Annotated in this window: 47 protein-coding genes, 12 tRNA genes and 1 other RNA gene (2 of these 60 running past the window's edge); 18 read left to right on the top strand and 42 right to left on the bottom strand. The window is 66.5% G+C overall.

The window, feature by feature from the left end; all coding sequences use genetic code 11:
- Together Q9Q79_RS04495 and sugE are read right to left on the bottom strand one after the other, a co-directional pair.
- Positions 1 to 2,382, bottom strand: the start of a protein-coding gene (locus Q9Q79_RS04495; RefSeq protein WP_201861818.1) for an autotransporter-associated beta strand repeat-containing protein. 8,511 nt of this gene lie to the left of the window's left edge; the window shows 2,382 of its 10,893 coding nt (coding positions 1-2,382); it begins with the start codon at positions 2,380 to 2,382; its stop codon lies beyond the left edge, outside the window.
- A gap of 359 nt (positions 2,383 to 2,741) precedes the next feature.
- On the bottom strand, positions 2,742 to 3,059 hold the full coding sequence (gene sugE, locus Q9Q79_RS04490; RefSeq protein WP_005408286.1) for a quaternary ammonium compound efflux SMR transporter SugE: 318 nt from the start codon (positions 3,057 to 3,059) through the stop codon (positions 2,742 to 2,744).
- Between the two features lie 300 nt (positions 3,060 to 3,359).
- Here sugE and ffs point away from each other — a divergent pair.
- Positions 3,360 to 3,456, top strand: an RNA gene (ffs, locus tag Q9Q79_RS04485) — signal recognition particle sRNA small type.
- A 90-nt stretch (positions 3,457 to 3,546) separates the two neighbouring features.
- On the opposite strand, the gene Q9Q79_RS04480 is transcribed toward ffs, so the two are convergent.
- From Q9Q79_RS04480 to Q9Q79_RS04470, 3 genes are read right to left on the bottom strand one after another with little or no spacing between them, the layout of a single operon-like run.
- Entirely contained in the window at positions 3,547 to 3,936 is a 390-nt protein-coding gene (locus tag Q9Q79_RS04480; protein WP_106550277.1) for a nuclear transport factor 2 family protein, read from the bottom strand.
- Complete coding sequence (locus Q9Q79_RS04475) at positions 3,933 to 4,700, bottom strand: MBL fold metallo-hydrolase (protein ID WP_043033707.1); 768 nt, start codon at positions 4,698 to 4,700, stop codon at positions 3,933 to 3,935. The genes Q9Q79_RS04480 and Q9Q79_RS04475 overlap by 4 nt, the downstream gene beginning before the upstream one ends.
- Positions 4,700 to 5,449 (bottom strand): 3-deoxy-D-manno-octulosonic acid kinase, encoded by a 750-nt coding sequence (locus tag Q9Q79_RS04470; protein WP_111198292.1) that lies wholly within the window; start codon positions 5,447 to 5,449, stop codon positions 4,700 to 4,702. The genes Q9Q79_RS04475 and Q9Q79_RS04470 overlap by 1 nt, the downstream gene beginning before the upstream one ends.
- 20 nt (positions 5,450 to 5,469) lie before the next feature.
- On the opposite strand from Q9Q79_RS04470, the gene Q9Q79_RS04465 reads away from it, so the two are divergent.
- Positions 5,470 to 6,516 carry a glycosyltransferase family 9 protein gene (locus Q9Q79_RS04465; RefSeq protein WP_012479274.1) on the top strand — a complete coding sequence of 349 codons (1,047 nt, stop codon included), beginning with the start codon at positions 5,470 to 5,472 and terminating at the stop codon, positions 6,514 to 6,516.
- Between the two features lie 77 nt (positions 6,517 to 6,593).
- Here the strand turns inward: Q9Q79_RS04465 and Q9Q79_RS04460 are convergent, their stop codons facing one another.
- Positions 6,594 to 6,998, bottom strand: coding sequence for a DUF6165 family protein (locus Q9Q79_RS04460; protein WP_005408281.1), 405 nt, complete (start codon positions 6,996 to 6,998; stop codon positions 6,594 to 6,596).
- Between the two features lie 291 nt (positions 6,999 to 7,289).
- On the opposite strand from Q9Q79_RS04460, the gene Q9Q79_RS04455 reads away from it, so the two are divergent.
- Entirely contained in the window at positions 7,290 to 10,301 is a 3,012-nt protein-coding gene (locus Q9Q79_RS04455; protein ID WP_076739498.1) for an autotransporter domain-containing protein, read from the top strand.
- 407 nt (positions 10,302 to 10,708) lie between these two features.
- Here the strand turns inward: Q9Q79_RS04455 and Q9Q79_RS04450 are convergent.
- A tRNA-Ser gene (locus tag Q9Q79_RS04450) sits at positions 10,709 to 10,799 on the bottom strand.
- Between the two features lie 164 nt (positions 10,800 to 10,963).
- On the opposite strand from Q9Q79_RS04450, the gene Q9Q79_RS04445 reads away from it, so the two are divergent.
- Positions 10,964 to 11,668 (top strand): PP2C family serine/threonine-protein phosphatase, encoded by a 705-nt coding sequence (locus tag Q9Q79_RS04445; protein ID WP_005408277.1) that lies wholly within the window; start codon positions 10,964 to 10,966, stop codon positions 11,666 to 11,668.
- 111 nt (positions 11,669 to 11,779) lie between these two features.
- Here the strand turns inward: Q9Q79_RS04445 and dnaQ are convergent, their stop codons facing one another.
- Genes dnaQ through Q9Q79_RS04430 form a run of 3 tightly spaced genes read right to left on the bottom strand, consistent with a single transcriptional unit; the run spans position 11,780 to position 13,632 of the window.
- On the bottom strand, positions 11,780 to 12,511 hold the full coding sequence (gene dnaQ / locus Q9Q79_RS04440) for a DNA polymerase III subunit epsilon (RefSeq protein ID WP_012479272.1): 732 nt from the start codon (positions 12,509 to 12,511) through the stop codon (positions 11,780 to 11,782).
- Positions 12,512 to 12,515: 4 nt separating this feature from the next.
- Positions 12,516 to 12,968, bottom strand: a complete 453-nt coding sequence (rnhA, locus tag Q9Q79_RS04435) for a ribonuclease HI (RefSeq protein ID WP_005408275.1) — start codon at positions 12,966 to 12,968, stop codon at positions 12,516 to 12,518.
- A 13-nt stretch (positions 12,969 to 12,981) separates the two neighbouring features.
- A complete protein-coding gene (locus tag Q9Q79_RS04430; RefSeq protein ID WP_012479271.1) occupies positions 12,982 to 13,632 on the bottom strand; it encodes a hypothetical protein in 651 nt (216 codons plus the stop codon).
- A gap of 11 nt (positions 13,633 to 13,643) precedes the next feature.
- Here Q9Q79_RS04430 and gloB point away from each other — a divergent pair, with 11 nt between their 5' ends.
- Together gloB and Q9Q79_RS04420 are read left to right on the top strand one after the other, a co-directional pair.
- Positions 13,644 to 14,408, top strand: coding sequence for a hydroxyacylglutathione hydrolase (gloB, locus tag Q9Q79_RS04425; RefSeq protein ID WP_201861812.1), 765 nt, complete (start codon positions 13,644 to 13,646; stop codon positions 14,406 to 14,408).
- Positions 14,405 to 15,604 carry a lytic transglycosylase domain-containing protein gene (locus Q9Q79_RS04420; protein ID WP_044569572.1) on the top strand — a complete coding sequence of 400 codons (1,200 nt, stop codon included), beginning with the start codon at positions 14,405 to 14,407 and terminating at the stop codon, positions 15,602 to 15,604. Before gloB ends, Q9Q79_RS04420 begins: the two co-directional genes overlap by 4 nt.
- A gap of 213 nt (positions 15,605 to 15,817) precedes the next feature.
- On the opposite strand, the gene Q9Q79_RS04415 is transcribed toward Q9Q79_RS04420, so the two are convergent.
- From Q9Q79_RS04415 to Q9Q79_RS04330, 18 genes are all read right to left on the bottom strand, one after another.
- Entirely contained in the window at positions 15,818 to 17,773 is a 1,956-nt protein-coding gene (locus Q9Q79_RS04415; protein ID WP_005408271.1) for a peptidyl-prolyl cis-trans isomerase, read from the bottom strand.
- 146 nt (positions 17,774 to 17,919) lie between these two features.
- Positions 17,920 to 17,996 (bottom strand) — tRNA-Asp (locus Q9Q79_RS04410).
- A gap of 106 nt (positions 17,997 to 18,102) precedes the next feature.
- Positions 18,103 to 18,179, bottom strand: a tRNA-Asp gene (locus Q9Q79_RS04405).
- A gap of 85 nt (positions 18,180 to 18,264) precedes the next feature.
- Positions 18,265 to 18,341, bottom strand: a tRNA-Asp gene (locus tag Q9Q79_RS04400).
- 83 nt (positions 18,342 to 18,424) lie between these two features.
- Positions 18,425 to 18,501, bottom strand: a tRNA-Asp gene (locus Q9Q79_RS04395).
- 26 nt (positions 18,502 to 18,527) lie between these two features.
- A tRNA-Val gene (locus Q9Q79_RS04390) sits at positions 18,528 to 18,602 on the bottom strand.
- Between the two features lie 11 nt (positions 18,603 to 18,613).
- The gene (locus Q9Q79_RS04385) at positions 18,614 to 18,886 is read right to left on the bottom strand and encodes an HU family DNA-binding protein (RefSeq protein ID WP_005408270.1); all 273 of its coding nucleotides are present in this window, start codon (positions 18,884 to 18,886) and stop codon (positions 18,614 to 18,616) included.
- A 217-nt stretch (positions 18,887 to 19,103) separates the two neighbouring features.
- Positions 19,104 to 21,551, bottom strand: a complete 2,448-nt coding sequence (lon, locus tag Q9Q79_RS04380) for an endopeptidase La (RefSeq protein WP_012479268.1) — start codon at positions 21,549 to 21,551, stop codon at positions 19,104 to 19,106.
- 143 nt (positions 21,552 to 21,694) lie between these two features.
- The gene (clpX, locus tag Q9Q79_RS04375) at positions 21,695 to 22,984 is read right to left on the bottom strand and encodes an ATP-dependent Clp protease ATP-binding subunit ClpX (RefSeq protein ID WP_004154600.1); all 1,290 of its coding nucleotides are present in this window, start codon (positions 22,982 to 22,984) and stop codon (positions 21,695 to 21,697) included.
- Between the two features lie 126 nt (positions 22,985 to 23,110).
- A complete protein-coding gene (gene clpP / locus Q9Q79_RS04370; protein WP_004146318.1) occupies positions 23,111 to 23,737 on the bottom strand; it encodes an ATP-dependent Clp endopeptidase proteolytic subunit ClpP in 627 nt (208 codons plus the stop codon).
- A 76-nt stretch (positions 23,738 to 23,813) separates the two neighbouring features.
- Positions 23,814 to 25,109 (bottom strand): trigger factor, encoded by a 1,296-nt coding sequence (gene tig, locus Q9Q79_RS04365; protein ID WP_012479267.1) that lies wholly within the window; start codon positions 25,107 to 25,109, stop codon positions 23,814 to 23,816.
- Positions 25,110 to 25,299: 190 nt separating this feature from the next.
- Positions 25,300 to 25,384, bottom strand: a tRNA-Leu gene (locus Q9Q79_RS04360).
- A 137-nt stretch (positions 25,385 to 25,521) separates the two neighbouring features.
- Positions 25,522 to 25,890 carry a hypothetical protein gene (locus Q9Q79_RS04355; protein ID WP_012479266.1) on the bottom strand — a complete coding sequence of 123 codons (369 nt, stop codon included), beginning with the start codon at positions 25,888 to 25,890 and terminating at the stop codon, positions 25,522 to 25,524.
- A 220-nt stretch (positions 25,891 to 26,110) separates the two neighbouring features.
- Positions 26,111 to 26,186: transfer RNA gene (locus Q9Q79_RS04350), tRNA-Lys, on the bottom strand.
- Positions 26,187 to 26,382: 196 nt separating this feature from the next.
- Positions 26,383 to 26,458, bottom strand: a tRNA-Lys gene (locus Q9Q79_RS04345).
- 79 nt (positions 26,459 to 26,537) lie between these two features.
- Positions 26,538 to 26,614, bottom strand: a tRNA-His gene (locus tag Q9Q79_RS04340).
- A 173-nt stretch (positions 26,615 to 26,787) separates the two neighbouring features.
- A tRNA-Arg gene (locus Q9Q79_RS04335) sits at positions 26,788 to 26,864 on the bottom strand.
- A 39-nt stretch (positions 26,865 to 26,903) separates the two neighbouring features.
- Positions 26,904 to 26,980 (bottom strand) — tRNA-Pro (locus Q9Q79_RS04330).
- Between the two features lie 180 nt (positions 26,981 to 27,160).
- On the opposite strand from Q9Q79_RS04330, the gene Q9Q79_RS04325 reads away from it, so the two are divergent.
- A complete protein-coding gene (locus tag Q9Q79_RS04325) occupies positions 27,161 to 27,919 on the top strand; it encodes a Bax inhibitor-1/YccA family protein (RefSeq protein ID WP_012479265.1) in 759 nt (252 codons plus the stop codon).
- Positions 27,920 to 28,010: 91 nt separating this feature from the next.
- On the top strand, positions 28,011 to 28,631 hold the full coding sequence (locus Q9Q79_RS04320; RefSeq protein ID WP_012479264.1) for a flavin reductase family protein: 621 nt from the start codon (positions 28,011 to 28,013) through the stop codon (positions 28,629 to 28,631).
- Positions 28,632 to 28,699: 68 nt separating this feature from the next.
- Here Q9Q79_RS04320 and Q9Q79_RS04315 read toward each other — a convergent pair whose 3' ends face one another.
- From Q9Q79_RS04315 to grxC, 5 genes are all read right to left on the bottom strand, one after another.
- Positions 28,700 to 29,608 carry a LysR family transcriptional regulator gene (locus tag Q9Q79_RS04315; RefSeq protein WP_012479263.1) on the bottom strand — a complete coding sequence of 303 codons (909 nt, stop codon included), beginning with the start codon at positions 29,606 to 29,608 and terminating at the stop codon, positions 28,700 to 28,702.
- Positions 29,609 to 29,661: 53 nt separating this feature from the next.
- Positions 29,662 to 30,405 carry a cysteine hydrolase gene (locus tag Q9Q79_RS04310; protein ID WP_201861811.1) on the bottom strand — a complete coding sequence of 248 codons (744 nt, stop codon included), beginning with the start codon at positions 30,403 to 30,405 and terminating at the stop codon, positions 29,662 to 29,664.
- A 252-nt stretch (positions 30,406 to 30,657) separates the two neighbouring features.
- Entirely contained in the window at positions 30,658 to 31,662 is a 1,005-nt protein-coding gene (locus Q9Q79_RS04305; RefSeq protein WP_012479261.1) for an isocitrate dehydrogenase, read from the bottom strand.
- A gap of 321 nt (positions 31,663 to 31,983) precedes the next feature.
- The gene (locus tag Q9Q79_RS04300; RefSeq protein ID WP_005412372.1) at positions 31,984 to 32,376 is read right to left on the bottom strand and encodes a carboxymuconolactone decarboxylase family protein; all 393 of its coding nucleotides are present in this window, start codon (positions 32,374 to 32,376) and stop codon (positions 31,984 to 31,986) included.
- Complete coding sequence (grxC, locus tag Q9Q79_RS04295; RefSeq protein WP_004154541.1) at positions 32,373 to 32,663, bottom strand: glutaredoxin 3; 291 nt, start codon at positions 32,661 to 32,663, stop codon at positions 32,373 to 32,375. The genes Q9Q79_RS04300 and grxC overlap by 4 nt, the downstream gene beginning before the upstream one ends.
- A gap of 88 nt (positions 32,664 to 32,751) precedes the next feature.
- Here grxC and Q9Q79_RS04290 point away from each other — a divergent pair, with 88 nt between their 5' ends.
- The 5 genes from Q9Q79_RS04290 (at position 32,752) to ppx (ending at position 40,598) form a co-directional block, all read left to right on the top strand.
- Positions 32,752 to 34,452 carry a M48 family metalloprotease gene (locus Q9Q79_RS04290; protein ID WP_012479259.1) on the top strand — a complete coding sequence of 567 codons (1,701 nt, stop codon included), beginning with the start codon at positions 32,752 to 32,754 and terminating at the stop codon, positions 34,450 to 34,452.
- A gap of 116 nt (positions 34,453 to 34,568) precedes the next feature.
- Complete coding sequence (gene phoB / locus Q9Q79_RS04285; RefSeq protein WP_005408258.1) at positions 34,569 to 35,258, top strand: phosphate regulon transcriptional regulator PhoB; 690 nt, start codon at positions 34,569 to 34,571, stop codon at positions 35,256 to 35,258.
- Positions 35,259 to 35,364: 106 nt separating this feature from the next.
- Positions 35,365 to 36,696 carry a phosphate regulon sensor histidine kinase PhoR gene (gene phoR, locus Q9Q79_RS04280; protein ID WP_005408257.1) on the top strand — a complete coding sequence of 444 codons (1,332 nt, stop codon included), beginning with the start codon at positions 35,365 to 35,367 and terminating at the stop codon, positions 36,694 to 36,696.
- A 4-nt stretch (positions 36,697 to 36,700) separates the two neighbouring features.
- Positions 36,701 to 38,788, top strand: coding sequence for a polyphosphate kinase 1 (gene ppk1, locus Q9Q79_RS04275; protein WP_005408256.1), 2,088 nt, complete (start codon positions 36,701 to 36,703; stop codon positions 38,786 to 38,788).
- Between the two features lie 283 nt (positions 38,789 to 39,071).
- Positions 39,072 to 40,598 (top strand): exopolyphosphatase, encoded by a 1,527-nt coding sequence (gene ppx / locus Q9Q79_RS04270; RefSeq protein ID WP_005408255.1) that lies wholly within the window; start codon positions 39,072 to 39,074, stop codon positions 40,596 to 40,598.
- A gap of 77 nt (positions 40,599 to 40,675) precedes the next feature.
- On the opposite strand, the gene Q9Q79_RS04265 is transcribed toward ppx, so the two are convergent.
- Entirely contained in the window at positions 40,676 to 40,849 is a 174-nt protein-coding gene (locus Q9Q79_RS04265; protein WP_154344324.1) for a hypothetical protein, read from the bottom strand.
- A 143-nt stretch (positions 40,850 to 40,992) separates the two neighbouring features.
- Here Q9Q79_RS04265 and Q9Q79_RS04260 point away from each other — a divergent pair, with 143 nt between their 5' ends.
- The 4 genes from Q9Q79_RS04260 (at position 40,993) to lpxH (ending at position 46,565) form a co-directional block, all read left to right on the top strand.
- The gene (locus tag Q9Q79_RS04260; protein WP_005408253.1) at positions 40,993 to 43,917 is read left to right on the top strand and encodes a TonB-dependent receptor; all 2,925 of its coding nucleotides are present in this window, start codon (positions 40,993 to 40,995) and stop codon (positions 43,915 to 43,917) included.
- 142 nt (positions 43,918 to 44,059) lie between these two features.
- Positions 44,060 to 45,205 (top strand): glycosyltransferase family 1 protein, encoded by a 1,146-nt coding sequence (locus tag Q9Q79_RS04255; protein ID WP_012479258.1) that lies wholly within the window; start codon positions 44,060 to 44,062, stop codon positions 45,203 to 45,205.
- Positions 45,186 to 45,725: a phosphatase PAP2 family protein gene (locus tag Q9Q79_RS04250; RefSeq protein WP_005408251.1), complete on the top strand. Its 540-nt coding sequence runs from the start codon at positions 45,186 to 45,188 to the stop codon at positions 45,723 to 45,725. Before Q9Q79_RS04255 ends, Q9Q79_RS04250 begins: the two co-directional genes overlap by 20 nt.
- Positions 45,726 to 45,818: 93 nt before the next feature.
- The gene (gene lpxH, locus Q9Q79_RS04245) at positions 45,819 to 46,565 is read left to right on the top strand and encodes a UDP-2,3-diacylglucosamine diphosphatase (protein WP_012479257.1); all 747 of its coding nucleotides are present in this window, start codon (positions 45,819 to 45,821) and stop codon (positions 46,563 to 46,565) included.
- Between the two features lie 87 nt (positions 46,566 to 46,652).
- On the opposite strand, the gene Q9Q79_RS04240 is transcribed toward lpxH, so the two are convergent.
- Entirely contained in the window at positions 46,653 to 47,906 is a 1,254-nt protein-coding gene (locus tag Q9Q79_RS04240) for a zinc-dependent metalloprotease (RefSeq protein WP_012479256.1), read from the bottom strand.
- Positions 47,907 to 48,131: 225 nt separating this feature from the next.
- On the opposite strand from Q9Q79_RS04240, the gene Q9Q79_RS04235 reads away from it, so the two are divergent.
- Complete coding sequence (locus tag Q9Q79_RS04235) at positions 48,132 to 49,589, top strand: DUF2235 domain-containing protein (RefSeq protein WP_049441499.1); 1,458 nt, start codon at positions 48,132 to 48,134, stop codon at positions 49,587 to 49,589.
- A 68-nt stretch (positions 49,590 to 49,657) separates the two neighbouring features.
- On the opposite strand, the gene Q9Q79_RS04230 is transcribed toward Q9Q79_RS04235, so the two are convergent.
- From Q9Q79_RS04230 to Q9Q79_RS04200, 7 genes are all read right to left on the bottom strand, one after another.
- Entirely contained in the window at positions 49,658 to 50,482 is an 825-nt protein-coding gene (locus tag Q9Q79_RS04230; RefSeq protein WP_201861810.1) for a ferritin-like domain-containing protein, read from the bottom strand.
- 9 nt (positions 50,483 to 50,491) lie between these two features.
- Positions 50,492 to 51,958, bottom strand: coding sequence for an amidophosphoribosyltransferase (purF, locus tag Q9Q79_RS04225; RefSeq protein ID WP_005408246.1), 1,467 nt, complete (start codon positions 51,956 to 51,958; stop codon positions 50,492 to 50,494).
- 30 nt (positions 51,959 to 51,988) lie between these two features.
- Entirely contained in the window at positions 51,989 to 52,768 is a 780-nt protein-coding gene (locus Q9Q79_RS04220; protein ID WP_012479253.1) for a CvpA family protein, read from the bottom strand.
- Between the two features lie 46 nt (positions 52,769 to 52,814).
- The gene (locus Q9Q79_RS04215; RefSeq protein WP_111174099.1) at positions 52,815 to 53,858 is read right to left on the bottom strand and encodes an SPOR domain-containing protein; all 1,044 of its coding nucleotides are present in this window, start codon (positions 53,856 to 53,858) and stop codon (positions 52,815 to 52,817) included.
- An 81-nt stretch (positions 53,859 to 53,939) separates the two neighbouring features.
- Positions 53,940 to 55,211 (bottom strand): bifunctional tetrahydrofolate synthase/dihydrofolate synthase, encoded by a 1,272-nt coding sequence (folC, locus tag Q9Q79_RS04210; protein ID WP_201861809.1) that lies wholly within the window; start codon positions 55,209 to 55,211, stop codon positions 53,940 to 53,942.
- A 40-nt stretch (positions 55,212 to 55,251) separates the two neighbouring features.
- The gene (locus tag Q9Q79_RS04205) at positions 55,252 to 55,896 is read right to left on the bottom strand and encodes a histidine phosphatase family protein (RefSeq protein ID WP_033835762.1); all 645 of its coding nucleotides are present in this window, start codon (positions 55,894 to 55,896) and stop codon (positions 55,252 to 55,254) included.
- A 191-nt stretch (positions 55,897 to 56,087) separates the two neighbouring features.
- On the bottom strand, positions 56,088 to 56,614 hold the end of the coding sequence (locus tag Q9Q79_RS04200) for a S46 family peptidase (protein WP_005412359.1). 1,636 nt of this gene lie beyond the right edge of the window; only the last 527 of its 2,163 coding nucleotides appear in the window; the start codon falls outside the window, past its right edge — the gene reads right to left on this strand; it ends in the stop codon at positions 56,088 to 56,090.

Genomic DNA, 56,614 nt, shown 5'->3' with positions numbered 1-56,614 from the left:
GCCGCCCAGCGTCAGCGTGGAGGCGCCGTTCTTGACCAGGCTGCCGCTCCCGCCGATGACACCGCCCAGCGTCAGCGCATTCGAGCCCAGCACATCGAGCGAACCACCGGCGCCAAGCGTGATGCCATTGCCCACGGTGAGGCCGGCGCTGGCGTCGAGCGATACCGCACCGCCGACGTTCAGCGCCCCGGTTCCCAGTGCACCGCCGTTGCCCAGCACCAGGCTGCCGGCATTGAACACCACGCCGCCGTCGAAGGTATTGGCGCCATTGAGCGTCAGCGACGACGCACCGCTCTTGACCAGGCCACCCCCGCCACCGATCACGCCGTTGAACGTGAGCGCCTGTCCGCCAAGCAGATTCAGGCTGGCGCCCGACCCGAGGTTGACCGCGTTGGCCAGTGCAAGCGCCCCCGTGGTTCCATCGAGCGTCACGTTGCCACCGACACTGAGCGCACCGCTGCCCAGCGCAGCAGCATTGCCCAGCAGCAGGCCACCGGCGTTGAGTGCCACGCCGCCACTGAGGTTGTTCACGCCCGACAAGGTCTGCACGCCGGTGCCCAGCTTGACCAGGCCACCCGTGCCTGCGGCGAACGTACCGCTGTAGCTGGTATCGCCCAGCCCCGCGAGGGTGAGCGTGTGGCTGCCCAGGTTGACCGAACCGCCGAGGCCCGCCAGCGAACCGATGGTCTGGTTGGCAGCCGCCGACAGGTCCAGGGTGGTACCGACGCCGACCGTGATCGCGCCGGTGGGTGACAGGCTGCCGCCCGCGCCCAGCGCCAACGCGCCTCCGGCCAGGTTGAAACTGCCGGTCAGCGCATTGGCGCCGTTCAAGGTGAGGGTGCCGGCGCCGCTCTTGGTCAGGTTGCCGGCACCGGAGATCGAACCGTTCAATGACAACGCATTGCTGCCCAGCAGGTTCAGCGAGCCCCCGCCATTGATCACCAGATTGTTGCCCAGGGTGAAGCCCGCCGTCGTATCCAGTGAAGCGCTGCCACCCACGGTCAGGTTGCCGCTGCCCAGTGCACCGGCATTGCCCAGCACCAGGCCGCCGGCATTGAGGTTGACGCCGCCGGAGAACAGGTTTGCGCCGCCGAGAGTAACGATGCCGGTGTTGTTGACCGTCAGCCCGCCAGTACCGGACAGCAAGCCCCCCAGGCTGAACGCATTGGTCCCTGCCAGGGACAGATTGCCACCAAGGCTGAAAGGGTTGGCCAGGTTCAGACCGGCCGTGGCGGAGGCGATGGCACCGCCGTTGGCGGTGAACAGCCCTGTGCCGAAGGAACCGGCATTGTTGAAATTGACCAGGCCATCATTGAGCGTGGTCGTACCCGCACCCGCCCACGCACCCTGCAGGTTCCAGGTGCCGCTGTTGACGGTGAGCTTCTGGAAGTTGAGGTACTGGTTCCAGCCCAGCGTGGTCACCGCTCCGCCGATGCCGGACCCCGGACCGCTGACGACGTTCTGCAACACCAGCGTGTTGTTGGCCGCACCACTGCCGGTACCGGCGTCGACCGATCCCGCTGCCGCAACCTTTACCCCGGTGACACCGGTAATCACGCCGGCAAGAGCGCTGCCGCCGCCGCTCACAACGCTGGAACCCGACACTGCGGTGAAGGTGTTGCCGCCGGTTGAATCACCCAGGTGAACGCTGCCACTGACCGCCCCCGCATTGAGGAACGTGTTACCGCCAGAAGCACCCAGGCCGACGCGTCCGTCGATGGTGCCTGTGTTGGTCACATTGGCGGCTGCACCACCATAGGTCACCACCGTGGTCGCGTCGGAAACGCTGCCTGCACCGATCAGCGACGTGCTGATCAGGCCGGCGTTGTTGATGGTGGTGGTGCCGTTGACATTCTGTGCCACCAGCGCCTGTCCACCGAAGCCCAGCAGCGTTGCGATGTTGACGACACCCTTGATCTGTCCGCTGGCGTTGTTGTTGACGACGATCGCGCTGTTGTTGGCAGAACCATTGCCGATGACCAGGCCGGGCGAGGCGAGGATGATCGAGCTCGGATCGATCGTGCCATTGTTGTTGACCGTCACGTTGTCGCCGGTCAGCGTTGCTGCGTTGCCGCCACCTACGACCGGCGGCGTACGCAGCAATGCACCCGCGGCGATGTTCAGCGTGAGGCCGTTGGTCGCGTTGGAGTAGTTGTTGATGTTGGTGGTGCTGTCGCAGTTTACGGTTGTGGTGCCGGTGCACGCTGCGAATGCCGATCCGCTGGCCAGTGTGGCGGCCAAAGCCGCCGCCAGCTGGTGCGCCCGCAATCGCGGCACCCGCCCTGCGCTGACCGCGCTTCCGCCGGGGTTCCGGGCGACCTCCGAAGCAACCTGCATTACCCCAAGGGCACGATTGAAAACCAGACGGTAAATGCGGTTCATCGGTAAATCTCCATGAAAAGACCGGATGGCACAGCTGGCAGGTTTTTTGGAGACAATGCGGCCCACCTCGGCTCCCGATGCGGAAACAAGGTTTGAAGGCATTAACTCCTGAAAATCTTCACATCTTCACGCGATCGCACCCGGTTACAGGTACGAAAGCATGTTCATCAAGGCGAAAACTCCCCGGTTTCGCCCGACGAATGGCGGCACTGTGCGACCGTCGGTGCCAGCGGCATGTGAATCACGCTCGTTATTTTCATGACGTACGTCAAATAAAACGGGCGGACAAAATGGTCTTGCCGAAAATGCATATACCTACTGGAAGCGGAGATTCCTTTCCCCGCCATAAGTAAATACATTCAGCTGCTCGAGAGTTTCATCAGCACCAGGCCGGAAACGATCAGCACCGCTGCACCGATCCGCATCGGGCTGACCTGCTCGCCCAGGAACACGATGCCGACCACGAACGCGCCGACCGCGCCGATGCCGGTCCAGATCGTGTAGGCGGTGCCCAGCGGCAGGCTGCGCATGGCCACGGCCAGCAGCCAGAAGCTGGCGATCATGCCAACGATCGTGACCACGGTGGGGGTGAGCTTGGTGAAGCCTTCGGACTGCTTCATGGACACGGCCCAGACGATTTCCAGCAGGCCGGCGAACAACAGATAGATCCAGGCCATGACGGCCCTCCTCTTGGTAGGGCCAGGCCGTCCTGGTCATTGATTCCCGATGTGGGGGAGGTCGTTCCTCCAGGCCGGCATTCTAGCAACGGGGGCTGGCCCGGGCCGCCGTGGGCGGGAACGGGTTACAGCAGATTCAGCGCGTGAAGCTGGCGTCGATGCACCTGCCTGCGCTAGACTACGCGTCTGCCATCGGCCAGCCGATGCGCAGTCCGGCTGTGGTCTCTGGCGCATCGCGCGCTGCTTCCCCTGATCCGTGAACTGGCCGCCCACCGGGCGGCCAACGTCTCTATGGTGGCCCCGTCGGCCCCTCGCGACGCTAGGTCGAAAACCCCGCCAGGGCCGGAAGGCAGCAACGGTATCGATCGACGCGGGCGCCGAGGTCAGCCGGCGGGGCCACCGCCTTTTCTGCACTGGGGTCAGATCCCTTTGCATGGCAAAGGGATCTGACCCCGGCTTCACATGCTTCGCCCGGCATGGCCCAGCGCTAGCGTGCCTGCGGCGTTCCCTGGTGGAACACCACCCGCCACCCCTGTGCGTGCCTGCGCCACAGCGAACTGCGCAGCACCCAGCCCTGCGGCTGGCCATCAAGGTGATAGCGGCTGCGGTAACGCACCTGAGCCAGGTCCTGCGCCAGCAGCGAGACCGCGTACTGCTCCGATTCGATCTGCACCTGCGCGCGCTCCAGCGGAATCTCCGCCAACGCCGCTTCACGGCCGTAACAGCGGCCGGAACTGCCGATTTCGCTGAAATCCTCGTCCAGCAGTGCGGCAAGGCGCTCACGATCAGCCCGCACCGCAGGCGCATGCAGCGCGCGCTCCAGCATCTCCAGTTCGGCGGCCAGCGCCGCATCGGCGGGCCCGCCGGTTCCGCTCACGGCGGATCCTGTGCCAGCACGTTCGGTGCGGTCGGGAAAGCCAGCGGCACACACTGCCCCGGCTGCGCCACTCGGTGCCCGCGCGCGGCCAGCGCCTGGCCATCAGCCGCACTGGCGTAGTGATAGAGCATCATCCGGGACTGCAGCTCGGCGCTGTACTCACGCTCCAGGTCGTCCACGCCGGTATGCGAAGGGTTGCCGTGCAGGCCGCAGTCGTGGGCGATCAGCTCGTTGTCGTTGGCGAAGCGGGCCAGCATCTCCGGAATCGGCCGGGTGTCACCGCTCCAGGTCAGCGCGCCCTGCAGGCGCAGGCCGTAAGCCGTCTCCGGCCAGTGGTGGCGTACCGGGAATACTTCCAGGCGCACGCCCTCATGCCAGAACGCCTCGCCCACCACGATCAGCTGGAAGGCATCCCAGAAGTTGGCACCGCCCTCGGCCAGCACGTTCGGGTAGTCGCCGATGCGCTTGTGCAGCAGCGGCACCACGGTGGCAGGCACATACAGGCGCACCTTGCCGCGGCGCTGCGTGCTGAAGAAGGTATCGACGAACAGCCGCTCGAAACCGGCCACGTGATCCAGGTGCACATGGGTGACGAACAGTGCCTGCGGCATGTGCCCGTAGTGCGCCTTGAACGCGGTCAGGCCTTCGCCGCCGCAGTCGATCGTCAGCCATGGCCGCCCGTCCCGCTCGATCACCGACATCGGCGACCCCAGCTCGACCGCCGACGCGTTGCCGACGCCGAGGAAACGCAACGACCAGCCCATCAGGTGCCCCGGTTCCAGGCCATGTCATAGGCGCGCCTCAGCCGCGCGTAGTCCTTCTGCACGTCCTCCACGCTGCGCTCGCCGCGCAGCTTGATCAGCGAGCGCAGCAGGCGCTTGAGGTTGCGTTCGCGCCAGGCGGTGGCCGGAATGCGGATCACCCCGCGGTCGAAGTCGATCAGCCAGCCATGGCCGTTGCCATCGAACAGGATGTTGTGCGCGTTGAGGTCGGCATGGTCCAGGCCGGCACGGTGGAAGCGGGCGATCAGCCGCCCGGTCTCTTCCCAGGGCGCGCCCCGTCCGGCGACCAGCGCACGGTCGGCCAGCGAGCGCACGCCCTCGATCCGCTCCATCAGGATTGCCGCCCGGTAGCGCAGGCCTTCGCGCATGTAGTACGCGGCGATCGGCCGGGGCACCGGCAGCTTCTTCTCGCGCAGGGTGCGCATCAGGCGGAATTCGGCAAAGCTCCGGGTCCGGTCCGAGCCACGCCAGAGGTACTGGTCATGGCTGATCTTCGCTGCCAGGCCGCCGCGCAGGTAGTGGCGCAGCACGCTGGCGCCGAACGGCGCATCGATGAACCAGGCGCTGCCGCGGCCGCCCTCGCCGACCGGCCGGGCCTTGCTGCCCCAGTGCTGGGGGGAGAACAGGCCAACCTCGGCTTGCCGCAGCCGCTCGCGGTCGAACAGAATGGCCCCGATGCCGCGACCCTCGCGGCATGGCGTCAGCGCTTCATTGGCGTCGAATGCGACCATTTCATTGAGTCTAACAACACATGGCATCAGCGTCCTCCTCCTTGTGCCTCCTGCGCCTGTCCGCACTCGGCGATGTCACCCACGTGGTGCCCCTGGTGCGCACCCTGCAGGCTGCGCGTCCGGACACGCCGATCCACTGGATCATCGACAAGGTCGGCCACAAACTGCTCGATGGCCTGCCCGGCGTCACCTTCCACGCCTACGACAAGAAGAGCGGCATGGCAGGGGTCAAGGAGCTGCGCAAACAGCTGCCACCGGGGCGTTTTGAAGCGCTGCTGCAGATGCAGGTGGCGTTCCGCGCCAACCTGCTGTCGGCGTTCATTCCCGCCGAGCGACGCATCGGCTACGACCGCAGCCGTTCCAAGGACCTGCACGGGCTCTTCATCAACGAGCGCATTCCCGACCGCCCCGGCGTCCATGTGCTGGATGCCATCGGCAGCTTCTGCGAGCCGCTGGGCCTGCGCCAGACCGAGGTCAGCTGGGACCTGGCCGTGCCCCAGTCCGCATATGACTGGGCCGCTGCGCAATGGCAGGACGATGGGCGCCCGGTGCTGATGATCTCGCCCTGTTCCAGCCACGTGCGCCGCAACTGGTATGCAGACCGCTATGCAGCCGTGGCCAACCACGCCGCGCAGCGTGGTTGGCAGGTGGTGCTGTGCGGTGGCCGCAGCGAACTGGAGCGCAGCATGGCCGATGCCATCCAGGCACAACTGCTCACGCCGGCGCTGGACCTGGTCGGGAAGGACACCTTGAAGCAGCTGCCTGCCCTGCTTGCCCGCGCCAACCTGGTGATGACTCCGGACTCGGGCCCGATGCACATCGCCAACGCGATGGGCGCCAAGGTGCTGGGCCTGCATGCGGCCAGCAACCCGAACCGCAGCGGACCGTACTCGGACCGCCGCTACTGCGTGGACCGCTACGACGACGCCGCACGCAAGTACCTGGCCAAGCAGGCCGCCGATCTGAAATGGGGCACCAAGATCGAGTTCGACGATGTGATGGAACTGATCACTGTCGAAGACGGCATCGCGGCTTTCGAGCGTTACGTGGCCGATCATCTGGGGTGATTGGCCGGCCGGGCGTTGGCCTGCGCCCGGCGGTTTCATCCACGCATGGCGTGGACCTCCCCTTTTGGCCGCCGGGATTACGCGCGCTGCGCGTAATCCTGGTAGGACTTCTCTTCCACGTACGCCGAGCCCAGCGCCAGGTTGATCGCCTTCTTGATGCGCGCACGCTCGTCGTTGCGCAGGTAGACGCTGCGCGCCAGATCGACGAAGCCCTGGTCGAACGCCTGCGCCTTTTCCTTCAGGCGGATGTCGTCCTCGATGTCCCACAGCTGCTCGTTGACCGCCTTCAGCTCGGCACGCAGCTTGGCGATGTCCTTCACCGCCGCCGGGTGCGCCATCCAGGTCTGCTCCAGCGCCGACAGCTCCCTGCGCACGTTGGCCAGCTTGCCCTCGTCGCTGATGCGCTCGGACTTGATCTGCAGGATCGAGATCTTGTCCAGCAGCTCGCCGAAGGACACGGGGACAAGGATTTCAGCGCTCATCGGGGAAGGCTCCAGCAGGTGATGCATACATGGTAACCCGCGCGGCGCAAACGCTGCGCCCCGTCGCCTGCAGGGTCAGCCGAGCGCGATGACTGGGGGAGATCCCCCCGCAGCTGCGTTAGCGGTCTGGAGAGGCGGCCTGTCGCCCTCCTCGCCCGGCCAGTCCAACGGCCGAGCGCGCGCGACCCGCCCTGCCCAGGCTGCAACGTGTTGAAACCACGCCGCATCAGCGTGTTCATGCAGCGAAAAAGGGGCGGCAACCGCACTTCACTCCTTTCCGTGGAACTCCGCATGCATCGATATCCCGCCCTCCCCACCCGTCGCGCCACCGTCCTCGGCAGTGCCCTTGTTGCACTTCTCGGCATCGCTGCCGCGCCGCAGGCCCATGCCAGTGCCTTCCATGTGAATGGAGACACGCTCTACTACACCGGCAACGTGCTGGCGACCGATCCGCAGACGCTGGAGGCCTACATCCTGGCCGCGCAGGCCCGTGGTACGCCGCTGCGCCAGGTGGTGTTCCGCAACTCGCCGGGCGGGGCCGCCTCCGGTGGCGTGGGCATGGGCGCCATCATCCGCCAGCATGGGCTGGATACCGTGCTGGACGGCGGCTGCTACTCGGCCTGCGCCGACGCCTTCGTTGCCGGCGTGAAGCGCAAGGTCACGCAGTTCGGCCTGCTGCCAGCGCACGGCAACTACACGGAGACGGTGCTGGGCATCCATGGCGAATCCGGCCCGAACGGCCCTACCCCGTACCCGGGGCAGGACAAGTACATCAAGTACTACCGGGACATGTTCGGCCCGACCGACTTCGCGGTCATCGAAGCGCGCATCGTCCAGGCGCACTATGAACTGACCCAGCAGTCGGGCTTCCTGCGCTACTTCGACCCGAACGTGGCGGCCGTGGCCACGCGCTTCTGCCCGACCCGCGACCAGAGCGCGGCAGGCAACTGCACCGCGTATCCCGGTGTCACCTTCTACAGTGATCGCGTCGTTACCGAAGCCGGTTACGTCCAGCCTGGCGACGTGCTTTCCATCGACAAGGACGTGAGCGGAGACCTCAATCCGAACCTGGCCGTGCGCGGGCGCTACACCAATGCGCTGGCCAACCTGCGCTACTTCCAGCAATCGACCCCGGACATCCGGCTGGACGACGCCTTCGGTGTGATCCGCATCGGCAAGGGCGGTGTCTGGTCACTGGATACCGCCTCCGCCGCCCAGTATGTGGTGGCCGATGGCGGCACCCTGCGCCTGCAGCAGAATGGCTGGATCCACCACGCCGAAGCCATCGGCGCCCGCAATGGCGGGCGCATCGAGCTGCAGCAGGGCGCACTGCGCAGCCTGACCGTGGTCGAACGCGGCGGCGTGCTGACCGGACACGGTTCATTGAATGCCACGATCGACATCAACGAGGGCGGAACGCTCGCGCCCTCCGGCATCGTCATGCGCCCCTACTCGCTGGAAGCACTCGCGCCGGGTGGCGACGACGTGTTCACCAGCGAACGCTTCCGGATCGGCAAGGGGCGCTACATCAACCTCAACGATGGCGCGAACCTGGCCTTCCAGGTCGACAGCCAGCGCACCGCACCGGCACTGACGCTGGAAGAAGCCCGCTACTTCCTGGTCGAAGAGGACCGGCGGTCCGGTGACTACAACCTGTACGGCAACATCAACCGCGCCGTGCTGAGCATTGCCCCCAGCGCCAGGCTGACGCTGGACATCAAGCAGGCGTTCTTCCCGGCAGGCCAGCAGAACCATCTGGTCGGAACCCAGGTGGATGCCAGCGCCCTGCAGCTGCCCGTCGCCCCCTGCGGCCCGTCGAACGGTGAGTACGCCGGCTTGTGGTGCCGCACCGCTACGCCCGATACCCTGACCCGCGCAGCACCGGTGTCGGACTTCATCGAAGGGCGCTTCCAGTACGTCGAGCGCAGTGGCGAGGCCGGCAGCGCGGTGGACCTCACCGCTCCCGGCGCCGTATTCCGCCCTCGCCACAATTCACTGCTCAGCTTCACCGTCAACCAGACCGGCAGTGGCCTGTGGCTGACCGCCAATCCCTCCTTCGACGACACACGCTTGTTCGGCAATGCCCCGTCCGGCGACGGCCTGGGCATCGCACTGCAACAGGCGGCTGCACAGCGCACTTCCTCGATGAGCGGACTGCTGGGTGCCCTGCAGTTCGCTGACCGCGATGACATCGCGCGCCAGGCGGGAGCATTGCGCGGCGACGCGCATGCCAGCCTGCGCCTGGCCGATACCGCACTGGTCGGCAGCATCGGCAACGTCGTGCAGCAGCACCAGGCAGCATCGCGCAGCGGTGGCGATGCGGACGGCCTGGCAGCACAGGCCGCGCAGACCGCCTCGGCGCAATCGGCAACGACCGGCAGTCGCCTGTTCAACCAGCTGGCGATGCACCTGGTCGCACCGGCAGATGCAGGCAGTGATGCGGGCGACGCCGGACACAACCGCAGCTTCTGGGCGCGCGGGTTCGGCAGCCATGGCCGTATCGAGGGTGGTGCGGGCGTCGCCGGCCTGAACCACACCATCGGCGGCATCGCGCTTGGTGCCGATACCCGTCTGGCAGACGACCGCGTGACACTGGGCGTGAGCCTTGCCGCGGCCGACATGTCGACCCGGTCCAGCGAAGGTGCAGGATTCAGCGGCGATGTCCGCGCGCTGGATATCGGCGGCTACGTGGACGCGCTCTATTCGCGTGGCTACCTGTCCGCCGCCGTCCGCTACACCGATCTTCGCCACGACACCCGTCGCAGCATCGAGGGGATCGAGGGCCTGCAGGCACCGCTGCGCGCGAAGTACAGCAACGACGCGATTTCCGCGCGCGTGGAGCATGCGTTCTCGTTCACCACCGGCAACGGCGTGGTGATACAGCCGCTGCTGCCGGTGTTCGACTACATGCGCACCTCGGCCACGCACTTCAACGAAGGCCAGGACGCAGCCGCACTCATCGGCCGCAGTGGCAGCCTGGAAAGCATCCGCGTAGGCGCCGGCCTGCAGTTGTTCAAGACCTTCGACGGCAACAACGGCGAGCGCATCACCCCGCGGGCCCGCGTGGTCTGGCAGAAGGAGCTGGGCGATACCCAGGCCCGCTACAGCAACGGCTTCGCCGCCGCCCCGGACCTGCTGTTCAGTGCCAGCAGCCAGCCCGTCGGTGAGCAGGTCCTGACCTGGAACCTGGGCGTGACCAGCCGTGCCAGCAAGCGCCTGTCGGTGATGGTTGATTACGTGGGCGAGCGGCGCGACGGCCAGACCCAGAACGGCATACAGCTGGGGCTGGGCTACACGTTCTGAGCACACGCCATTCGCACAGGGCATGGATCCCCGCCCTGTGCGAATGGCCTTGCCTTCCACGCCGTGCGTGGATGCACCCAGCGGGCAACGGGCGGCGCAACGTGTGGGGCGACGCGCGAAACGCGCGTCGCGTCCCGCGCCAGATGAAAGAAAAAGGGTGCCTTTCGGCAGCCCTCTTCTATTCCCGCAGAGACAAGGAAGTCATCAATGCCGCATCCACGCCCGGAACCATCTGGAGAAGCAAGCCCCTCTGTTGAGGGGCTGCCCCGACAGGGGCGGGGAGAGGCAGGCAAAGGGAGGGGCCCGCGCGTTGCGACGCAACGTGTGGGGCGACGCGCGAAACGCGCGTCGTGTCCCGCGCCAGATAAAAGAAAAGGGCTGCCTTTCGGCAGCCCTTTTCTTTTATCTGGCGGAGAGGGGGGGATTCGAACCCCCGAGGCGCTATAAACGCCTGCCTGATTTCGAGTCAGGTACATTCAACCACTCTGCCACCTCTCCGGGTGGTCCCCGGCGGACCGGGGACGCGCATCATACGAGGAAGTGAGGCCGACGACAAGTCATTCCGGCCAACGAACTGAAAATTTCCTGGGCACATGCCTTGCCGGATGCCTGCGGCCACCCGATGATGCCTGTCTCCCCGGCAATACCCCGCCCTGCCTACCATGATCGAATTCGGACACCTCACCCACCCCGGCATGCGCCGCGAGCTCAACGAGGACACCTACTACGGTGACAGCGAGCTGGCCCTGTGGCTGGTGGCCGACGGCATGGGCGGGCATGCCTGCGGCGAAGTGGCCAGTGCACTGGCACGCGAAACCATCGTGCGCGAGATCCGCCGCGGAGCACCGCTGGCACAGGCCATCCGCACTGCCGACGAAGAGATCATCCGCGCCTCGCGCCGGCGCAACGACACGTTGCCGATGGGCACCACCGTGGTCGCCGCGCGTGTGCAGGGCAACCGCTATGAAGTGGCCTGGGTCGGCGACAGCCGCGCCTACCTGTGGCGCGACGGTCAGCTGGCGCAGCTCAGCCAGGACCACAGCGTGGTGCAGGAACTGGTCGCGCAGGGCAACCTGACCGCCGAACAGGCACGCGCGCATCCGCATCGCAACGTGGTCACCCAGGCACTGGGCGTGACCGATCCAGCCCACCTGAACGTGGCCACCACCAGTGGTGAGCTGCGTCCGGGCATGCAGCTGCTGCTGTGCAGTGACGGTCTCACCGAGGAAGTGGATGACCGCGGCATCGCCCGCACCCTGGCATTCGAAGATGCCAGCGCGCAGGAATGCGTGGATACGCTGGTCGCCGCCGCACTCGATGGCGGTGGCCGTGACAACATCAGCGTGATCCTGGTGCGCTGCCATTAACCGGTAGAGCCACGCCGTGCGTGGAGGCGGTAGTGCCGGCCGCTGGCCGGCTCACCCGGGGAACCTCGTATCAGGACGATGCCGGCCAGCGGCCGGCACTACCTCGATGTATTACGCGCTGGCGGGCTCTTCCACCTTCGGGCCATCCCACAGTGCGTGGCCGGCCTTCTTGCGCAGCCGTTCCAGCCGCGCAGCGTGCGCTTCCAGTTCCGACGGCGTAGCCACCACGCGCGGACGCGGCAGCAGCTTGCTGGTATCGAAAGCCTGCAACGCCGCGCCGGCACCGCCGCCGTCGTCATCGCCCAGGCCGAAGCCGATCTCTTCCTGGCCCGAGGTCAGTGCGATATAGACATCGCCCAGGATCTGCGCATCGAGCAGGCCGCCATGCAGCGCACGGTGCGAGTTGTCCACGCCCAGCCGCTTGCACAGCGCATCCAGCGAGTTGCGCTGGCCCGGGAAGCGCTCACGCGCCATCGCCAGGGTATCGATGACCGTGCAGCGATCGGTGATCTTCCCGTACTGCGGCCCCAGCAGCGACAACTCGTTGTCGAGGAAGCCAAGGTCGAACGCCGCGTTGTGGATGATCAGCTCGGCGCCATCGATGAACGCCAGGAACTCATCGGCGATCTGCGCGAATTCAGGCTTGTCATCGAGGAACTCCAGGGTCAGGCCGGTGACTTCCTGGGCTCCCTGTTCGAACTCGCAGTCCGGCTTGATGTACTGGTGGTAGTTGTTGCCGGTCGGGCGGCGCTTGAACAGCTCCACGCAGCCGATTTCGACGATGCGGTTGCCCTTCTTCCACTCCAGGCCGGTGGTTTCGGTATCGAGGATGATCTGACGCATGGGCTCAGTTTACCGGGCTGGCGTCGCGGATCTGGATCGCCGCGTTGCGGGCCAGGGTATCCACCCGCTCATTGTCCGGGTCGCCGGAGTGGCCCTTCACCCAGCGCCAGTCGATCTGGTGCCGCAGCGTGGCCGCGTGCAGGCGCTCCCACAGCTCGCGGTTCTTCACCGGATCACCGCCAGCGGTCTTCCAGTTCTTGCGGATCCAGCCGGGCATCCACTGGGTCAGGCCCTGCCGCACGTACTGCGAGTCGGTGTAGAGCACGATGTTGCACGGCTCGGTCAGCGTCTCCAGCCCGGAAATGGCCGCCATCAGCTCCATCCGGTTGTTGGTGGTGTGCGCTTCACCGCCACTGAGCTCGCGCTCGTGGCCCTTGTAGCGCAGCAACGCAGCCCAGCCGCCGGGGCCGGGATTGCCGAGGCAGGATCCGTCGGTGTGGATTTCGATGGTTTTCAATACAGCTCCAGAATCAGGTAGCAACGGTGCCGTGCCAGCGCACCGGCAGCGGTTTCGGCCCGGGCAGGGCCAGCGTGCGTTTCTCCGCATGGAACAGGCAGGCCGCGCGCAATGGCGCCCAGCCCCCCGGGCGACGGCTGCCGGCACCGCGCCAGAGCGGGCCGAGGTAGCGCATATCGTCGCACTCCAGGCCATGGCGGCCGAGCAGCAGGCGGATCCGCTGCGGCGTACGCACCACCAGCCCATGCTGCCGCCAGTGCGTGCGGTAGGGGCTGAACGGATTGAGGCTGCTCAGCCACAGATGGCCGCCCGGCATCAATACGCGCTCGCACTCGTCGAGCAGCAGGTGGGCATCGCCGGTGGTGACATGCTGCAGCACGATCGCATTGACGCTCTCGTTGGCCAAAGGCAAGGGCAGCCCGCAGCGGGCATCGCCGTCATAGCCCGGTCCCGACCCCTGCCGGTACAGGCGCAGGCCGCGCCCACCCAGCTGCGCATCCTCCAGCCAGGCCGCACTCGGCGCGATCCACAGCCAGGGCTGCGCGGGCAGCGCCGACAGCTGCGGAAGCAGCAACTGCCGTTCCAGAACGCGCAGCGCCGCCGCCGGCTCACTGTCGAACCACGGGGTCTGGCTCGCTTGACGGGTGCTCTGCAGCGCGGGCATGGTCCAATTCTATGCGACTGACTGCCCTGCCCGCATTTGCGGATAACTACATCTGGACGCTGATCGCCGACGATGGCACTGCCGTGGTCGTCGACCCCGGCGATGCCGCGCCAGTGCTCGCACTGGCCGATCAGGGCCTGCGCGTGGACACGATCCTGCTCACCCACCACCACGACGACCACATCGGTGGCGTGCCCGCACTGCAGGCTCGCTTTCCCGGTGTACGGGTCATCGCGCCGGTCGAAGAGCGCATCCCCACGGCCACCGGACGGGTCGGCGACGGTGAACGCGTTCAGGCACTGGGCCGGACGTTCCACGTACTATCCGTGCCCGGGCATACCCGCAGCCACATCGCGTTTCACACTGCTGAACATCTTTTCAGCGGAGATTCGTTGTTCAGCCTGGGCTGTGGACGTCTGTTCGAAGGTACGCCGTCCCAGCTGCTGGCATCGATGCGCAAGCTGGGTACCTTGCCCGCGCAACTGCTGCTTTGTTGCGCCCACGAGTACACCGTGTCAAATGCCGTCTTCGCGCGGCATGTCGACCCCGCCAACGCTGCCCTGTGGCAGCGCCAAGAGGAGGCTTTGGCCATGCGCCGCGATGACCGTTCCACCCTGCCGGTAACCCTGGCCAACGAATTCGACTGCAATCCCTTCCTGCGTGTGCACGCGGCGCCGATCCGTGCGTCGGTCTCGGCACACCTGGGCCGTGACGTCGTTGACGACGTCGACGTGATGGCCGGTCTCCGGCACTGGAAAGACGGCTTCCGCGCATGATGCGCCGAAGTCTGCCGCTGGCCCTGGGCCTTGCCCTGGGGCTGGCCGGAACCGCGGGCGCACAGTCGCTGGGCGCCGGCATCAGCCAGAACCTGACCGCCGCTGCGGCCCTGCCGCTGGATCCGGCTGCGCTGCCCGCCGCTTCGGTGCGCAACGGCCAGGAGATCTTCACCAGCTTCCGCGACGGACTGGCCGAACCCAGCTGCGACGCCGAGGCCACCAGCCCGCGCTGGCAGAAGCAGTTCGCCCACGCCCCATCGCGCCTGGCCAACCAGGATGACGATGCGCTGGTGCTGTTCGGCTACGTGGTCGAAGAGCTGCGCAAGGCCGACCTGCCCACCGAGTTCGCGCTGATTCCCTTCGTGGAAAGCGGCTACCGGCCCAATGCCCGCAATGGCAGCGGCCCGACCGGCCTGTGGCAGTTCATCGCCACCACCGCGCGCAACCATCGCGTGCCGATGACCAACGGCTATGACGGCCGCCTGTCGGCGGTCGATTCGACCCAAGCCGCAGTGCGCTACCTGAAGACCCTGCACGGCATGTTCGGCGGCGACTGGCGCCTGGCCACGATGGCCTACAACGCCGGCGAATACCGCGTGCTGCAGTCCATGCGCAAGGCTGGCATGAACGCGCAGAACGCCAAGCCTTCGGCGCTGCCCGGCCTGTCGCCGGTCACCCATGCCTACGTCGAGAAGCTGCATGCCCTGGCCTGCGTGCTGGAAGACGTGGAAGACCAGCCTGGCGTGATGGCCTCGCTGGACCGCACCGTGCCGGTGCTGAAGGACCACACCCTGCCTGCGGGCACCAGCGTGCAGCAGTGGGCCGCACAGCGCGCCCTGGACCCTGCCAGGATCGCCCGCCTCAACCCGGCCCTGGCCTCCGGTGGCCGCCCCTCGGGTACCACCCGCGTGCTGGCGCCGGTCTCGGCCGCAAATGCGACGGTAGCGGAGGCAGCGACCGCGCTGGTCGCCACCACCGCACCGGTGGCGGCCGCTGTACCGACGCCGCAGGTCACCAGAACCGTCGCCGCGATCGCCGACCGTCCGCGCAGCCGCCGCCACACCGTGCGTGATGGCGAGTCGGCCTGGACCATCGCCCGCCGCTACGGCATGCCGGTCAAGGCCCTGCTGTCGCTGAACGGCCTGAGCGGCAGCAGCGTGCTGAAGCCTGGCGCGGTGCTGCGCGTCGAGGATTGACGCACAGGCCAAGCGCCTCCCGTATAGAGCCGAGCCCATGCTCGGCTTTTTCATGCCTGCGCCCAGCGGATGCAGTCGAGCACGGCTCGACCTTACAAAAAGGCGGTCGAGCAAGCTCGACCACTACCAGAGGCCAAGCGCACCACAAACGACGCGAAGACAAAAAAAGGCCCGGCATTGCCGGGCCTTCTTCGATCCTGCCCGCCGCGAGGCTTACAGGTTCGCTTCGGTGGTCTGGATCACGAACTTCTTGCGCATCGCCTCGACATAGGCCTTGGCCGCAGCCATGCCATCGATCTGGCTCAGCTGGTCCTTCAGCTGCTTCTGCTGCTCGGCGGTCACTTCCTTCACGTCGCCCGGGTTCACCTTGTTCACCGCGAACAGCAACGCATGGCCGTTGACATCGACCTTGCCGTAGCTCGGCTTGCCATCGGCCGGCACCGGCGCGCTGAAGATCGCGCGGTTGATTTCCGGCGTCGGTACCGGCTGGCTGCGCGGCAGGCCCGGCATCGGGCTCAGCTGCAGCTTCTCGCTGGCCGCCAGCGACTGCAGGGTGGCGCCCGCCTTCAGCTTGGCCAGCACGGCATCGGCCGCCTTGTCGCTGGCCTGGCGCTGACGGTCGGCACGGATCGCAGCGATCACCTGCTCGCGCGCCTTGTCCAGCGGCATGGCCTGTTCCGGGGTGTGTGCGGCCACGCGGATGACCACACTGTGGTTGGTCGCGCCGCCCAGCGCGATCGGGTCGCTGGCGGTCCCGTCCTGCACGAGCACGTCGGAGAAGGCGGCACGCAGCACGCCCGGGTCAGCGGCGATGCCACTGGCGGTGGCACGGGTGATCGGGCCCAGCGTCTGCAGCGGCAGGTTCACTTCCTTGGCCGCGGCAGCCAGATCGCTCGGGCTCTTGTTGATGGCGTCGACCAGACGGCCGGCCAGTTCGTTGAAGCCGCGCTCGCCGTCGGCCTTCAGCTGCTCGGCAGCCAGCGTGTCACGCACTTCCTCGAAGGACTTGCCCTGGCCGCCACGGACCGCAGCAACCTTGATGATGTGATAGCCGAACTCGGTCTTGACCGGACCAATCACGTCACCGGCCTTGGCAGCGAACAGCGCATCTTCGAACGGCTTGACCATCGCGCCGCGTTCGACCCAACCCAGGTCACCACCCTGGCCCTTCGAACCCGGGTCTTCCGAGTTGGCCTTGGCCAGTGCAGCGAAGTCGGCGCCGGCGGCCTTGGCTTCGGCGGCAATCTTGTTCGCCTTGGCTTCGGCACCGTCGCCGGTGATCAGGATATGCGAGGCCTGGCGCTGCTCCGGCGTGGTGAACTTCGCCTTCTCGTCTTCATAGCGCTTGCGCAGGGTGGCTTCGTCGGCGGCGGTCGGTGCCGGCAGGTTCGCACCATTGATCTCGACGTACTCGAGCGAAACGCTCTCGGCCTGGCGGAAGTCCTTGCCATGGCTGTCGTACCACTGCTTGATCTGCGCGTCGGTCACCGGCGCGGTATCGGCCGGCACTTCCGGCAGCGCGGCCAGTTCGACATCGCGGGTCTCGCCCAGCAGCTTCAGCAGGCGCTCGGTCTCGGACTGGGTAACGAAGCCCGAGTTCTGCAGGCCCGACGGGATCACCGACTGCTGCAGGCTCTCACGCACCAGTTCCTGGAACTGGGTCGGCGTGCGCGGCGGATTGCCACCGGCAAGCGCCAGCCGGTAGTTGTTCTCGTTGAACTTGCCGTTCGAATCGAGGAAGGCCGGGATGGTGGCGATGTACTCGCGCACCGCGCCATCGCCGATCACGACACCGGCCTGCTCGCCGACCAGGCGCACGACCTGTTCGTCGATCAGCTGATCGAGCACGGCCAGCTTGTTTTCGGTGCTTTCAAACGCGCGCGGGTCGAAATTCTCGCCCTGCTGCTGGCGCTCACGCATGCGCTCCTGCTCGAAGCGGGTGCGGAAATCCTGCGCGCTGATCTCATGGTGCTGCCACAGCATGCGCACCGGCCACCACGACGGTGCCGAACGCCACCAGGTCGGCGGCGCGGAAACCTTGGCCACGTTCTGTGCGCCAACGCCACCGAGGTAGCTGTTGTCGATCACGAACAGGAACGGAATCATCAGCAGCCCCAGGATCACGGTGACGATCCAGCCTGAGGTCTTGTCGCGGAGTTTCTGCAGCATGGTGAGGAATCACAAGGCCTGATTGGCGAGCCCGGCAGTGTAACCCGCTTCGTCGCAGGGACCAAAAGCAGCACCGGCGTGGCCTGCGCACCGCTTCCGACGGCACAAAGAAAAAGCCCCCGGCTTGCGCCGAGGGCTTTTAGAGTTGGCGGAGCGGACGGGACTCGAACCCGCGACCTCCGGCGTGACAGGCCAGCATTCTAACCAGCTGAACTACCGCTCCGCGCTGAAACTTTGCAGGCGCCCAGTATATCCGAAGACTCCCTGGAAACCCAGCCCGGTGAACACTTTTTTCAAAGTTTTTTCACAGGGACTTAAGAATTCTGCAATGGCGGAGCGGACGGGACTCGAACCCGCGACCTCCGGCGTGACAGGCCAGCATTCTAACCAGCTGAACTACCGCTCCGTTCTTGCAAAACCTTTCGCCTTCTTCCCGAACCTTCCGGGGAGAAGACAAGGCCCCCGGCTTCAGGCCGGGGGCCTCGATGTAGTGGCGGAGCGGACGGGACTCGAACCCGCGACCTCCGGCGTGACAGGCCAGCATTCTAACCAGCTGAACTACCGCTCCGCATTGTTGCTTTTTTGCTTTCCAGCCGGCCTGGACCGGGAAGAAAACAAAGCCTCCAGCTTTTGGCCGGAGGCCTCGTTGAATGGCGGAGCGGACGGGACTCGAACCCGCGACCTCCGGCGTGACAGGCCAGCATTCTAACCAGCTGAACTACCGCTCCACACTCAAACTTTTACCGCGGTGCTGTGGTGGGTGCTGAGGGTTTCGAACCCCCGACCCTCTCCGTGTAAAGGAGACGCTCTACCGCTGAGCTAAGCACCCCAGCGAGCCGCTTAGTTTACAGCATCCTTCAGGGCCTTGCCAGCCTTGAACGACGGATTCTTCGAAGCAGCGATCTTGATGGTGTCGCCGGTCTTCGGGTTGCGGCCGGTGCGTGCAGCACGGTCGCGGACCTGGAAGGTACCGAAGCCAACCAGGGTGACCGCATCGCCGTCCTTCAGCGCCTTGGTGATGGCAGCAACGACGGCATCGACAGCGCGGCTGGACTCGGCCTTGGTCAGGTCGGCAGCTTCAGCAACGGCATCGATCAATTCGGTCTTGTTCATTCTCTACAACTCCTTTGGCGGTGGGTTCCGCTTATTCGACAGGGAAGCAACCGCATGCCTTCTGCATGCGGCCACCATGTGGAAACGGTTCGCCGATTCAGTCATCGCTGACAGCGATCACTCATTCGCGAGTGCTGCTTTTATACCAGTGGCCCTACCCCCACGCAAGCTGGAAAGCCAGCAATGACGCGGGTTTCGGGCCATTGGACAGCGCGCGTCAATGCTTGACGCGCGCGCTTCCACTCGGTTTGGCCTTGCTGCGCACCGTGACACGCTGCGCACTCTTGCGCGCCTTCTTCGGTGCCAACGGACGCTCCAGCGCCAGGTCCAGGACCTCTTCGATGTACTTCACCGGGACGATCTTCAGATCGCGGGTGACGTTGGCCGGAATGTCGGCCAGGTCCTTGCGGTTCTCTTCCGGGATGATGACCGTGCGGATGCCGCCACGCAGTGCCGCCAGCAACTTTTCCTTCAGGCCACCGATGGCGGTGACGCGACCACGCAGGGTGATCTCGCCGGTCATCGCCACATCGGCACGCACCGGCACCTTGGTCAGCATCGACACCAGCGAGGTGACCATTGCCGCACCGGCGCTCGGGCCGTCCTTCGGGGTGGCGCCATCGGGCACGTGCAGGTGCACGTCGTGCTTCTGCAGGAAGTCGCTGTCGATGCCGAAGCCGACCGCGCGCGAACGCACCACCGACAGCGCCGCTGAAGCCGATTCCTTCATCACGTTGCCGAGCTGGCCGGTCAGGATCAGCTGGCCCTTGCCCGGCACCAGCGTCGATTCGATCTGCAGCAGATCGCCGCCGACCTCGGTCCAGGCCAGGCCGGTGACCAGGCCGATCTCGTTCTCTTCCTCGGCACGGCCGAAGTCGAAGCGACGCACGCCCAGGTACTTGTCCAGGTTCTTGCTGGACACGCTCACCAGCGCCTTCTTCTTCGCGCCCTTCTTCGCCTTCACCGGCTGCGGGCCGGCCAGCGCGATCTCCTTCACCACCTTGCGGCAGATCTTGGCGATCTCGCGTTCCAGGTTGCGCACGCCCGATTCGCGCGTGTAGTAGCGCACGATGTCCTGGATGGCATCGCTGCCGATCTCCAGCTCTTCCGGCTGCAGGCCGTTGGCCTTGACCTGCTTGGGCACCAGGTAGCGGGTGGCGATGTTGAGCTTCTCATCCTCGGTGTAGCCGGGGATGCGGATCACTTCCATGCGGTCCAGCAGCGGGCCGGGAATGTTGAGCGAGTTCGAGGTGGCCACGAACATCACTTCGGACAGGTCCAGGTCCACTTCCAGGTAGTGGTCGTTGAACGCGTTGTTCTGCTCCGGATCGAGCACTTCCAGCAGCGCCGAAGACGGATCGCCACGGAAGTCCATCGACATCTTGTCGATCTCGTCGAGCACGAACAGCGGGTTCTTGCTGCCGACCTTGTTGAGGTTCTGCACGATGCGGCCCGGCATCGAACCGACGTAGGTACGGCGGTGGCCACGGATCTCGGCCTCGTCGCGCACGCCGCCCAGCGACATGCGCACGAACTTGCGGTTGGTGGCCTTGGCGATGGACTGGCCCAGCGAAGTCTTGCCCACGCCCGGCGGCCCGACCAGGCACAGGATCGGGCCCTTCATCTGCTTCACGCGCGACTGCACCGCCAGGTATTCAAGGATGCGCTCCTTGACCTTCTCCAGGCCGTAGTGGTCGGCGTCGAGGGTGTCCTGCGCGGCCTTCAGGTCCTTGCGCACCTTGCTGCGCTTCTTCCACGGCACGCCCAGCAGCCACTCCAGGTAGTTGCGCACCACCGCGGCTTCGGCCGACATCGGCGACATCTGCTTGAGCTTGTTCAGTTCGTTGCGCGCCTTGGCTTCAACGGCCTTCGGCATGCCGGCTTCGGCGATCTTGCGGGCCAGTTCTTCCAGCTCGCCTGGTGCGTCGTCCAGGTCACCCAGTTCCTTCTGGATGGCCTTCATCTGTTCGTTGAGGTAGTACTCGCGCTGGCTCTTCTCCATCTGCGACTTCACGCGGCCGCGGATGCGCTTCTCCATCTGCTGCACGTCGATCTCGCCGTCGACCAGGCCGACCAGCATTTCCAGGCGGTCGCCCACGGCCAGCGTTTCCAGCAGGCGCTGCTTGTCGGCCAGGCGCACGCTGATGTGCGCGGCGATGGTGTCGGCCAGGCGCGCCGGCTCATCAATGCCCGACAACGTCTGCAACAGCTCCGGCGGCAGCTTGCGGTTGGTCTTGACGTACTGCTCGAACAGCGACATCAGCGAGCGGGCGATGGCCTCGACCTCGCGCGCTTCGCGCTCGTCAGTGGCCTCGATCTCCACCGCCTGGCCGTGCAGCGAGCCGTTGCGCTCGTCGACGTGGGTGACCTGTACGCGCGACAGTCCTTCGACAAGCACCTTGATGGTGCCGTCGGGCAGCTTCAGCAGCTGCAGCACCTGCGCCAGCGTACCGACCTGGTAGAGGTCGGCCGCATGCGGGTCATCGGTTTCGGCCGACTTCTGCGCCAGCAGCAGGATGCGCTTGTCCGCCTCCATTGCCTGTTCGAGCGCGTGCATGGACTTGTCACGGCCGACGAACAGCGGGATGACCATGTGCGGGAACACCACTACGTCGCGCAGCGGCAGGACCGGCAGGTCGAGGGTTTCACTTGGGGAACGGGCCATGGGGGCTCCAGGGAAGGGGGAAAACCGCCTCCGGGAGGGCATCTTCCGGAGACAAAAAAAGCCGATGGCCCCGTTATGGGGCCATCGGCTTTCAGATGCAAGGCATTCCTTGAAAATCCTTTCCAATCAACAACCTGGAAGGATCACTCGGCGCCTGCGGCCTTCTGTTCAGGGGCCGCTGGGGTCTGGTAGATCAGGTACGGCTCGGACTTGTGCTCGATCACCGACTCGTCCACCACCACCTTGCTGACGTTTTCCTGCGACGGCAGGTCGTACATGGTGTCCAGCAGGACCGATTCGACGATGGTGCGCAGGCCGCGGGCACCGGTCTTGCGCTTGAGCGCCTTGCGGGCAATGGCCGACAACGCGTCCGGGCGGAACTCCAGCTCGACGTTCTCCATCTCGAACAGCTTCTTGAACTGCTTGGTGATGGCGTTCTTCGGCTCGGTCAGAATCTTGATCAGGGCCGGCTCGTCCAGCTCCTCCAGGGTCGCCACCACCGGCAGGCGGCCGACGAACTCGGGAATCAGGCCGAATTTGATCAGGTCTTCCGGCTCGACTTCGGCCAGCACCTTGCCCACTTCCTGCTTGCGCTCGCTGCTCTTCACCTTGGCGCCGAAGCCGATGCTGCCGACGTCGGTGGAACGGGCCTGGATCACCTTGTCCAGCCCGGCGAACGCGCCGCCGCAGATGAACAGGATGTTCTTGGTGTCCACCTGCAGGAATTCCTGCTGCGGGTGCTTGCGGCCGCCCTGCGGCGGAACGCTGGCCACGGTGCCTTCGATCAGCTTCAGCAGGGCCTGCTGCACGCCTTCGCCGGACACATCGCGGGTGATCGACGGGTTCTCGCTCTTGCGCGAGATCTTGTCGATTTCATCGATGTAGACGATGCCCTGCTGCGCCTTCTCGACGTCGTAGTCGCACTTCTGCAGCAGCTTCTGGATGATGTTCTCCACGTCCTCACCCACGTAACCGGCTTCGGTCAGCGTGGTGGCGTCGGCCATGGTGAACGGCACGTTGAGCAGGCGGGCCAGGGTCTCGGCCAGCAGGGTCTTGCCCGAACCGGTCGGGCCGACCAGCAGGATGTTCGACTTCGCCAGTTCGACGTCGTCGTTCTTCTGCCGGCTCTCGATGCGCTTGTAGTGGTTGTACACGGCCACGGCCAGGGTGCGCTTGGCGCGGTTCTGGCCGATCACGTACTGGTCGAGCACCTCGAGGATCTCGCGCGGCTTCGGCAGCGAACTGCGCGCCGACTGCGCCTTTTCCTCAAGCTCCTCGCGGATGATGTCGTTGCACAGCTCCACGCATTCATCACAGATGAACACGCTCGGACCCGCAATCAGCTTGCGCACTTCATGCTGGCTCTTGCCGCAGAAAGAGCAGTAGAGGATCTTGCCGGTGTCCGTGGAACGACCTTGGCGGTCTTCGCTCATGCTTCGCTTACCCAGTTACCCCACCCGCTGAACGGGGGTTCGATTCGAGAATAGCACAGGGCCGAGGGGACACCAGTCCCGCCCGACCCTGCAGGAACGAGGCCTCCATGGCCCCGTGAAGGCCGGTCAACCGGCCTGGATCGACTCATCCGGACGACGCTCCAGGACCTGGTCGACCAGACCGTAGGCCTGCGCCTCGAAGGCGCTCTTGAAGTTGTCGCGCTCGGTGTCGCGGGCGATCGTCTCCAGCGACTGGCCGGTGTGCTTGGCCAGCACCTCGTTCAGGCGCGAACGCAGGGTCAGGATCTCACGCGCGTGGATGTCGATGTCGGTGGCCTGGCCCTGGTAGCCACCCAGCGGCTGGTGGATCATCACGCGCGAGTTCGGCAGCGCATAGCGCTTGCCGGCTTCGCCCGCGGCCAGCAGCAGGGCACCCATCGAGGCAGCCTGGCCGATGCAGGTAGTGCTCACATTCGGCTTGATGTACTGCATGGTGTCGTAGATCGCCATGCCGGCGGTGACCACGCCACCCGGCGAGTTGATGTAGATGTTGATGTCCTTTTCCGGGTTTTCCGATTCCAGGAACAGCAACTGCGCCACCACCACGTTGGCCATGTGATCGTCGATCGGGCCCACGAGGAAGATCAGGCGCTCCTTCAACAGGCGCGAATAGATGTCGTAGGCACGCTCGCCGCGGCTGGTCTGCTCGACCACCATCGGAACCAGGTTCAGGGCTTTGGTTCGGTTGTCCATTACGTGAGGTACCTATCTTGGGGGGCAACAACCCCGCGCCGGCAAAGGCACGGGGCATCCGGTGATCCGCCCGGGCTTACTGGCGGATCGCGTCCTGGAACGACAGCTTCTCTTCGGTGTGCTGGGCACGCTCGGCGATCCAGTCGATCACCTGCTCTTCCATCACACGGTTCTGCAGGCCAGACATCAGCTGGGGGTCGTTGCGGTACATCTCAATGACCTGCTCCGGCTCTTCGTAGGTCGAAGCGATCAGACGCATCGTTTCGTTCAGGCGCTTGGCTTCCAGGCGCAGGTCGTTGATGCGGGCCACTTCACCGACCAGCAGGCCGACCAGCACGCGCTTGGCGGCCGCTTCCTTGAAGCCTTCGTGGGCATCGGCCGGGATCTCGCCGACGCTCTGGCCGTTGCGGCGGATCTGCTCGACCTGCTGGGCCAGCATGGCGCGGGCTTCGTTCTCGACCAGGCGCGGCGGCATTTCCACCGACGAATAGGCGGCGATCAGCTGCTCGCCCACTTCGCGGCGCAGGCGGTTCATCAGGGCGCCCTTCAGCTCGCGCTCCAGGTTGGCGCGGATGTCGCTGCGGAACTGCTCCACATCGCCACCCTTCACGCCAAAGCTCTTGATGAAGGCTTCGTCGACCGCCGGCACGACCGGCTCGGACACTTCGGCGACCTTGACGGTGACCTGCACGGTCTTGCCGGCCAGCACCGGCACGCGCCAGTCAGCCGGGAACTCGACGTCCAGGGTCTTCTCTTCGCCCTTGGCCAGGCCGACCAGGCCCTTTTCAATGGTCTCGAACATCATGCCCTGGCCGAGCACGATCGAACCCTTCTCGGTGCCTTCGGCCGGCAGGCGCTCTTCACCGGCCTGCGACCAGGTTTCCACCGCGACCAGGTCACCGTCCTGCGCGCCACGGCTGACCGGGGCCCAGGTACGACGCTGGTTCTGCAGGTTCTCGATCATCTGGTCGATGTCGGCGTCGGTGATCTCGGCGGTGTGGCGCACGACAGTCAGCTTGCTGACGTCGATGTCGCCGAAGTCCGGCACCACTTCCACGGTGGCCACGAAGGAGAATTCACCCTCGTCGCCCTTGTCGATGCGCGGGCTGCCGACGATGCGCAGATCGTGCTCGCGCACGGCCGCGTCGAAGGTTTCGCGCAGCAGGCCGTCCAGCGCCTCGCCACGGACCTGCGCGCCGAAGCGCTGCTCGATCACCTTGGCCGGCACCTTGCCCGGACGGAAACCCTTGATGCGGGTGGTACGGGCGATTTCGCCCAGGCGGCCGACGATGTGGCTCTGCAGACGGTCTTCCGGCAGCGAGAAGCTCAGGCGGCGTTCCAGGTTGCCGGTGGATTCGATCGAAGCTTGCATGTTGACTCCTGCCACCGGTGGCCCACGCCCCCGGCTCGATGATTGGGATGAAACGGTTGTAAGGACACGACGTCTGGGACGCGCCTGCTTGCCGCAGCCCTTTAGTTTCGCCCAATTCGGCCTGCACTGCCAGCGCGTGCCGGTCAAGGGGGGCAGCGGGGCCCGATCAGGGCGGGGGACAGGCCGGCACTGGTGCGAAAGGGGGGACTCGAACCCCCACGCCTTGCGGCACTGGAACCTAAATCCAGGGCGTCTACCAATTCCGCCACTTTCGCGTGGCCGGCACAGGCGTTCATTGTCGCAGGCGGGCGCAGGAAGCGGAAGGCCTGCACAAAGCTGAACATGGCCATCCTCGCGACTGGCGCGCGGGGACCGCCCCGGCGAGCGGCCGCTCAGCCGGGGCAGCGGTGGTTCAGTGCTGCGACCTGGCCTCGGCAGGCGCCGCATCGGCTCCCTGCCCGGCCGCAGGATCCACCTTGCGGATCTCCACGCCCCCGTCGTCGGTACGGCGCAGGGCCACCGACTCCGGCGTGGCCTTGCGCACATCCACCGAACCATCCGCATTGCGCTGCACGTCCACCGCGTCGGGCAGGACCTCCCCTTCCGCAGGCTGAGCCGGCTGCATCTGCAGGGCGTCACCGACCGGGCGCGCCGGAGTGCTCTCCGTGCCAGCATCGCGCTCGACGGTCTGCGCAGGATCATTGGCCGGCGCACAGGCAGCCAGCGCCATCAGCGCGAAGGGAACCCACAGCGTGCGGTGCAATCGATTGATACCAGCCATCAACATCTTCCTTCGTGCATGCGCCATCGGCGCGGAAGATCCATTGGGTGCGATGCAGGACGCGATGCGCTGAGAAGCAGCGCACAGCATTGAAAACACTGATGACGCGTATGCCCCTGATTTCAGCATCGCTTCAGTAGATCCACGCCATGCGTGGATGAAGCGCAACCCGGCATACAGGCAAGAAAAAAGCCACTTGGCGAACCAAGTGGCTTTCGTCTGGTGGGCTGTCAAGGATTCGAACCTTGGACCTATTGATTAAGAGTCAACTGCTCTACCAACTGAGCTAACAGCCCGAAATCGGGGCGCGAATTATGACCCGATCCGCTCGGAGGGTGCAAGCACTTTCTTCAACATCGTTGAAACCAGCACTGCGATCCCGCTGCGTTGCAGATCCACGCCAGGCGGGGCCCTGCAACCTGTGATCCATCGAAACGAAAGGGTCACACTAATAAGAAAAAAGCCACCTGGCGTACCAGGTGGCTTCCGTCTTGGTGGGCCGTCAAGGATTCGAACCTTGGACCTATTGATTAAGAGTCAACTGCTCTACCAACTGAGCTAACGGCCCGTGAAACTCAGACGCACATTGTAGCGTGCTTTCTGTTTATTGCAATACCGTTTCGGCTGCGCCGATGCGGTTGAATCAGTGGGGTGGCTGAGGGGATTCGAACCCCCGACCACCGGAATCACAATCCGGTACTCTAACCAACTGAGCTACAGCCACCACTGAAACTTTCACTCCATCGCCGATACCGCTGACGCTGGAACCTCAAACCTTTGCCTGGAGACTGTCACCGAAGTTCCGGTCCGCCGAAGCGAGTCCGATATTCTGGTGGAGTCTTTACCCTTTTGCAAGCACTTCTTCACATCCGCCGATGCGATCCCGGTGCTCGCCGATGGCGCGCCCGACAGGAATCGAACCTGTAACCGCCGGCTTAGAAGGCCGGTGCTCTATCCAGTTGAGCTACGGGCGCCCGAACCGGAACGGTGTCCAATCCGACGTGATGTGGGATTGGTCGGGGTAGAGGGATTCGAACCCCCGACATCCTGCTCCCAAAGCAGGCGCGCTACCAGACTGCGCTATACCCCGGTCTTGCAATCCCCTCGGGCCGGGCCCGGGGAGTCGTTCATTGTGGCCAAGCACATCGCGAACTGTCAACGCAGGCGAGACCGGTCATGAACCTGCCACGGCGCCATGCGTGGTCATCGGCTATGCTCGCAGTCATCGGCCGGATGGCCGTCCCGACCTTCATTCGCACGGAGAACTCGCATGCGCAGCGGCAACCCGGCTCTTTCCGAGTCGACCTTCCTTGATCTCGCCAGCGGTTCGGTGGTGACCCACCCCGACCAGGTGATGACCCTCAACGGCACCGCCAACAAGACCGGCCTCCTGCTGCTGCTGACCGTGCTGACCGCAGCGTTCGCCTGGAGCCAGTCGGTCGACGAGTACGGCCAGATTTCCGGCAGCGCAAGCCTGTACGCCATCGGTGGCGCGATCGGTGGCCTGGTGCTGGCACTGATCACCATCTTCAAGAAGGAATGGTCGCCGGTGACCGCGCCGATGTACGCGCTGGTTGAAGGCCTGTTCCTGGGCGCCGTGTCTGCACTGTTCAACATGAAGTACCCGGGCATCGTGTTCCAGGCGGTGTTGCTGACCTTCGGCACCCTGGCCGCCCTGCTGTTCGCATACCGCAGCGGCGTGATCAAGGCCACCGAGAACTTCAAGATGGGCGTGGTCGCCGCCACCGGCGGTATCGCCCTGCTCTACCTGGCCTCGTTCGTGCTGGGCTTCTTCAACATCAACGTGCCGGTGATCCACGACGCCAGCTGGCTGGGCATCGCTTTCAGCCTGTTCGTGGTGGTCGTGGCCGCGCTGAACCTGGTGCTGGACTTCGACTTCATCGAAACCGGCGTGGCCCAGCGTGCGCCGAAGTACATGGAGTGGTATGGCGCATTCGGCCTGATGGTGACCCTGGTCTGGCTGTACGTGGAATTCCTGCGCCTGCTCTCGAAGATCCAGCAGCGCTGAGTCCAGCCACGCCGTAAACGACAGGCCGCGATCCGCAAGGGTCGCGGCTTTTTTGTAGAGTCGAGCTGGCCCACACGTCCCCTGCCCCCCCATGCCCGACACCTTTCACAGCTACCGCCCGGCGGAGGGCCACCGCCTGCCGCATGACCCGTTCAACGCCATCATCGGCCCGCGCCCGATCGGCTGGATTTCCAGCCAGGACGCGGGCGGCACGTTGAACCTGGCGCCCTACAGCTTCTTCAACGCCTTCAACTACACCCCGCCGATCATCGGCTTCTCCAGCCAGGGCCGCAAAGACTCGCTGCGCAACATCGAAGCCACCGGAGAGTTCGTCTGGAACCTGGCCACCTTCGACCTGGCCGAGGCCATGAACGAAAGCTGCCGCGCGGTTGCACCGGATGTCGACGAGTTCGCCCTCGCCGGCCTGACCCCGCTGGCATCCACGCAGGTCGCGCCACCGCGTGTGGCACAGAGCCCGGTGAGCATGGAATGCCGCTGCACCCAGATCGTGCGCCTGCGCGATGCCGCCGGACAGGACACCCACGGTTGGCTGGTGCTGGGCGAAGTCGTGGCGGTGCATATCGATGCACGGTTGCTGGTCGATGGCATCTACGACACCGCGGCGGCGGCACCGATCCTGCGCGGCGGCGGCCCCGCCGATTACTTCCGTATCGGCGCCGAACAGCGCTTCCGCATGTTCCGCCCAGCCTGATCCCAGCCCTTTGCGGGGCAACCCGCAGAGTCACCGACGCTATCACCACCACGGCTGCAGCCGCGCGGCTACCCCGCCGAACCCATCGCTGCAGCGTAGTGCGCCGCAAGGTGCTCGACCAGCGCGCGCACCTTGGGGGCGAGCGCGCGTGCATGCGGATACAGCGCGAAATAGCGCCGCTGGCCGGCATGCCAGGCTGGCAGCACGCGGATCAGACGACCGGCGCGCAGGTCCTCCTGCACGGTCAACGCGGTGAACAGGCTGATGCCCATTCCGGCCAGCGCGGCGGCATACAGGGCGGGGGTGGCATCCACGCGCAGGCGCTGCCCGGCGTCAACGCTCACGCTCGCGCCACGCGGCCCCTGCAATTGCCAGGGCGGCATTGACGGCGTGGGACTGAAACCCAGCAGCGTGTGCTGTTCGAGATCTGCTGCCTGTCGCGGCAGGCCATGGCGAGCCAGGTAGGCCGGTGCCGCGACCAGGATGCGCGGGCAGCTGGCCAGCTCGCGCGCGACCAGCTGGCTGTCCGGCAATGAAGCCGCAATGCGCAGGGCCAGGTCGAAACCACCGCCCACCACATCGACCAGCTGATCATCCGCCGACAGGTCCAGCGTGACCTGCGGGTAGCGCTGCAGGAACGAGGGCAGCCAGTGCGGCAGCTCCTGGCTGGCCACCACCTGCGGCACGCTGATCCGTACGCGGCCACTGGGTTGCGCCTGCCCGGCGCGGGCACGGTCGTCGGCCTCCTGCAGGCGGTCCAGCAGCGTTGCCGCCTCGCGGTAGTAGTCGCGCCCGGCCTCGGTCAATGACAACCGACGGCTGTTGCGATCGAGCAGGCGCACCTGCAGGTGTTCTTCCAACTGGCGCAGCTGCCGGGACATCGCCGAGTGGGTGGTCCCCAGGCGTTCAGCGGCCGCGGTGAAACTGCCCGCGTCAACGATGGCGCGCAGCGCACGCAGGGCGGCGAAGTGATCCATCGGCGGGCAGCTCCGTCTGGCGGGGCCCACGGCATGCGGGCCCCGCCAGCTTATCAAGCGCCGTCGCCAGCCTTGCGCACCGGCAGTGCGAGGATCGCGTCAGTCGTCATGACATCGCCGAAGGTGTCCTCGATCTGGGCCAGAGAGGCTTCATGCAGCGCGCGATGGCTGATGCGCTGGCCGCCGGCCAGGTCCAGGTCACGGCTGGCACTGGCATCGGAGGCCACGATCACCCGATAGCCGCGCGGCGCGGCGGCCGCATCGCGCGCGGCACCGGCCACGCAGGCGTGGGTCTGCAGGCCGGTGACGATCAGCGTGTCGATGCCGGCGCTCTTCAGCACCTGGTCGAGCACGGCGGCGGACGCGCCGGCGAACACGCTGACGTTGTCCTTCTGCACCACGGTCTCGCCCTGGCGCGGCTGCAGGTCGCGATGGAAGGCCGCATTGACGCTGCCCTGCGCAAACAGCGTGGCGCCGGCCGGCAGCACATGCTGCACGTGGATCACACCGATGCCATTGGCGCCGGCAAATTCGACCACCCGCTTCGCCTGGCGCAGTGCGGCCATGCCGTCGGGGATGACCATGCGGCCACCGGCAAAGCCCGGTGCGGCGCTGGCATCGAAATACTCGTTCTGGAAGTCGATCACCAGCACGGCGGTCTTCGCTGCATCCAGCGAGGTCGCGACCGGCGCGCCGGCCATCTGGCGGATGGTGGGATGGGCCGGATCAACGGCGGCAACCGGGGCGGTGGCGGCCATGCCGATCAGGCTGGCCAGGCCGAAGGTGGTGAGGTTCATGTGCGGATTCCTGCGATGGGTGTGGAGCACAGGATGCGGAGCGCCTGGCGCACGAACCAGCCCCACAGAGGCACATGATCTGTGCGAAGCTCGCACAGGCCACATCTGTAGCGTCGAGCCATGCTCGACGGCCTTTCTGCGGTTGCCGACACGAAGATCAATCGAGCATGGCTCGACGCTACACCGGCGGAGAAACGCAACGGGGCGCCCGAAGGCGCCCCGCTGTGGATCCAACCGCGATCGACCTGCCGCTTACAGGCGGCTGGCGATGGCCTTGGCGAAGCTCATGGTGGTGCCGGTGCCGCCCAGGTCGCCGGTCAGCGAGTCCTTGGCTTCCATGGTCGCCACGATGGCCTTGCGCAGGCGCTCGGCGTTTTCCGGCTGGCCGATATGGTCCAGCATCTGCGCGGCTGCCAGCAGCAGCGCGCACGGATTGGCCTTGCCCTGGCCGGCGATGTCCGGCGCGGTGCCGTGCACGGCTTCGAAGATCGCCGCGTCCTTGCCGATGTTGGCACCCGGGGCCAGGCCCAGGCCGCCCACCAGGCCGGCGCACAGATCGGAGATGATGTCGCCGAACAGGTTGGTGGTGACGATCACGTCGAACTGTTCCGGACGCATCACCAGCTGCATGCAGCAGTTGTCGACGATCATTTCCTGGAACTCGATGTCCGGGTACTGCGCGGCCACTTCACGGGCGACGTTCAGGAACAGGCCCGAGGTCGACTTGATGATGTTGGCCTTGTGCACGGCGGTGACCTTCTTGCGGCCGGTGCTCTTGGCCAGCTCGAAGGCGTAGCGCACGATGCGCTCGGAGCCCTTGCGGGTGATGCGGGTGCCGGAGAAGGCGGTCTCGCCGTCGGCCGACACTTCCTGGCCTTCGGCCAGGTAGGCACCCTCGGTGTTCTCACGAACGGTGATCAGGTCGACGTTGTCGAAACGCGACTTGGTGTTCGGGAAGGTGTGGGCCGGACGCACGTTGGCGTACAGGTCGAAATGGCGGCGCAGGCTGACGTTGATCGAGGTGAAGCCACCACCGACCGGGGTGGTCAGCGGGCTCTTCAGCGCGACCTTGTTGCGCGCGATCGATTCCAGGGTCACCGCCGGCATCAGGTCGCCGTGCTTTTCCAGGGCCACCAGGCCGGCGTCGGCGTCTTCGTACTCCAGCCCAGTCTTGAGCTGGTCGAGCACGAACAGGGTGGCGTCCATGATTTCCGGGCCAATGCCGTCGCCGCGGATGACCGTAATTTTCTGCGTCATTGATCGATGTTCCGAACAGGGGGAAAAACGCCGTCCGGACGTGCCCGGAAACGCCGGCGCAAAGGAAGTTTCACCGGCAATTATGCCTGAGACGGGGCCGAGGTCCCAAATAGACCATGGTCCCAGTGCCCGGCTCAGGCAGAATTGCCCGCGCATTCTTCCTCTACCCCCGCCTGTCGGCGCGCCCCTTCAACAAGAAGGGGCTCCTGGGCTGCTGGATCGCGGGACAGGCCCCCTCGCGGGCCCGGTAGTGCCGGCCGCTGGCCGGCAACCTCGGCCAGGTCGAGTTCAGGCGATGCCGGCCAGCGGCCGGCACTACCCTCAGTGCTCGTGCGCTGCCGGAGCGCTGGCGCCGCCTTCAAGCTGGTCGAGGAAGTCGACCGCGCGGCGCAGGTGCGGGATCACGATGGAACCGCCCACCACCAGGCCGACCGAGAAGGTCTCGAAGAACTCTTCACGGGTCACGCCGGCGTCCTTGCACTGGGCCACGTGGTAGCTGATGCAGTCGTCGCAGCGCAGCACCATTGAGGCCACCAGGCCCAGCAGTTCCTTGGTCTTCACATCCAGCGCGCCGGCCTGGTAGGTCTGCGTGTCCAGTGCGAAGAAGCGCCGCACCACCTGGTTCGGTTCGCCCAGGATGCGTTCGTTCATGCGCTTGCGGAAGTCGGTGAATTCGGCGATGCGGTCCTTGCTGCCGTCGTCGGCCGCGCTCATGCCTGGCCCTGCCCGGCCAGCAGCGGCTCGAGCTTGCCTTCACGGTGCAGGGCCATCATGTCGTCGTAGCCGCCCACGTGGACGTCGCCGACGAAGATCTGCGGCACGCTGGTGCGGCGGGTCAGTGCCATCATCTTCTCGCGCTCGGCCGGGTCCAGGTCGATGCGGACCTCGGTCCACTGCTGGCCCTTGCTCTTCAGGAAGTTCTTGGCGGCCACGCAGTACGGGCAGACGGCGGTGGAATAGATGGTGATGGCGGGGGCGCCGCCGGCGGTCTGGGCTGTCACGGGAAACTCCACGATGGATCGACGGTCTACATATGGTACCGGTGCGCTGGAAATTCCACGCCACCGCCGCAACACTGTGGGTTAACGAATGGTTGCCCCCTGCCCTGCCACGCTTGGCGCGCCCTGCCCGAGGACCTTCCGCTTGCGAGCCCTGCTGCTGACTACCGCCGTTACCCTGGCCCTGGCCATGCCGCTGGCCCAGGCCCAGGAGAAGCTGCCCGACATCGGCTCCTCGGCCGGCGAGCTGCTGACCCCGGCGCGCCAGGCCGAGTACGGCGCGATGATGCTGCGCGAGCTGCGCAACTACGGCTACCTGCTGGACGACCCGCTGGTGAACGACTGGCTGCAGACCATGGGCACCCGGCTTGGCTCCAACAGCGACCAGCCGCGCCAGCCCTACACGTTCTTCGTGATGAAGGACCGCCAGATCAACGCCTTCGCCACGCTGGGCGGCTATATCGGGGTCAATGCCGGCCTGGTGCTGACCGCCGAGCGCGAGGACGAGGTGGCTGCAGTGCTGTCGCACGAAATCGCGCACGTCACCCAGCAGCACGTGCTGCGCGGGGTCGAACGCGCCCAGCGCGACCAGATCCCGATCCTGCTCGGCATGCTGGCGGCGGTGGTCGCCGCGCAGGCCAGCAACAGCACCTCCTCCGGCAACGCGACGATGGCCGCGATCAGCTCCGGCATGGGCCTGATGCAGCAGCGGCAGATCAACTACACCCGCTCCAACGAATCGGAAGCCGACCGCCTCGGCATCCGTACCCTGTCGCGCAGCGGCTACGACGTGGATGCCATGGCCGGCTTCTTCGAGCGCATGTCGGCAGCGATGCGCGGCAACGAGGGCGGCTACAGCGTGCCCGAGTTCCTGCGCACCCATCCGGTCAACATCACCCGCATCAGCGAGGCCAAGGCCCGCGCCGAGCAGATGAAGAAGGACACGGTGCTGCTGACCACCAGCACCCCCAGCGGCGAGCGCAGGGAGCGGGTGAATCCAGCCGATCCGGGCCTGGCCGAGCCCCTGCTGCGAGGAAACAACCCCTTGCTGCCCAGCAGCGTGCTGCGCGTTCCGGTCGGCCAGCTGGCCCGTGGCGCCAGCGGCGACTTCGAGTGGGCACGCGAGCGCCTGCGCGTGCTGAGCGCCGATTCCACCGCCGAGCTGGAGCGCGAATACGCGGACATGGCCAAGCGGCAGAAGGACGGTCTCAACGACGCCCAGCGCTATGGCCAGGCGCTGGCGGTCATGCGCGGCGGCCGCAGCGGTGCCACGCAGGCCCGGCAGACCCTGGCCAGCCTGCTGCAGACCCGCCCGGACAACCTGTGGCTGGCACTGGGCCTGGGCGAGGCCGAATCGCGTGCCGGGCTGGGCGCGCAGGCCAACACCCGTTTCGAGCAGCTGCTGCGCGAGCACCCCAACAGCCGGCCCGTGGCCCTGACCTACGCCGAGATCCTGAACGAACAGGGCACCCGCGAGGCGGGCCAGCGCGCGCAGGCCATGCTGCGGCCCCTGCTGTCGCAAAGTGGTAACGATCCGGTCTTCCAGCAGCGATACGCCCGCGCCAGCGAGCTGGCCGGTGACAGCGTGCGCGCCAGCGAGGCCTATGCCGAGGCCGCCTTCCTCAGCGGCCGCCCGGAGCAATCGCTGATGCAGCTGCAGGCCCTCAAGCGCAACCCGGCGCTGGACTACGTGGGCCGGGCGCGGGTGGATGCGCGCATCGAGGCGATCACCCCCACCGTGCTGGAGCTGCGCCGCCAGGGCGTGCAGGACCCGGACCTGGACCGCCGCTGAGTGCTGCGTGACCGGTCGATGGCAATCCCGACCGGTTCCGGCCAGGCAGTCACAAACATGTCATCAAACCGTAGTCTACTGGCACCACTCCAGTAACCGAGCCCTACGGTGTCCTCGTGCAGAAACGCATCCTGATCGTCGATGACGAGCCCGCGATCCGTGAAATGGTCGCCTTCGCCCTGCGCAAGGGCGATTACGAACCGGTCCACGCCGGCGATGCCCGTGAGGCCCAGACCGCCATCGCCGACCGCGTCCCCGACCTGATCCTGCTGGACTGGATGCTGCCCGGCACCAGCGGCCTGGACCTGGCCCGCCGCTGGCGCAAGGAAACGCTGACCCGCGAAGTGCCGATCATCATGCTGACCGCCCGCGGTGAAGAGAACGACCGCGTAGGTGGCCTTGAAGCCGGCGTCGACGACTATGTGGTCAAGCCGTTCTCGGCGCGCGAACTGCTGGCCCGCATCCGTGCGGTCATGCGCCGCGCCCGCGAGGACGACGAGGACGGCAGCGTGGCCGTCGGCCCGATCCGCATCGACGGCGCCGCCCATCGCGTGTTCGCCAACGACCAGCCGGTGCCGATCGGCCCGACCGAGTACCGCCTGCTGCACTTCTTCATGACCCACCCCGAGCGCGTCTACACCCGCGCCCAGCTGCTGGACCATGTGTGGGGCGGCAGCGTGTACGTGGAGGAGCGCACCATCGACGTGCACATCCGCCGCCTGCGCAAGACGCTGGAACCGTTCAACGCCGAGAACATGGTGCAGACCGTGCGCGGCGCCGGCTACCGCTTCTCCACCGCGACCTGAGTCTCGTCGTGCCGACGCCGCGCACCCGCGGGTGCCGGCGCCGGCAACTCTGCTATAACCCTCGGTTCACCCCAGTGAACCGCCGCACTTCAACGACGAGATCGCAATGCCCCGCCACATCCGCTCTGCCTGGTTGAAGACCCTGGCCACCGTTGCCGCGGTACTGCTGTTCTCCGGACTGGTGGGGTGGTTCACGGGTCACCTGTGGCTGTGCATCGCACTGGGCGCGCTGGCCACCCTGGCCTGGCATTACTGGCGGCTGCGCAGCGTGCTGCGCCGGCTGACCGCGCGCCAGCGCTGGGATACCGCCGAGGAAGGCACCGGCGTCTGGAACGAGCTGGACCGCCTGCTGTACCGCAACCAGGTGGAAATGCGCGTTCGCAAGCGCCGCCTGCTCGACATGCTGCGCAGCTACCGCGCCGCTGCCGCCGCGCTGCCCGATGCCGTGGTGGTGCTGGACCGCAACAGCCAGCGCGTGCAGTGGTTCAACGAAGCGGCCACCGCCCTGCTTGGCCTGCATCATCCGGGCGACCTCGGCGAGGCGCTGGTCGAACGCCTGCAGCCGATGCCGCTGGCGCACTGGCTGGCCGGCGGCCGCAACGCCGAGCCGATCCTGGACGTGCCCTCACCGGTCGATCCTGCGATCCGCCTGAACCTGCGACTGATTCCGTATTCTTCGGACTACTGGCTGCTGATCGCCCGCGACGTCAGCAAGCTGCTGCGCCTGGAACAGGTGCGCCGCGACTTCGTCGCCAACGTTTCACACGAACTGCGCACGCCGCTCACCGTGGTCCACGGTTACCTGGACATGATGGACCCGGAGGATTTCCCGGGCACCGGTCCGATGCTGGAAGAAATGCGCAAGCAGAGCCAGCGCATGGCCCAGCTGGTGGAAGACCTGCTGACCCTGTCGCGGCTGGAGTCGCAGGAGCACAGCGAGGAAGAGACCGTCGCCATGCAGCCGATGCTGGCCACACTACGCCGCGAGGCCGAAGCGCACAGCCAGGGCCGCCACCAGATCAGCATCGACGATCTGGCCGGCGTCGACCTGCAGGGTTCCACCAAGGAGTTGCATAGCGCCTTCTCCAACCTGGTCACCAATGCGGTGCGCTATACGCCGGCCGGTGGCCGCATCGCCGTGGAGTTCCGCCGCGAAGGCGAGGGCGCGGTGCTGGCAGTGCGCGATTCCGGTTACGGCATCCCGGCTTCCCACCTGCCACGCCTGACCGAACGTTTCTACCGTGTCTCCAGCAGCCGCTCCCGCGAAAGCGGCGGTACCGGCCTGGGCCTGTCCATCGTCAAGCACATCCTCGGCCTGCACCACGCGCGGCTGGAGATTGAAAGCGAGGTCGGCAAGGGCTCGGTGTTTTCCTGCCATTTCGATGCCGACCACGTGCGCCCGCGCGAGTCCGCCCCCCTGACTTCCATCGAAGAATGATGCCATGAGCAGCCTCGGATCCCTCCCCCTCCCCGTGAGCCCGGACAATGATCCGTTGCGCGACCCGGCGCTCTACATCAACCGCGAGCTGTCGCAGCTGGATTTCAACTTCCGCGTGCTGGCGCAGGCGATGGATCCGCAGGTGCCGCTGCTGGAGCGCCTGCGCTTCATGTGCATCTCCTGCACCAACCTGGACGAGTTCTTCGAGATCCGCGCCGCCGCCGTCCGCCACGCGCAGGAATTCGGCCTGCCACCGGCACCGGACGGGATGAGCCCGCAGGCGATCCTCAACGCCATCCACGACCGCGCGGCACAACTGGTCGACCAGCAGTACCGCTGCTGGAACGAGACGCTGCGCCCGGCGCTGATGGAGGCCGGCATCGGCGTGCTCGGCCGCCACTCCTGGACCGATCGGCAGAGGCGCTGGCTGCGTGCCTATTTCCGCAACGAGATCATGCCGGTGCTGTCGCCGCTGGGCCTGGACCCGGTGCACCCGTTCCCGAAGATCCTCAACAAGTCGCTGAACATCGTGGTGGTGCTGAAGGGTACCGATGCGTTCGGCCGCGCCGGCCATCTGGCCATCGTGCGTGCGCCGCGCTCGCTGCCGCGCATCATCCAGCTGCCGGAGAAGCTCGGCGGGTCGCAGAATTTCGTGTTCCTGTCATCGGTGCTGTCCACCTTCGTCGATGAGCTGTTCCCGGGCATGGAAGTCCAGGGGGCCTACCAGTTCCGCGTCACCCGCAATTCCGAGCTGGTGGTGGACGAGGAGGAGGTGGAAAACCTGGCGCTGGCACTGCGCGACGAACTGGTCGATCGCGGCTACCGGCCGGCGGTGCGGCTGGAAATCGCGCAGGACATGCCGCGCGAGATCGTGCGCACCCTGCTGCAGAACTTCGGCCTGACCGAGAACGCGGTGTACCGCATCGACGGCCCGGTCAACCTCAACCGCATCATCCAGTTGTACGACCTGATCGCACAGCCGGACCTGAAGTACCCGCCAATGACCCCGCGCACGCTGCGCGACAGCGACGGCATCTTCGAGACCGCGGCGCGCCAGGACCTGCTGCTGCACCACCCGTTCGATGCTTTCACCGCGGTGCTGGACCTGATCCGGCAGGCGGCGATCGACCCCAACGTGCTGGCGATCAAGCAGACCCTGTACCGCACCGGCAAGGATTCGCTGATTGTCGATGCGCTGATCCAGGCTGCGCGCAACGGCAAGGACGTGACCGTGGTCGTTGAACTGCGCGCACGCTTCGACGAAGAGGCAAACCTGGGCCTGGCCGATCGCCTGCAGGAAGCCGGCGTGCAGGTGGTGTACGGCGTGGTCGGCTACAAGACCCACGCCAAGATGCTGCTGATCGTGCGCCGCGAGGGCCGCAAGCTGCGCCGCTATGTACACCTGGGCACCGGCAACTACCACAGCGGCACCGCCCGCGCGTACACCGACATCAGCCTGATCACCGCCGATGCGGACATCGGCAACGACGTGCACCTGCTGTTCCAGCAGCTGTCCGGGCTGGCCTCGAAGATGAAGCTCAAGCGCCTGCTGCAGTCGCCCTTCACCCTGCACACCGGCATCCTCGGTCGCATCGAGCGCGAAACGCGCATCGCCGCCGCCGGCCGCCCCGCGCGGATCATCGCCAAGATGAACGCGTTGAACGAACCGCAGGTGGTGCGCGCGCTGTACGCCGCCTCGCAGGCCGGCGTGCAGATCGACCTGATCATCCGCGGCGCCTGCACCCTGCGCCCGGGTGTGCCGGGCATCTCGGACAACATCCGCGTGCGCTCGATCGTTGGCCGCTTCCTGGAGCACAGCCGCGTCTACTGGTTCGGCAACGACGGCGCACCGGAGATGTACTGCGCCAGCGCCGACTGGCTGGAGCGCAACCTGCTGCGCCGGGTCGAGACCTGCTTCCCGATCCTCGACCCGGAGCTGGCCAAGCGGGTCTACCGCGAGGTGCTGCAGAACTACCTGGACGACAACCTCAACGCCTGGGAACTGGATGCCGACGGCATCTACCACAAGCGTGCCCCGGCCCACGACGAAGCCCCGCATTCCGCGCAGATGGCATTGATGCAGGGCCTCTGACCCGGTGTGTCGACCAAGGTCGACACCTACCAAGAGCAGTAGGCACCGATTTTGGGCGGGATAGGATCAGTGCCGACCAACGGTCGGCACCCACCATCAGATCGCAGAAATCTGTCAAAGGCGGGGTGGGTCCGCCAACCCACGGATACCCCGCTTTTGATGTTGACGTTGACGTTGACGTTGCCTCTGCGGGTGCAGGGCGCAGCCCTGCCGCACTCCCCTCTTCCAAAATGTGAAGGCCGCGCGGTGACGAGCACACCGCCCCTTCGGCTAACATTCGCCCATGCCGCATACCACTACGACTCCGCCCGCATTGCAGGATGGCGACCTGCTGGCCGCCATCGACCTTGGCTCCAATAGTTTCCACATGGTCATCGCGCGCTACACGCTCGGCCAGCTGCGGGTGATCGACCGGCTGCGCGAGACCGTGCGCATGGCCGATGGCCTGGATGGCAAAGGTGGGCTCTCTTCCGCCGCACGGCAGCGCGCGCTGGAATGCCTGGCCCGCTTCGGCCAGCGCATCCGCAATGTGCCGCCGCACCGGGTACGCGCGCTGGCCACCAACACCGTACGCCAGCTGCGCTCGCCGCAGTCGTTCCTGGTCCCGGCCGAAACCGCGCTGGGGCATGCCATCGAAGTGGTCAGTGGCCGCGAAGAAGCGCGCCTGATCTACCTCGGCGTGGCCCACGCGCAACCGCCCAAGCCTGGCCAGCGCCGGCTGGTCATCGACATCGGCGGCGGCTCCACCGAATTCATCATCGGCATGGGCATGCAGACCCTGGAGCGTGAAAGCCTGCAGGCCGGCTGCATCGCCAGCACCCGCCGCTTCTTCCCCGGCGGCAAGCTGAGCAAGAAGCGCTGGAAGGACGCGCTGGCCGAGATCGGCCGCGAGTTCCAGCCCTTTGCCAGCAAGTACCGCGCACTGGGCTGGCAGGAAGCGCTCGGATCTTCGGGCACGCACAAGGCAATCAGCGAGATCTGCGCGACGATGAAGCTGAGCAAGGGCGCGATCACCGCCGAGGCCCTGCCCCAGCTGCGCGACGAGCTGCTGAAGGCCAAGAAGATCGACGACATCCAGTTGCCGGGCCTGTCCAGCGACCGCCGCCCGATCATCGCCGGCGGCATCCTGGTGCTGGAGGCCGCCTTCCAGGCCCTGGGCCTGCAGAAGCTGCTGGTCAGCAAGGCGGCGATGCGCGAAGGCATCCTGTACGACATCGTCGGCCGTGCCGGTGAGAACGACCTGCGCGACGAATCGGTGGCCGCGCTCAGCCAGCGCTACGGCATCGACACGGTACAGGCCGACCGCGTGCAGGACACCGCGCTGTCGCTGCTGGAGCAGGTGCAGGAGCGCTGGAAACTCGATGCCGACGACGCACGCATGCTCGGCTGGGCCGCGCGCCTGCACGAGCTGGGCCTGATGATTGCCCACAGCGGCTACCACGTGCATGGCAGCTACGTGCTGGAACACTCGGACATCGCCGGCTTCTCGCGGCAGGAGCAGCAGATGCTGGCCGCACTGGTACGCAGCCATCGCCGCAGCGTGACCAAGACCGCGTTCGACGCCCTGCCCGAGCGCCTGCTGCTGACCGCACGCCGGTTGGCCGCCCTGCTGCGCCTGGCGGTACTGCTCAACCGCGCCCACGAGGACGATCCGCTGCCGGCATTGGAATTGACCGCGGACGACAATCGCCTGTCGCTGATCGTGCCGCAGGCCTTCATCGATGCGCGCCCGCTGCTCCGCGCCGACCTGATCGGCGAGACCGACGGCATCGCCGGGCTGGGCATCCAGTTCCGGCCGTTCGTGGCCTGATCCCTACGGCCAGGGCGGCACGTCATGACGCGTCGCCATAGGCCTCTTCCGCGTGTGTTCGACAAGCTGTTGAAGCTCTACGACCCCGGCCCTTCGGAGCCGTGGTCTTTTCTGTTTCCGCGCAGGTTGTCGCTGCCTGCAATTGCCATGACGCTTTCGGTCCAGAGTCGGGGCGAGGGTGCATCGTCCATCGCTCCGCCGTCGATCAGATCAATCGATTGATTCACTTCCGGTTTGTGCGAAAGCGTCATGCCGCTCCATGGCGATTTCGTCCTTTCCCCATACCTCTCCCTCTCCTCCTTCACTAGGTTCGAACAACCACCGCCTGCGGTGGCGTTGGCGCGGCCCGCTTGGCTGCGCACCGAAGACTTCGAAGACTGAGAGAGAGACACCCATGACCATCCGTATTCCCGCACTGGGGCTGGCGATCCGTCGTGCGCTTGCAATCACGGCGACCACAACCCTGGCCGTTCCGGCGCTCGCGCAGCAGGCACCGGAAGCCACCACGCTGGACCGCATCGAAATCACCGGCTCACGCATCCGCCAGGTCGACCTGGAAACCGCACAGCCGGTGCTGACCGTCAGCCGCGCCGACATCGAGCGACAGGGCTTCAACTCCGTTGCCGACATCCTGCAGAACCTGACCGCGACCGGCAGCCCGGCATTGAGCCGCGCCAGCCCGTTGAGCGCCGGCGAAGCCGCCGGCGGCAGCTACGTGAACATGCGTGGTCTCGGTGCGCAGCGCACCCTGGTGCTGGTCAACGGCAAGCGGCTGGGCATGACCACTTCGGGTTTTCAGGACATCTCCAGCATTCCTGCCGCTGCGGTGGAACGCATGGAAGTGCTCAAGGATGGTGCCTCGGCCATCTACGGGTCCGACGCGATGGCCGGCGTGGTGAACATCATCACCCGGCGCAACGTTCAGGGTGTAACCGCCAACGTCTATCACGGCCAATACAGTGAAGGCGACGGTGCCCGTACCCAGTACGACGTGGTTGCCGGCTGGTCCAATGACCGTGCTTCCATCAGCGTTGCTGCCGAGCATGTCGAAGAAAAGGGCGTCTGGGCCAGGGACCGCGGCTTCAGTGCCTATACCTATACCGACGGCCACGCGGATGACGGCTGGACCACGGTCGGCCAGTGGGGTCGCATCACCGGCTTCAAGGGCCCCGGCTGCAGCAACAGCCGGGGCTGCAGCTATTCGCTCGACCGTGGCAGCCAGCCGGGCGGGCCGGACAGCTTCCACCTCAGCGACAACACACCGTTCACCGGCGATGTCAGCAACAGCAACGAGCAGATGCATCTGCAGACGCCGATCAAGCGCGATTCGATCTTCGTCGATGCGCGCGTGGAGCTGAACGATCAGGTCCGTTTCAACACCCAGCTGGCCTACAACCGGCGCACCACCACTCGCCAGATTGCCGGCTATCCCTTCCAGTCCGGCCCAGCCGGCATCACCCCGATGTCGGCCGACAGCTGGTTCAATCCGTTCGGCAGCCATCACGGCTACGACACGCCCAGCGATGTGCACTGGAACCGTCGTACCTGGGAGATTCCTCGCGTCAGCACCAGCGATCTGACCACCTGGCAGGCCGTCGCGGCACTCGAGGGCAACTTCGAATTCGGCGGTCGCGACTTCGACTGGGAAGCGGGTTACCAGTACAACCGCAGTGAGCTGACCCAACGTGCCACCGGCAACCTGCACAAGCAGCGCGTGGCCGATGCCACCGGTCCTTCGTTCTACAACCCGGCAACCGGCAAGGTCGAATGCGGAACGCCGGATGCGCCGATCGCAGGCTGCAAACCCTGGAACCCGCTGGTTCCGTATGGCCAGGACGATCCCTATGGCCTGACCGGCAACACGGAGCTCCAGGACTGGCTGTTCCCGGAAGAACTCACCCGCGGCCGCACCACCACCCGCAACCTGTTCGCCAACCTCAGCGGCAGCCTTGCCAGCCTGCCCGCCGGTGAGCTGGGCTTCGCCGTGGGGGCCGAGAGCCGCCGCGAGGACGGCCGCTTCATCCCCGATGCGCTTGCGCAGACCGGTGCCACCACCAACCTGGCGGCAGGCCCCACCGGTGGCGGCTACCGCGTCGACGAAGCCTACCTGGAACTGAGCGTGCCGGTGCTGCGCGACCTCGCCGGCGCCCGCGAACTGACCCTCAGCGCGGCGACGCGGTACTCGGACTACTCCACCTTCGGCGGAACCCTCAACAGCAAGTTCGGCTTCACCTGGAAGCCGATCGATCAGCTGCTGGTCCGCGGCACCTGGGCACAGGGCTTCCGTGCGCCGACCATCGCCAACCTGTACGGCGGCGGCTCGGAGACGTTCACCACCGGCTTCCGCGATCCCTGCGATACGGTCCATGGCGCAGCCGCAAGCAGTGCCGAGGTCCGCGCGCGCTGTGCTGCCGACATCGCCAACGCCGACACCTACCGCCAGCTCGGCCAGGGCAATGAACCCATCACCGGCAGCAGTGGACAGACGCCCCTGCCCTTCACCAACGGCTCCAATCCCGACCTGCAGCCGGAAACTTCGACCAGCCGCACTCTGGGCCTGGTCTGGAGCCCGACGTTCGCCGAAGGGCTTCACATCGCACTGGACTGGTGGAAGATCCGCATCGACAACACCATCGTCTCCGACCATCCCAACGACATCCTTCGCGACTGCTACGAGCTGGGTATTGCCGAGCGCTGCAGCAGCTTCACCCGCGACCCGGAGCTGGGCATCGTCAACAAACTCAACTTCGGCAACCGCAACAGCGGCTTCCGCCAGGCAGAAGGCTACGACCTGGAGATTGGCCACAAGGTCGAAACCCGCTGGGGCAGGTTGAGCGCTGACTGGAAGTCCACCTATGTGGTCAACGCCGAAGAGAAGACCACCAACGAAGCCGGCGTACCGGCCATCCCCAGCAATGGCATTGCCACCAACGGCGGCATCGGCTTCCGCGTGCGCTCCAACGCGTCGCTGGGCTGGGAGCATGGCAACCTCGGCCTGACCTGGGGCCTGCGTTACTTCTCCGCCGTCAAGGAACGCTGCCTGGGTGCGGAGGATTATCCGAACGAGTGTTCCCATCCCGACCAGCGCGCGCCGTGGTTCAGCGGTACGCGCGACTACAACCGTCGTGGATCGGTCACCTTCCATGACGTGCAGGCGCGCTACAGCCTGCCGTGGGACGCCACCGTTTCGATCGGCGCCAACAACGTGTTCGGCCGCCAGGGCCCGGCCATGTACAGCCAGCCGAGTGCCAACTTCTCCTACTACGGTGGCTTCGACATCGGCCGTTTCATCTACATGAAATACCAGCAGCGCTTCTGATCCACGCACCACGCACGGTGCCCACCACGGCCCTTCGGGGCCGTGGTGGCGTACGCTTCCGGCCGCGTCATCTGCCGGTCGCAAAGCGGTCACATCGGCTACATCGCCAGGCCCGAGCATGCCGGAAACCCGGAGGCCCGCCATGCGCTATGCCATCGTCACCGAGACCTATCCGCCGGAAGTGAACGGCGTTGCCCTCACCGTGCAGGGGCTGGAGCAGGGACTGCGCAATTCCGGCCATGAGATCGACCTGATCCGGCCCCGCCAGGCCAACGAAGCGCTGGACTCCGCACCGGGCACCCTGTTGGTTCCCGGCGCCGCCCTGCCGCGCTACCCCGGCCTGCGCTTCGGCATGCCGGCACCGATCCGGCTCGGTCGCCATTGGCAGCATCAACGCCCGGATGCCGTCTATGTCGCCACCGAAGGCCCACTGGGCTGGTCGGCGGTGCGCACCGCACGGCGCCTCGGCATCCCGGTGGCCAGTGGCTTCCACACCCGCTTCGACGAGTACCTGCCCGACTACGGCGTGGCCTGGCTGCAGGCCGCCGCGATGCGCTGGATGCGCCGCTTCCACAACCAGGCCGATGCAACCCTGGTACCTACCCGCGAACTGCAGCAGTTCCTCGGCGAACAGGGCTTCGAACGCGTGCGCCTGCTGGCGCGCGCGGTCGACAGCCAGCAGTTCGATCCGAACCGCCGTGACCCTGCCCTGCGCGAAGAGTGGGGCGTGGACGGCAACGGCCTGGTGGCGATCTACGTCGGCCGCATCGCCGCGGAAAAGAACCTCGGCCTGGCGGTGAAGGCCTTCCGTCGGTTGCAGCAGATCCGTCCGAAGGCCCGCTTCGTGTGGGTGGGCGATGGCCCGGCCCGCGAAAAGCTGGCGCATGAAAATCCCGACTTCATCTTCTGCGGCGTCCAGCGTGGCGATGCGCTTGCACGTCATTTCGCCAGCGGCGATCTGTTCCTGTTCCCCAGCCGCAGCGAGACCTTCGGCAACGTGACCCTTGAAAGCATGGCCAGCGGCGTGGCAACGGTGGCCTTCGACTACGGCGCTGCGCGCGAGTACCTGCGCAATGGCGAGAATGGCGCCGCAGTGGACAACGACGAGCAGTTCATCGACGCGGCCGTGCAACTGGCCGCGGATGACGCGCAGCGCCACGTGCTGGGCAGCAACGCCGCACGCGCCATGAAGCGCCTGCATCCGCAGCAGGTGGTGGCGGAATTCGACGCCCTGCTGGCCGAACTGGCCCAGTCGCGGAGGACCGGCCATGCGCACAACGCGGCTTGAACTGCTGGCCGACCGCGAAGCACGCCTGTGCCGGCGGGCCAACCACTACTGCCGCCGCCGCCGTGTGCGCCGCCTGTTCGCGGTCATCAGCCGGCTCGGTGATGGCGTGTTCTGGTATGTGCTGATGGGCGCCCTGGTGCTGCTTGATGGCTTCGACGGCCTGCGCGCATCGGTGCACATGGCCGCCACCGGCCTGGCCGCGCTGTTGCTGTACAAGGGCCTCAAGCGCTGGACCCGGCGCCCGCGCCCGTATGCCGCCGACCTGCGCATCCGTGCCTGGGTGGCACCGCTGGACGAGTTCAGCTTCCCTTCCGGGCATACCCTGCACGCGGTGTCGTTCACCATCGTGGCGCTGGCCTATTACCCGTGGCTGGCGCCACTGCTGGTGCCGTTCACCGCGGGCGTGGCGCTGTCGCGGGTGGTACTCGGCCTGCACTACCCGTCCGATGTGCTGGCCGCCACCGGCATCGCCATCGGGCTGGCCTCGGCCAGCCTGGCCTGGTTGCCGTTGCCGGTGTAGCCCCGGGGTCAGATCCGTTTTCCTTCGGAGAGGGATCTGATCCCCACGATGCCGGCGGCGCTACCGTCATCGTTGATGCCCTAGAATGCCTGCATGACCACGTTGTTCATTTCCGACCTGCACCTGGACCCCAGCCGTCCGGAGATCACCGACCTGTTCCTGCGCTTCCTGCGCGAGCAGGCGCCCGGCGCCGATGCGCTGTACATCCTCGGCGACCTGTTCGAAGCCTGGATCGGTGACGACACGCCCTCGCCCGCCGCCGACGCAGTGGCCGATGCACTGAAGGTGCTGTCCGACAGCGGCGTGCCGGTGTACTTCATCCGCGGCAACCGTGACTTCCTGCTTGGCGAGGACTACGCGCGCCGTGCCGGCCTGCGCATCCTGCCCGACCCGTGCATGATCGACCTCTACGGTCGCCCGGTGCTGCTGCAGCACGGTGACCTGCTGTGCACCGATGACATTCCCTACCAGCAGTTCCGTGCACAGACGCGTGACCCGGCGTTCCAGGCACAGTTCCTGTCACAGCCGCTGGCAGCGCGTATCGCGTTCGCGCAGAAGGCGCGCGAAGCCAGCCAGGCCCGCCAGTCGGAAATGAAACAGGGTGATCGCGCGCAGTTCGAGACCGTCACCGACGTGGCGCCGTCCGAAGTCGATGCCACGTTCGCGCGCCATGGCGTGGACACCATGATCCATGGCCACACCCACCGCCCGGCGATCCATTCGCTGCAGGCCGGTGGCCGTGCCTGCACCCGCATCGTGCTGGGCGACTGGTACGAGCAGGGTTCGGTGCTGCGCGTGGATGCCGGCGGCTGGTCGCTGGATACGCTCGCGCGCGAATGATGGGTCCGAGGGTGCCAACCAAGGTTGGCATCTACCCGGGCAGGTGCACGTGCCCGGGTAGACGCCGCCCCTGGTCGGCGCCTGGCCTCAGCGGAAGGCCGCGATGGTGGCCTTGGTATTGACCAGCACGCGCTGGTTGTCGGCGGTACTGGCATTGCCCATCGGGATGCCGTTGTAGCTGATGTTCGGGTTCGACCAGTAGTTCAGGCGCGGGCAGCTGCGGGTGCAGTTGTAGGCCATGATCGTGCGCCAACCGGTGCCGGTGGCAGGCTCGTAGCGATAGCCGTGGCCATAGGCGTAGGGCGAGGTGCTCGAGTCGGTGGCGATGTCATGCCGCGCGCTCTGCAGATGGCCGATCTCGTGCGCGAACGAGTAGTAGCCGGTTGCGCAATCCCAGTACACCGCCGCGAAAGCGGTCGACGCGGTCGAGCCGATGCCCGAGGCCAGGCCGCAGTAGGCACTGTTGTTGATGAGCAGCACGCCGACGTCGGCTGCGGTGGTGTTGCGGCTGGTGTGGATGCTGTCCATGTAGCCGTCGCTGGTGCCGCGGAAACGTGACAGGTCGGTGGTGAAGTTACCGGACTCGCTGTAGTTGGTGGTCTCGTAACCGGCCAGTTGCAGCGTCAGGCCGACGTTGCTGTTGACGTAACCCTGGTTGGACTCGGCCACCGCCAGCTGCACCAGCGACTGCATGTTGCCGCCATAGGCAGTGACCGCCGCATTGGTCGCCACCACCAGCACGCGGATGGTCGCCGGCGTTCCCGAAGAGGCCTGCGCGATGCCGATGTGGTCGTTGTCGGCCATCGGGATCTTCGGCAGCTGGTTGTAGTCAGCCGGATGATCGGCTGGCATCCTCGATTCGTCGACCTCGACCAGCACGTGGCGGTTACCCAGTGGACGCAGGCGATAAAGCTTGCCGTCCTTGCGGATCGAACCGGTGATGGTGTCGCCCGAACGTACCAGGATCAACGAATTGCCCGGATCATCCTGGCCGCTGGAGGTGGCGGCGGTCAACCGGTCGGACGGCGAACGGAACTGGCCGTACCAGATGCTGCCACCATCCGGCAGCGCCTCGACCTTGCTGCGCACCGCCTGCACCCGTTTGCCGAGCAGCTCGAATTCCAGCTGCGGCTGCGCCGTAGCCGCCGCGTCGACACGCACTTCCTGCACCGTCGCCGTGGACGGGGTGGCCAGCAGCTTGCCGAGTGCAGGCTCGCTGTTGGCCGATGCCCGGCTGATGACCGTCACCGGTTCGAACAACGGTGCCGCATGCGCGGCTGCCGCCACCGACAAACCCAACACCAGGCCACCTGCCGCTTTGCCAATCGATCTGGACAACATTGCGTCGCTCCTTGAATGATGTGAACAGCGTTGATGCAGCACGCCCGGGTTTGCCGGGTTTGGCCATATGGCCTGCGCGGGTCGTGTGAATTCAATAGAAGATGGGAATGAAAATCAGGAACTGTGATCGACCGCATCTGCGTTAAGTAAGGTCAAAAGCGTCACTACACTTCGCCAATACACCGCTTTCGCGCTACCGTGACGCGGCCACGACGGGGAATGCACATGGCACCAGCGAAGGACACGGACGAAGATGTCGGCTTGCTGCGGATCGGCCTGTTCTTCGACGGCACCCGCAACAACGCACACAACCTGGCGCGCGGCCGTCCGCAGGTTCCGCAGCCTCGACCGGCGCAGCTGCGCGCGGACGATGATTCGACCTACCAGAGCCGGCTGACCAGCAGCTACGACAACGGCCTGACCAACATCGCGCGCCTGCAGCAGCTGTATCCGGACAGCCGCCGTGATGCGATGGCCGCTCCCTCGCTGTCGATCTATGTCGAAGGCGTGGGTACCCGCGATGATGCCGACGACGATCTGATCGGGCTGGCCTTCGGCATCGGTGCCAGTGGCGTTCGCGCGAAAGTGCAGCGCGCGCTGCAGGTGCTGCTGCCGGCCGCACTGTCGGGACTATCCGCACGCTGGCAGCGACCGCTGCATGGCGTGCAGCTGGACCTGTTCGGTTATTCACGCGGTGCTGCTGCCGCACGTGACATCGCCAACCAACTGCAGGGCTGGGACGGCGTGCGCTGGCGCCAGCTGCTGCAGGCCGCCGGCCTGTCCTGCACTGCGAACTTCGCCCCGGCCACGCCGGTGCTGCGCTTCACCGGGCTGTTCGACACCGTTGTCGCAGTCAATGGCGGCCGCGCCGATGAGCGGCCGCAGCTGGCCCTGCACGGCGGCATCGCCGGTCGCGTCGTGCAGCTCACTGCACGCGATGAACATCGCCAGCACTATCCGTTGACCAGCGTGGCACCGCCGTTTGCCGAGATCGCCCTACCCGGCGTACACGCGAATATCGGCGGTGGCTACAACCAGCTGGAAGAAGGTCCCAAGCTGCTCAGCCGCCCGCGCCGGCAACAGCTGCGCCGCCCAGGGGTTGCCGACTACCAGCTCCCTCCACTGGCATTGCTGCAGGCCACCACGGCCTACGCCGAAACGCAGGCCGATGCCGAACGCTGGCGCCAGCAGCTGGGCGTGGGTGAGAAGGAGGTCTGGGTGGATGTCTGGCACCAGTGGCAGCAGCAGCGTCGCGCCGGCAGCCGCAGCGTGCTGTTGTCACCGGTGCTGTATGTGACCGCCGCGGTGGTGCTGCGTCGGCGCATCGACTGGCGTTACCAGCTGATCGCACTGCAGGTGATGCAGCAGCAGGCCATCGACGCCGGCGTGCAATGGACCGCCAATGCCGCCGAGGTTCCTGGCTGGGAGCTGCCGTCCGCCCTGCAGCCGATCGCACGGCGCCTGGTGGCCGGGCAGCCGCTGACGCAGACACAGGAGGCGCTGCTGCGCCGGCGTTACCTGATGCAGTCGGCGCACTGGAACTTCGATGCACTGGGCGACACCGCACTGACCTACGCCGCCGATGCCGGCGTCAGCGAACTACCCTACCGGCCGGGTCCCGGCCTGTTCTACATCAACCGGCCGACGGTGGATGGCAAGCGCGTGGTATTGCCGAACGCCTGAAAAAAGGGGACGGAGGGGATTAAGTCGTTTGTGCCACAAACGACTTAATCCCCTCCGTCCCCTTTTCTTCAACCGGCCTGTTCGACCAGGTTGGCGAGCTCATCCGCATCGAAACCGGCCAGCAGGCGCGCTTCCATGTTGAACGGTCCGTGCAGGTAGCCGCCGGCGTACTCCACCAGCAGTTCCTTGAAACGTGCGCGCGGCTCGACGCCGGCGCGGTCGCAGTACCAGCGGTACCAGCGCGAACCGGCAGCTACATGCGCCACTTCCTCGCGCAGGATCACTTCCAGCACATCGGCAGTCTCGCCATCGCCGACATTGCGCAGCTTCTCGATCATGCCGGGCGTCACGTCCAGGCCGCGCGCTTCCAGCACGCGCGGCACCAGTGCCATGCGTGCCAGACCGTCATGCGCGGTCTTTTCGCACATTTCCCACAGGCCGTTGTGCGCGGGGAAATCAGCATAGTCGTGGCCGTGTGCCTGCAGGCGCTCGCGCAGCAGCATGAAGTGCCGCGATTCGTCGTCGGCACAGCTGACCCAATCGGCATGGAACGCCGAGGGCAGGCCGCGGAAGCGGTACACCGCATCCCAGGCCAGGTCGATCGCGTTGAGTTCGATATGGGCGATGGCGTGGATGAAGGCAGCCCGTCCTTCCACACCGCCCAGTCCGCGCCGCGGCACTTCGCGCGGGTGCACCAGCACCAGCTGCGCCGGCCGGCCCGGCATGCGGATCGGCTCTGGCGGTAGCGCGTCGGCAGCCACCTTCAGGCGGCCGGCACGGAACGCAGCGGCGTAGGCCTGGGTCAGCGCAACCTTGCGCAGCGGGTCGGCTTCGGCCAGGCACTGCTGCGCTGCGCGCAGCAGGTCGCCAGCAACGTCGGGCACGTCAACCACGCCTGGTCCTCAGGCGCGGCGCTTGTGCTTGGCGTCGTCCGACCGCAGCTGCTGGATGCGCTCGAAGTAGCCCGGTTCAATGCCGGTCGGGTAGTGGCCGTTGAAGCAGGACGAATCGAAGTTGCGCAGCGCCGGATTGCCCTCGCTCACTGCCGCTTCCATGTCTTCCAGGTCCTGGTAGATCAGCCAGTCGCAGCCCAGGTGGGCTTCGATCTCTTCCACGGTGCGGTTGTGCGCGACCAGTTCCTCGGCCGCCGGCATGTCGATGCCGTAGATGTTCGGGTAGCGCACCGGCGGCGCGGCGCTGGCCAGATAGACCTTGCGCGCGCCCGCGTCACGGGCCATCTGCACGATCTGCTGGCTGGTGGTACCACGCACGATCGAATCGTCCACCAGCAGCACCACGCGGTTGCGGAACTCAAGGTGGATCGGGTTGAGCTTGCGACGCACCGACTTCACGCGTTCGCCCTGCCCCGGCATGATGAAGGTGCGGCCGATGTAGCGGTTCTTGATGAAGCCTTCGCGGTACTTCACGCCGAGCACGTTGGAGATCTCAAGCGCAGCGTCGCGCGAGGTATCCGGGATCGGGATGATGGTGTCGATGTCGTGGTCCGGGCGCAGGCGCAGGATCTTCTCGCCCAGCTTGATGCCCATGCGCATGCGCGCCTTGTGCACCGACACGTTGTCGATCATCGAATCCGGGCGTGCGAAATACACGTATTCGAAGATGCACGGGGTGTGCTCGGCCGGCTCGGCGCAGATCTCCGAGAACAGCTCGCCACGCGCGGTGATCACCAGCGCTTCGCCCGGCTGCACATCGCGCACGCGCTGGAAGCCCAGCACGTCCAGCGCGGCCGACTCGGACGCCACGATGTACTCGTCGCCCTCGGCATGGCTGCGCTTGCCCAGCACCAGCGGACGGATGCCATGCGGGTCGCGGAAGGCGACCAGGCCCAGGCCCAGCACCACGCTGACCACTGCATAGCCACCCTTGCAGCGGCGGTGCACGCCAGCCACCGCGCGGATCGCGGCTTCCGGGCTCAGCTGGCGCTGCTGCTCCAGTTCGTAGGCGAACACGTTCAGCAGCACTTCGCTGTCCGAATCGGTGTTGACGTTGCGGCGGTCCTGTTCGAACACCTGCTGGCGCAGCGCCTCGGTATTGATCAGGTTGCCGTTGTGGGCCAGCGCGATGCCGTACGGCGAATTGACGTAGAACGGCTGCGCCTCGTCCATGCCTTCCGAACCGGCAGTCGGGTAACGCACGTGGGCGATGCCGACGCTGCCTTCCAGGGTGGACATGGTGCGGGCATCGAACACATCGCGGACCAGGCCAGTGGCCTTCTGCACGCGCAGGCGGCTGCCGTTGGCGGTGGCGATGCCCGCCGCGTCCTGGCCACGGTGCTGGAGGACGGTCAAGCCGTCATACAACTGCCCGGCGACGTTCTGGTTGCCGACGATTCCGACGATGCCACACATGGTGCGAGGTCTCCGCTGGGCTGAGCCCAGTTACAAGGAAGGTGGCCGTACCTGGCCGCGGTGGTCGCCGCGCCTGCGGTCGACATTGGCCGGATCGCCCGGCTCGATACTGTCCGGCAGTGCTGGGGCGTCCGGACGCACTTCGGCCGGATCGTAGGAATCGCCCTGTTCCGCTTTCGCAGGCCGCAGCCATCCGCTGCCTGCCACTACCTGGTTGAGGATGCCATTATCGCCTGCCGCGCCCGGCTTTCCCAACCCGGCGCCTGCGTTCTTGCCCAACTCCATCAATGCAGATGGGGACAGCGCGTCGGTCGGCAAGGCCTTGGGCAGCAGATCGGCCCCGGGAACCTCCCAGTGCGGCAGCTTGCTGTTCATCCAGGCAACGGTGGGGTTCAGCAGTGGCCGCACCGCCGAGCGCTGCCAGGAAGGCTCGGCAGTCAGCGGGGTGAAACTGCCCAGCAGCAGCAGGATCGCGGCGATCAGGCCGCCCCGCACGGCGCCCAGCACCCCGCCCAGCAGGCGGTCCAGGCTGGTCAGCATGCTGCGGTGGACCAGGGCCTTGATGACCATGCCGATCACCGCAACCACGATCATCACGCCGATGCCGACCCCCAGGTAGCCACCGACGAAGTGTTCGCCACCGGGGGCCGCCGGGGCGGCCCACCAATGTGCGGCGTCATTGCCGAAGGCGAAGGCCGCCCACGCGGCCAGCAGCCACGACAGGGTGCCGATGACGATTCCCACGAAGCCGCGCAGCATCCCCAGCAGGGTGGAGGCGGCGATCACGATCAGCAGCACCACGTCGATCATGGCGCCCCGCTCCTTCGGCGGCGCTGGCAACGAGGCTGCGCGTGGGTCATGGGTGCGGTCGGACCATGCCGGCCACGCCGACCTTGGCGGCAACCTGCGCCTTCAGCTGCTCGGCATCGCCACGGTTGGCCACCGGCCCGACGCGGACGCGATGCAGGGTGCCCTTTTCGGTGCGCACCTGCTCGACAAAAGCGCTGAAGCCGGCGGCGCGGACCTTGTCGCGCAGGGCGTTGGCATCGTTGGCCTGGCCGAACGCGCCCAGCTGCACGGCAAAGCCGACGCCGCTGGCGGCCGGCGCTGCCGGCGTGGCCGGGGCCGTTGCCGGCTTGCTGGCGGTGGCCTCCGGCTTCGGCTCGGGCTTCGGGGTTTCGGGCTTCGGCGCCGGCTTCGGCGGCTCGGGCTTGGCCGCCGGAGTGGTCGTTGCAGTCGGCGTACTCGGCGGCAGGCTTTCACTGCGCACCGGGTTGCTGCTGGCCGACGGCGCGGTGGCGGCGGATGGGGTACTGGCGCTCGGCGTAGCCGGTGCCGGGGTGGCTGCCACCGGGGCGCTGCTGTCCGCTGCGGCATCCAGGGTGATCACTTCGGCCTTCACATCGGCACGGATCTTCACCGCCTGCAGGCGGGCGGCCTCGGCCTGTGCACGGTCGGCGTACGGCCCCACGCGCACGCGCCATGCCTGGCGGCCGTTGATGGTCGCCGTTTCGGCGAAGCCCGGCAGCTGCGAGCGCTTCAGGTAGGCGATCACCGCATCGGCGTCGGCCTTGCTGCCGTAGGCACCGAAGGTAACCGCATAGTTGCCGGCGGCGACCGTCGGCGAGGTGTCCACGGTCGGCGGAGTGGCCGGCGTGGCGGCGTCCGGCAGCGGCTTGGCCTGCCCGGTCTGCAGGCCGGTGGCACCACCGGCCGGGGCGACCAGGGGCAGCTCACGGGTTTCGAACTGGCCATCGGCCGGTGCATCCGGCGCGGCGATCGGCACATTGGCCACGCCGCTGTCCGGTGCCGGCCCCTTGACCAGCATCGGCAGGAAAATCACGGCCAGTGCCACCAGCACGATGGCACCAATCAGACGCTGTTTCAGAGGCGTATCCACGTGAGGCAGGCAACTGTCCGGAGATTGGCATCGATTATACGGGTGCCGGACCGGACGGCGTCGGCGTTGGCTGAACGCGTATCAGGCATCGCCCTGCAGCCATTGCAGGGCGGCGGCAGCGGTATGGAAGGAGCCGAACACCAGCACGCGGTCACCGCGCTCGGCCTGGGCCAGCACCTGCGCCAGTGCCTGTTCGACGCAGTCAGCCAGCAGCGCCGTGGCGGCGGCGGTGCCGGCCAGGCGTGCCTGCAGCTGGGCGGCGCTCTGCCCGCGCGGGCCTTCCAGCCCGGCCAGGGTCCACTCGCCCACTACGTCCTCCAGCGCCTGCACCACCCCCGCTGCGTCCTTGTCCTGCAGCGCGGCGTACACCGCCAGGGTGCGCCCGGCAGAGACCTCGGCCTTCAGCGCACGCGCCAGCTGGCCCGCCGCCTGCGGGTTGTGGCCGACGTCGACGCGGATCTGCACGCCATCGCGCTCGAATGCCTGCAGCCGGCCGGAAATGCGCGCCGCTGCGACACCGGCGGCCCACGCCGTACGCGGCACCGGCTTGTCCAGCGCGCGCAGCGCGGCGATGGCGGCACCCGCATTGGCCAGCTGGATCGGGCCGGCCAGCGCCGGAGTCGGCAGTTCCATGCGCAGGCCGACATCGCGCCAGCGCCAACGCTGCGCATCGATCGGCTCGTAGAAATAGTCGCTGCCACCACGGATCGCATTGGCGCCAACCAGGTAGGCACGGCGCAGCACGCTCGACGGCGGATCGGTCTCGCCCAGGATCACCGGCTTCCAGCCGCGGATGATGCCGGCCTTCTCGGTCCCGATCGCCTCGCGATCCTCGCCCAGCCACTCGGCATGGTCGATGTCCACGGTAGTGATCACCGCCACGTCGGCGTCCACGATGTTGACCGCATCGAGGCGGCCGCCCAGGCCCACTTCCAGTACCGCCAGGTCCAGCCCGGCGTCGGCGAACAGCTGCAGCGCGGCCAGCGTGCCGTACTCGAAATAGGTCAGCGTGATCTCGCCACGCACGGCTTCGATCGTATTGAACGCGGCGACCAGCGCGGCATCGTCCACGTCCTGGCCGTCGATGCGCACGCGCTCGTTGTAGCGCAGCAGGTGCGGCGAGGTGTAGGCACCGACCTTCCAGCCGGCGGCGCGTGCAATGGCTTCGATGAAAGCCACGGTTGAGCCCTTGCCGTTGGTGCCACCGACCACGATGGTGCGCTTGGCCGGCGCGCCCAGGCCCATCGCCGCGGCCACGGCGCGCACGCGCTCCAGGCCCATGTCGATGCTCGCCGGGTGCTGGCGTTCAATGTAGTCCAGCCAGTCGGCCAGGGTGGTCGGGGTGTTCGTCACGGCAGCGGTTCCAGCAGAAGCAGTTGATGCGGGGGATGGATCAGAGGGCGCGGTGCTTGGCTTCGCCGAAGAACGGCGTGTGGTGGGCGCAGTCGTTCAGGCGCACCACTTCCAGGCTGTCCAGGTCGGCGCCTTCGAGCAGGTTGAGCGTGGTCGGTGCCTGGCGGAAAGTCCACAGGCGGGAAAGCGGCAGGCCCAGCACCTTGCACAGGATCACGCGGTTGACCGCATCGTGCGCAACCACCAGCAGGGTGTCGTGCTCGCCGAGGCCTTCGGTGGCACGCGCCAGGCCGCGCCAGCTGCGCTCCAGCACCAGGCGCAGCGATTCGCCGCCGGGCATCAACACCGTATCCGGCTCCTCGCGCCAGGCATGCAGGCGCGACGGATCCTTCTCGTGGATCTCGCTGGCGAGCAACCCTTCCCATTCACCGTGGGCGATTTCCTGCAGCTCGGGCTCGGTCAGCAGCATGTCGGCGCGGGCGGCGCCAAGCGCCAGCTGCGCGGTGCGCTGAGCGCGCGACAGCGGCGAGGCGACGGCACGGGTGATGTCCACCGAGGCCAGGCGGGCACCCAGTGCCTGGGCCTGGGCTTCACCGATCGGCGAAAGCGGAATATCGATCTGGCCCTGGTAGCGGCCTTCGGCGTTCCACGGCGTTTCGCCGTGGCGGGCAAGCAGGATGCGCATGCGTGCAAGGGGTCCTGGGGGGAGGAGGTTTCCGCGTTTCGTTCACATCCTGTGAAGTACGCGGAACAGGGATGATACCTGTTCGGCGCACCGGGCCGGGCCGGGCATGAAAAAACCCCGCGACGTGGGTCGCGGGGTTTGGGAAACTCCGGCTATCTGGTCGAGGTTGCCGGCCAGCGGCCGGCACTGCCTCACTTCGCCAGGTTCAGTTCCTTCAGCAGCTGCGGCGCCGGCGCCACTTCCTGCATGATCCACTGCATGTAGCGGCTGTCGACGGCGATCATGCGGGTCATCACCGGGTCGAACACCCAGTTGGAGCTGACCGATTCCCAGTTGCCATCGAAGGCCAGGCCGACCAGCTTGCCGTTGGCGTCCAGCACCGGCGAACCCGAGTTGCCACCGGTGATGTCCAGGTTGGACAGGAAGTTCACCGGCACCGAACCAATGCGCTTGTCTTCCAGGCCGCCGTAACGCTTGGCCTTGACTGCATCAAGCAGCGCCTTCGGCGAATCGAACGGATCCTCACCGGTTTCCTTCGCCGCCACGCCTTCCAGGGTGGTGAACGGGGTGTACTTCACGCCGTCCTTGCCATAGCCCATGACGTTGCCGAAGGTGATGCGCAGCGACAGGTTGGCGTCCGGGTAGACGAACTCACCCTGGCTCTTCTTGTAGTCGGCCACGGCCTGCAGGTACAGCGGGCGCGCGGTCAGCGATTCGC

Source organism: Stenotrophomonas sp. a6 (assembly GCF_030913325.1).
Lineage (GTDB): Bacteria > Pseudomonadota > Gammaproteobacteria > Xanthomonadales > Xanthomonadaceae > Stenotrophomonas > Stenotrophomonas maltophilia.
The sequence above is the reverse complement of the archived record's forward strand: the minus strand, read 5'-3'. Positions and strand labels throughout refer to the sequence as shown.

Coding starts and splice junctions, on each gene's coding strand:
- sugE (WP_005408286.1), bottom strand. CDS start 3,059: ATGGCCTGGATCTATCTGTTGTTCGCCGGCCTGCTGGAAATCGTCTGG.
- Q9Q79_RS04475 (WP_043033707.1), bottom strand. CDS start 4,700: ATGGGCTGGTCGTTGCGTTTCCTCGGCGTCGGCAACGCGTCGGCGGTC.
- Q9Q79_RS04470 (WP_111198292.1), bottom strand. CDS start 5,449: ATGGTCGCATTCGACGCCAATGAAGCGCTGACGCCATGCCGCGAGGGT.
- Q9Q79_RS04465 (WP_012479274.1), top strand. CDS start 5,470: ATGGCATCAGCGTCCTCCTCCTTGTGCCTCCTGCGCCTGTCCGCACTC.
- Q9Q79_RS04460 (WP_005408281.1), bottom strand. CDS start 6,998: ATGAGCGCTGAAATCCTTGTCCCCGTGTCCTTCGGCGAGCTGCTGGAC.
- Q9Q79_RS04455 (WP_076739498.1), top strand. CDS start 7,290: ATGCATCGATATCCCGCCCTCCCCACCCGTCGCGCCACCGTCCTCGGC.
- Q9Q79_RS04445 (WP_005408277.1), top strand. CDS start 10,964: ATGATCGAATTCGGACACCTCACCCACCCCGGCATGCGCCGCGAGCTC.
- dnaQ (WP_012479272.1), bottom strand. CDS start 12,511: ATGCGTCAGATCATCCTCGATACCGAAACCACCGGCCTGGAGTGGAAG.
- Q9Q79_RS04430 (WP_012479271.1), bottom strand. CDS start 13,632: ATGCCCGCGCTGCAGAGCACCCGTCAAGCGAGCCAGACCCCGTGGTTC.
- gloB (WP_201861812.1), top strand. CDS start 13,644: ATGCGACTGACTGCCCTGCCCGCATTTGCGGATAACTACATCTGGACG.
- Q9Q79_RS04420 (WP_044569572.1), top strand. CDS start 14,405: ATGATGCGCCGAAGTCTGCCGCTGGCCCTGGGCCTTGCCCTGGGGCTG.
- Q9Q79_RS04415 (WP_005408271.1), bottom strand. CDS start 17,773: ATGCTGCAGAAACTCCGCGACAAGACCTCAGGCTGGATCGTCACCGTG.
- Q9Q79_RS04385 (WP_005408270.1), bottom strand. CDS start 18,886: ATGAACAAGACCGAATTGATCGATGCCGTTGCTGAAGCTGCCGACCTG.
- lon (WP_012479268.1), bottom strand. CDS start 21,551: ATGGCCCGTTCCCCAAGTGAAACCCTCGACCTGCCGGTCCTGCCGCTG.
- clpX (WP_004154600.1), bottom strand. CDS start 22,984: ATGAGCGAAGACCGCCAAGGTCGTTCCACGGACACCGGCAAGATCCTC.
- clpP (WP_004146318.1), bottom strand. CDS start 23,737: ATGGACAACCGAACCAAAGCCCTGAACCTGGTTCCGATGGTGGTCGAG.
- tig (WP_012479267.1), bottom strand. CDS start 25,109: ATGCAAGCTTCGATCGAATCCACCGGCAACCTGGAACGCCGCCTGAGC.
- Q9Q79_RS04355 (WP_012479266.1), bottom strand. CDS start 25,890: ATGGCTGGTATCAATCGATTGCACCGCACGCTGTGGGTTCCCTTCGCG.
- Q9Q79_RS04325 (WP_012479265.1), top strand. CDS start 27,161: ATGCGCAGCGGCAACCCGGCTCTTTCCGAGTCGACCTTCCTTGATCTC.
- Q9Q79_RS04320 (WP_012479264.1), top strand. CDS start 28,011: ATGCCCGACACCTTTCACAGCTACCGCCCGGCGGAGGGCCACCGCCTG.
- Q9Q79_RS04315 (WP_012479263.1), bottom strand. CDS start 29,608: ATGGATCACTTCGCCGCCCTGCGTGCGCTGCGCGCCATCGTTGACGCG.
- Q9Q79_RS04310 (WP_201861811.1), bottom strand. CDS start 30,405: ATGAACCTCACCACCTTCGGCCTGGCCAGCCTGATCGGCATGGCCGCC.
- Q9Q79_RS04305 (WP_012479261.1), bottom strand. CDS start 31,662: ATGACGCAGAAAATTACGGTCATCCGCGGCGACGGCATTGGCCCGGAA.
- Q9Q79_RS04300 (WP_005412372.1), bottom strand. CDS start 32,376: ATGAGCGCGGCCGACGACGGCAGCAAGGACCGCATCGCCGAATTCACC.
- Q9Q79_RS04290 (WP_012479259.1), top strand. CDS start 32,752: ATGGTTGCCCCCTGCCCTGCCACGCTTGGCGCGCCCTGCCCGAGGACC.
- phoR (WP_005408257.1), top strand. CDS start 35,365: ATGCCCCGCCACATCCGCTCTGCCTGGTTGAAGACCCTGGCCACCGTT.
- ppk1 (WP_005408256.1), top strand. CDS start 36,701: ATGAGCAGCCTCGGATCCCTCCCCCTCCCCGTGAGCCCGGACAATGAT.
- ppx (WP_005408255.1), top strand. CDS start 39,072: ATGCCGCATACCACTACGACTCCGCCCGCATTGCAGGATGGCGACCTG.
- Q9Q79_RS04265 (WP_154344324.1), bottom strand. CDS start 40,849: ATGACGCTTTCGCACAAACCGGAAGTGAATCAATCGATTGATCTGATC.
- Q9Q79_RS04260 (WP_005408253.1), top strand. CDS start 40,993: ATGACCATCCGTATTCCCGCACTGGGGCTGGCGATCCGTCGTGCGCTT.
- Q9Q79_RS04255 (WP_012479258.1), top strand. CDS start 44,060: ATGCGCTATGCCATCGTCACCGAGACCTATCCGCCGGAAGTGAACGGC.
- Q9Q79_RS04250 (WP_005408251.1), top strand. CDS start 45,186: ATGCGCACAACGCGGCTTGAACTGCTGGCCGACCGCGAAGCACGCCTG.
- lpxH (WP_012479257.1), top strand. CDS start 45,819: ATGACCACGTTGTTCATTTCCGACCTGCACCTGGACCCCAGCCGTCCG.
- Q9Q79_RS04240 (WP_012479256.1), bottom strand. CDS start 47,906: ATGTTGTCCAGATCGATTGGCAAAGCGGCAGGTGGCCTGGTGTTGGGT.
- Q9Q79_RS04235 (WP_049441499.1), top strand. CDS start 48,132: ATGGCACCAGCGAAGGACACGGACGAAGATGTCGGCTTGCTGCGGATC.
- purF (WP_005408246.1), bottom strand. CDS start 51,958: ATGTGTGGCATCGTCGGAATCGTCGGCAACCAGAACGTCGCCGGGCAG.
- Q9Q79_RS04220 (WP_012479253.1), bottom strand. CDS start 52,768: ATGATCGACGTGGTGCTGCTGATCGTGATCGCCGCCTCCACCCTGCTG.
- Q9Q79_RS04205 (WP_033835762.1), bottom strand. CDS start 55,896: ATGCGCATCCTGCTTGCCCGCCACGGCGAAACGCCGTGGAACGCCGAA.